The sequence below is a fragment of the Kribbella polygonati genome (assembly GCF_050320105.1).
GTDB lineage: Bacteria > Actinomycetota > Actinomycetes > Propionibacteriales > Kribbellaceae > Kribbella.
Genome location: NZ_CP190129.1, coordinates 3,089,400 through 3,146,440 on the forward strand (window position 1 = coordinate 3,089,400; position 57,041 = coordinate 3,146,440).

54 protein-coding genes (2 of these 54 cut by a window edge) are annotated in these 57,041 nt (G+C 69.4%); 27 read left to right on the top strand and 27 right to left on the bottom strand.

Going from position 1 to position 57,041, the window contains the following annotated elements:
• The 3 genes in view from ACQHIV_RS14775 to ACQHIV_RS14785 are tightly spaced (at most 58 nt apart) and all read left to right on the top strand, a layout consistent with a single transcriptional unit that may run on beyond the window.
• Positions 1-149: the final stretch of a TIGR00300 family protein gene (locus ACQHIV_RS14775; RefSeq protein WP_427894641.1), read on the top strand. The gene continues 1,081 nt to the left of window position 1, outside the view; 149 of the gene's 1,230 nt are visible here — the last part of the coding sequence; its start codon lies beyond the left edge, outside the window; its stop codon occupies positions 147-149.
• Between the two features lie 58 nt (positions 150-207).
• Entirely contained in the window at positions 208-957 is a 750-nt protein-coding gene (locus ACQHIV_RS14780) for an enoyl-CoA hydratase-related protein (RefSeq protein ID WP_427894643.1), read from the top strand.
• A 40-nt stretch (positions 958-997) separates the two neighbouring features.
• A complete protein-coding gene (locus ACQHIV_RS14785) occupies positions 998-1,732 on the top strand; it encodes a phytanoyl-CoA dioxygenase family protein (RefSeq protein WP_427894644.1) in 735 nt (244 codons plus the stop codon).
• 19 nt (positions 1,733-1,751) lie between these two features.
• On the opposite strand, the gene ACQHIV_RS14790 is transcribed toward ACQHIV_RS14785, so the two are convergent.
• Genes ACQHIV_RS14790 through ACQHIV_RS14820 form a run of 7 tightly spaced genes read right to left on the bottom strand, consistent with a single transcriptional unit; the run spans position 1,752 to position 7,235 of the window.
• Positions 1,752-2,495 carry an endonuclease/exonuclease/phosphatase family protein gene (locus ACQHIV_RS14790; protein ID WP_427894646.1) on the bottom strand — a complete coding sequence of 248 codons (744 nt, stop codon included), beginning with the start codon at positions 2,493-2,495 and terminating at the stop codon, positions 1,752-1,754.
• A complete protein-coding gene (locus ACQHIV_RS14795) occupies positions 2,492-3,619 on the bottom strand; it encodes an ROK family glucokinase (protein WP_427894648.1) in 1,128 nt (375 codons plus the stop codon). Before ACQHIV_RS14795 ends, ACQHIV_RS14790 begins: the two co-directional genes overlap by 4 nt.
• Positions 3,620-3,665: 46 nt before the next feature.
• Positions 3,666-4,625: an ROK family glucokinase gene (locus ACQHIV_RS14800; RefSeq protein WP_427894650.1), complete on the bottom strand. Its 960-nt coding sequence runs from the start codon at positions 4,623-4,625 to the stop codon at positions 3,666-3,668.
• Entirely contained in the window at positions 4,616-4,993 is a 378-nt protein-coding gene (locus tag ACQHIV_RS14805; RefSeq protein WP_427894652.1) for a hypothetical protein, read from the bottom strand. The genes ACQHIV_RS14800 and ACQHIV_RS14805 overlap by 10 nt, the downstream gene beginning before the upstream one ends.
• Positions 4,990-6,327 carry an ArsA family ATPase gene (locus tag ACQHIV_RS14810; protein ID WP_427894654.1) on the bottom strand — a complete coding sequence of 446 codons (1,338 nt, stop codon included), beginning with the start codon at positions 6,325-6,327 and terminating at the stop codon, positions 4,990-4,992. The genes ACQHIV_RS14805 and ACQHIV_RS14810 overlap by 4 nt, the downstream gene beginning before the upstream one ends.
• 4 nt (positions 6,328-6,331) lie before the next feature.
• Positions 6,332-6,763, bottom strand: coding sequence for an SRPBCC family protein (locus ACQHIV_RS14815; RefSeq protein WP_427894656.1), 432 nt, complete (start codon positions 6,761-6,763; stop codon positions 6,332-6,334).
• 4 nt (positions 6,764-6,767) lie between these two features.
• Entirely contained in the window at positions 6,768-7,235 is a 468-nt protein-coding gene (locus tag ACQHIV_RS14820; protein ID WP_427894658.1) for a hypothetical protein, read from the bottom strand.
• Positions 7,236-7,340: 105 nt separating this feature from the next.
• Here ACQHIV_RS14820 and ACQHIV_RS14825 point away from each other — a divergent pair, with 105 nt between their 5' ends.
• The 5 genes from ACQHIV_RS14825 to ACQHIV_RS14845 all read left to right on the top strand — a co-directional run bounded on the left by ACQHIV_RS14825 (position 7,341) and on the right by ACQHIV_RS14845 (position 12,780).
• On the top strand, positions 7,341-9,128 hold the full coding sequence (locus ACQHIV_RS14825; protein WP_427894660.1) for an AMP-dependent synthetase/ligase: 1,788 nt from the start codon (positions 7,341-7,343) through the stop codon (positions 9,126-9,128).
• Positions 9,129-9,218: 90 nt separating this feature from the next.
• Positions 9,219-10,121, top strand: a complete 903-nt coding sequence (locus ACQHIV_RS14830; protein WP_427894662.1) for an ABC transporter ATP-binding protein — start codon at positions 9,219-9,221, stop codon at positions 10,119-10,121.
• Positions 10,118-10,891, top strand: coding sequence for an ABC transporter permease (locus ACQHIV_RS14835; protein ID WP_427894664.1), 774 nt, complete (start codon positions 10,118-10,120; stop codon positions 10,889-10,891). Before ACQHIV_RS14830 ends, ACQHIV_RS14835 begins: the two co-directional genes overlap by 4 nt.
• A 19-nt stretch (positions 10,892-10,910) precedes the next feature.
• Complete coding sequence (locus ACQHIV_RS14840) at positions 10,911-12,143, top strand: sensor histidine kinase (protein WP_427894666.1); 1,233 nt, start codon at positions 10,911-10,913, stop codon at positions 12,141-12,143.
• Positions 12,136-12,780, top strand: coding sequence for a response regulator (locus ACQHIV_RS14845; protein ID WP_427894668.1), 645 nt, complete (start codon positions 12,136-12,138; stop codon positions 12,778-12,780). The genes ACQHIV_RS14840 and ACQHIV_RS14845 overlap by 8 nt, the downstream gene beginning before the upstream one ends.
• Positions 12,781-12,792: 12 nt before the next feature.
• Here ACQHIV_RS14845 and ACQHIV_RS14850 read toward each other — a convergent pair whose 3' ends face one another.
• From ACQHIV_RS14850 to ACQHIV_RS14865, 4 genes are read right to left on the bottom strand one after another with little or no spacing between them, the layout of a single operon-like run.
• Positions 12,793-13,605, bottom strand: coding sequence for a carbohydrate ABC transporter permease (locus ACQHIV_RS14850; protein WP_427894670.1), 813 nt, complete (start codon positions 13,603-13,605; stop codon positions 12,793-12,795).
• A complete protein-coding gene (locus ACQHIV_RS14855; RefSeq protein WP_427894672.1) occupies positions 13,602-14,636 on the bottom strand; it encodes a carbohydrate ABC transporter permease in 1,035 nt (344 codons plus the stop codon). The genes ACQHIV_RS14850 and ACQHIV_RS14855 overlap by 4 nt, the downstream gene beginning before the upstream one ends.
• Positions 14,633-15,871: an extracellular solute-binding protein gene (locus ACQHIV_RS14860; protein ID WP_427894674.1), complete on the bottom strand. Its 1,239-nt coding sequence runs from the start codon at positions 15,869-15,871 to the stop codon at positions 14,633-14,635. Before ACQHIV_RS14860 ends, ACQHIV_RS14855 begins: the two co-directional genes overlap by 4 nt.
• Positions 15,868-16,884: a hypothetical protein gene (locus ACQHIV_RS14865; RefSeq protein WP_427894676.1), complete on the bottom strand. Its 1,017-nt coding sequence runs from the start codon at positions 16,882-16,884 to the stop codon at positions 15,868-15,870. Before ACQHIV_RS14865 ends, ACQHIV_RS14860 begins: the two co-directional genes overlap by 4 nt.
• Positions 16,885-17,099: 215 nt before the next feature.
• Here ACQHIV_RS14865 and ACQHIV_RS14870 point away from each other — a divergent pair, with 215 nt between their 5' ends.
• Together ACQHIV_RS14870 and ACQHIV_RS14875 are read left to right on the top strand one after the other, a co-directional pair.
• Positions 17,100-18,818: a glycoside hydrolase family 36 protein gene (locus ACQHIV_RS14870; protein ID WP_427894678.1), complete on the top strand. Its 1,719-nt coding sequence runs from the start codon at positions 17,100-17,102 to the stop codon at positions 18,816-18,818.
• Positions 18,819-18,831: 13 nt separating this feature from the next.
• Positions 18,832-19,821 carry a LacI family DNA-binding transcriptional regulator gene (locus tag ACQHIV_RS14875; RefSeq protein WP_427894680.1) on the top strand — a complete coding sequence of 330 codons (990 nt, stop codon included), beginning with the start codon at positions 18,832-18,834 and terminating at the stop codon, positions 19,819-19,821.
• Here the strand turns inward: ACQHIV_RS14875 and ACQHIV_RS14880 are convergent.
• Positions 19,761-20,975 carry an MFS transporter gene (locus ACQHIV_RS14880; protein ID WP_427894682.1) on the bottom strand — a complete coding sequence of 405 codons (1,215 nt, stop codon included), beginning with the start codon at positions 20,973-20,975 and terminating at the stop codon, positions 19,761-19,763. The two genes, ACQHIV_RS14875 and ACQHIV_RS14880, sit on opposite strands and share 61 nt — an antisense overlap.
• A 67-nt stretch (positions 20,976-21,042) precedes the next feature.
• Between ACQHIV_RS14880 and ACQHIV_RS14885 the strand changes: the two genes are divergently transcribed.
• Genes ACQHIV_RS14885 through ACQHIV_RS14895 form a run of 3 tightly spaced genes read left to right on the top strand, consistent with a single transcriptional unit; the run spans position 21,043 to position 23,729 of the window.
• Positions 21,043-22,050: a DUF5937 family protein gene (locus tag ACQHIV_RS14885; protein ID WP_427894684.1), complete on the top strand. Its 1,008-nt coding sequence runs from the start codon at positions 21,043-21,045 to the stop codon at positions 22,048-22,050.
• Positions 22,047-22,718, top strand: coding sequence for a hypothetical protein (locus tag ACQHIV_RS14890; protein WP_427894686.1), 672 nt, complete (start codon positions 22,047-22,049; stop codon positions 22,716-22,718). The genes ACQHIV_RS14885 and ACQHIV_RS14890 overlap by 4 nt, the downstream gene beginning before the upstream one ends.
• A gap of 45 nt (positions 22,719-22,763) precedes the next feature.
• Positions 22,764-23,729 carry an EamA family transporter gene (locus ACQHIV_RS14895; RefSeq protein ID WP_427894688.1) on the top strand — a complete coding sequence of 322 codons (966 nt, stop codon included), beginning with the start codon at positions 22,764-22,766 and terminating at the stop codon, positions 23,727-23,729.
• Here the strand turns inward: ACQHIV_RS14895 and ACQHIV_RS14900 are convergent.
• From ACQHIV_RS14900 to ACQHIV_RS14930, 7 genes are all read right to left on the bottom strand, one after another.
• A complete protein-coding gene (locus tag ACQHIV_RS14900) occupies positions 23,722-24,873 on the bottom strand; it encodes an alanine--tRNA ligase-related protein (protein ID WP_427894690.1) in 1,152 nt (383 codons plus the stop codon). The two genes, ACQHIV_RS14895 and ACQHIV_RS14900, sit on opposite strands and share 8 nt — an antisense overlap.
• Positions 24,874-25,068: 195 nt before the next feature.
• Positions 25,069-26,175, bottom strand: a complete 1,107-nt coding sequence (locus tag ACQHIV_RS14905; protein ID WP_427894692.1) for a glycosyltransferase family 4 protein — start codon at positions 26,173-26,175, stop codon at positions 25,069-25,071.
• On the bottom strand, positions 26,172-27,419 hold the full coding sequence (locus tag ACQHIV_RS14910) for a M48 family metallopeptidase (RefSeq protein ID WP_427894694.1): 1,248 nt from the start codon (positions 27,417-27,419) through the stop codon (positions 26,172-26,174). Before ACQHIV_RS14910 ends, ACQHIV_RS14905 begins: the two co-directional genes overlap by 4 nt.
• Positions 27,412-28,869 carry a hypothetical protein gene (locus ACQHIV_RS14915; protein ID WP_427894696.1) on the bottom strand — a complete coding sequence of 486 codons (1,458 nt, stop codon included), beginning with the start codon at positions 28,867-28,869 and terminating at the stop codon, positions 27,412-27,414. Before ACQHIV_RS14915 ends, ACQHIV_RS14910 begins: the two co-directional genes overlap by 8 nt.
• An 89-nt stretch (positions 28,870-28,958) precedes the next feature.
• Positions 28,959-30,020: an NlpC/P60 family protein gene (locus ACQHIV_RS14920; RefSeq protein WP_427894698.1), complete on the bottom strand. Its 1,062-nt coding sequence runs from the start codon at positions 30,018-30,020 to the stop codon at positions 28,959-28,961.
• A gap of 272 nt (positions 30,021-30,292) precedes the next feature.
• Positions 30,293-30,496 (bottom strand): hypothetical protein, encoded by a 204-nt coding sequence (locus ACQHIV_RS14925; protein WP_344201294.1) that lies wholly within the window; start codon positions 30,494-30,496, stop codon positions 30,293-30,295.
• A gap of 107 nt (positions 30,497-30,603) precedes the next feature.
• Positions 30,604-31,911 (bottom strand): NYN domain-containing protein, encoded by a 1,308-nt coding sequence (locus ACQHIV_RS14930; protein WP_427894700.1) that lies wholly within the window; start codon positions 31,909-31,911, stop codon positions 30,604-30,606.
• Positions 31,912-32,085: 174 nt separating this feature from the next.
• On the opposite strand from ACQHIV_RS14930, the gene ACQHIV_RS14935 reads away from it, so the two are divergent.
• From ACQHIV_RS14935 to ACQHIV_RS14950, 4 genes are all read left to right on the top strand, one after another.
• Entirely contained in the window at positions 32,086-33,879 is a 1,794-nt protein-coding gene (locus tag ACQHIV_RS14935; RefSeq protein WP_427894701.1) for a DEDD exonuclease domain-containing protein, read from the top strand.
• A gap of 90 nt (positions 33,880-33,969) precedes the next feature.
• The gene (locus ACQHIV_RS14940) at positions 33,970-34,254 is read left to right on the top strand and encodes an Lrp/AsnC family transcriptional regulator (protein ID WP_380198338.1); all 285 of its coding nucleotides are present in this window, start codon (positions 33,970-33,972) and stop codon (positions 34,252-34,254) included.
• Positions 34,255-34,376: 122 nt separating this feature from the next.
• Positions 34,377-37,652 carry a hypothetical protein gene (locus tag ACQHIV_RS14945; protein ID WP_427894704.1) on the top strand — a complete coding sequence of 1,092 codons (3,276 nt, stop codon included), beginning with the start codon at positions 34,377-34,379 and terminating at the stop codon, positions 37,650-37,652.
• A 1,207-nt stretch (positions 37,653-38,859) separates the two neighbouring features.
• The gene (locus tag ACQHIV_RS14950; RefSeq protein ID WP_427894705.1) at positions 38,860-39,597 is read left to right on the top strand and encodes a hypothetical protein; all 738 of its coding nucleotides are present in this window, start codon (positions 38,860-38,862) and stop codon (positions 39,595-39,597) included.
• Positions 39,598-39,639: 42 nt separating this feature from the next.
• On the opposite strand, the gene trpD is transcribed toward ACQHIV_RS14950, so the two are convergent.
• Genes trpD through ACQHIV_RS14965 form a run of 3 tightly spaced genes read right to left on the bottom strand, consistent with a single transcriptional unit; the run spans position 39,640 to position 42,068 of the window.
• Positions 39,640-40,680 carry an anthranilate phosphoribosyltransferase gene (gene trpD, locus ACQHIV_RS14955; protein WP_427894706.1) on the bottom strand — a complete coding sequence of 347 codons (1,041 nt, stop codon included), beginning with the start codon at positions 40,678-40,680 and terminating at the stop codon, positions 39,640-39,642.
• Between the two features lie 4 nt (positions 40,681-40,684).
• Positions 40,685-41,104, bottom strand: coding sequence for a hypothetical protein (locus ACQHIV_RS14960; RefSeq protein WP_427894708.1), 420 nt, complete (start codon positions 41,102-41,104; stop codon positions 40,685-40,687).
• Between the two features lie 46 nt (positions 41,105-41,150).
• The gene (locus tag ACQHIV_RS14965; RefSeq protein WP_427894710.1) at positions 41,151-42,068 is read right to left on the bottom strand and encodes a cytochrome c oxidase assembly protein; all 918 of its coding nucleotides are present in this window, start codon (positions 42,066-42,068) and stop codon (positions 41,151-41,153) included.
• A gap of 142 nt (positions 42,069-42,210) precedes the next feature.
• On the opposite strand from ACQHIV_RS14965, the gene ACQHIV_RS14970 reads away from it, so the two are divergent.
• The 4 genes from ACQHIV_RS14970 to ACQHIV_RS14985 are packed head-to-tail and all read left to right on the top strand — an operon-like array spanning position 42,211 to position 46,395.
• Positions 42,211-42,813, top strand: a complete 603-nt coding sequence (locus tag ACQHIV_RS14970) for a cytochrome c oxidase subunit 3 (RefSeq protein WP_427894712.1) — start codon at positions 42,211-42,213, stop codon at positions 42,811-42,813.
• The gene (locus ACQHIV_RS14975; RefSeq protein WP_380198356.1) at positions 42,810-43,676 is read left to right on the top strand and encodes a cytochrome bc1 complex diheme cytochrome c subunit; all 867 of its coding nucleotides are present in this window, start codon (positions 42,810-42,812) and stop codon (positions 43,674-43,676) included. Before ACQHIV_RS14970 ends, ACQHIV_RS14975 begins: the two co-directional genes overlap by 4 nt.
• Positions 43,673-44,725, top strand: a complete 1,053-nt coding sequence (locus ACQHIV_RS14980; protein WP_427894714.1) for a Rieske 2Fe-2S domain-containing protein — start codon at positions 43,673-43,675, stop codon at positions 44,723-44,725. The genes ACQHIV_RS14975 and ACQHIV_RS14980 overlap by 4 nt, the downstream gene beginning before the upstream one ends.
• On the top strand, positions 44,722-46,395 hold the full coding sequence (locus ACQHIV_RS14985; RefSeq protein ID WP_427894716.1) for a cytochrome b: 1,674 nt from the start codon (positions 44,722-44,724) through the stop codon (positions 46,393-46,395). Before ACQHIV_RS14980 ends, ACQHIV_RS14985 begins: the two co-directional genes overlap by 4 nt.
• Before the next feature lie 60 nt (positions 46,396-46,455).
• On the opposite strand, the gene ACQHIV_RS14990 is transcribed toward ACQHIV_RS14985, so the two are convergent.
• Positions 46,456-46,920: a MarR family winged helix-turn-helix transcriptional regulator gene (locus ACQHIV_RS14990; protein ID WP_427894718.1), complete on the bottom strand. Its 465-nt coding sequence runs from the start codon at positions 46,918-46,920 to the stop codon at positions 46,456-46,458.
• 40 nt (positions 46,921-46,960) lie between these two features.
• Between ACQHIV_RS14990 and ACQHIV_RS14995 the strand changes: the two genes are divergently transcribed.
• Positions 46,961-47,782, top strand: a complete 822-nt coding sequence (locus ACQHIV_RS14995) for an alpha/beta fold hydrolase (RefSeq protein ID WP_427894720.1) — start codon at positions 46,961-46,963, stop codon at positions 47,780-47,782.
• A gap of 49 nt (positions 47,783-47,831) precedes the next feature.
• Here the strand turns inward: ACQHIV_RS14995 and ACQHIV_RS15000 are convergent, their stop codons facing one another.
• From ACQHIV_RS15000 to coxB, 4 genes are all read right to left on the bottom strand, one after another.
• Positions 47,832-49,079 carry a L,D-transpeptidase gene (locus ACQHIV_RS15000; RefSeq protein ID WP_427894722.1) on the bottom strand — a complete coding sequence of 416 codons (1,248 nt, stop codon included), beginning with the start codon at positions 49,077-49,079 and terminating at the stop codon, positions 47,832-47,834.
• A 196-nt stretch (positions 49,080-49,275) separates the two neighbouring features.
• Positions 49,276-49,671, bottom strand: coding sequence for a cytochrome c oxidase subunit 4 (locus ACQHIV_RS15005; protein ID WP_427894724.1), 396 nt, complete (start codon positions 49,669-49,671; stop codon positions 49,276-49,278).
• Entirely contained in the window at positions 49,668-51,353 is a 1,686-nt protein-coding gene (gene ctaD / locus ACQHIV_RS15010; protein WP_427896494.1) for a cytochrome c oxidase subunit I, read from the bottom strand. Before ctaD ends, ACQHIV_RS15005 begins: the two co-directional genes overlap by 4 nt.
• 71 nt (positions 51,354-51,424) lie before the next feature.
• A complete protein-coding gene (gene coxB / locus ACQHIV_RS15015; RefSeq protein WP_427894726.1) occupies positions 51,425-52,312 on the bottom strand; it encodes a cytochrome c oxidase subunit II in 888 nt (295 codons plus the stop codon).
• Between the two features lie 94 nt (positions 52,313-52,406).
• On the opposite strand from coxB, the gene ACQHIV_RS15020 reads away from it, so the two are divergent.
• The 5 genes from ACQHIV_RS15020 to pulA all read left to right on the top strand — a co-directional run.
• A complete protein-coding gene (locus ACQHIV_RS15020) occupies positions 52,407-53,522 on the top strand; it encodes a cysteine desulfurase family protein (RefSeq protein WP_427894727.1) in 1,116 nt (371 codons plus the stop codon).
• Positions 53,519-53,731, top strand: coding sequence for a sulfurtransferase TusA family protein (locus tag ACQHIV_RS15025; RefSeq protein ID WP_427894729.1), 213 nt, complete (start codon positions 53,519-53,521; stop codon positions 53,729-53,731). Before ACQHIV_RS15020 ends, ACQHIV_RS15025 begins: the two co-directional genes overlap by 4 nt.
• Positions 53,732-53,744: 13 nt before the next feature.
• The gene (locus tag ACQHIV_RS15030) at positions 53,745-54,299 is read left to right on the top strand and encodes a GNAT family N-acetyltransferase (RefSeq protein WP_427894730.1); all 555 of its coding nucleotides are present in this window, start codon (positions 53,745-53,747) and stop codon (positions 54,297-54,299) included.
• Positions 54,296-55,018, top strand: coding sequence for an SIR2 family NAD-dependent protein deacylase (locus ACQHIV_RS15035; protein WP_427894732.1), 723 nt, complete (start codon positions 54,296-54,298; stop codon positions 55,016-55,018). The genes ACQHIV_RS15030 and ACQHIV_RS15035 overlap by 4 nt, the downstream gene beginning before the upstream one ends.
• A gap of 72 nt (positions 55,019-55,090) precedes the next feature.
• Positions 55,091-57,041, top strand: the 5' end (the start) of a protein-coding gene (gene pulA, locus ACQHIV_RS15040) for a pullulanase-type alpha-1,6-glucosidase (RefSeq protein ID WP_427894734.1). Its footprint extends 3,695 nt past the window's final position; only the first 1,951 of its 5,646 coding nucleotides appear in the window; the start codon lies at positions 55,091-55,093; its stop codon lies off the right edge, out of view.

Sequence of the window (57,041 nt, forward strand, 5' to 3'; positions counted from 1 at the left end):
CGCTGACCTGCGTGGACATCAACCCGGCGACCGTGACCAAGCTCGCCGACCGCGGTTCGTCCCAGGCCCGAGGGATCGTCACCGACGTCGGGCTGTTCATCGAGCACCTCGCACGGGAGCTGTCGCCGGAGTACGCGAACGGGAAGTAGCCCGCGACGAGTGGAAGATCACCCACCGTCACGCCGACCCGCATGTTTTGATGGCCGCATGACCGAACTCGTGCAGCTGGCGGTGGCCGACGGTGTGGCGACGATCACGTTGAACTCGCCGCACAACAAGAACGCGTTGTCGCAGGCGTTGACCGGTGAGCTGCTGGCCCACCTGGAGACGGCTGGTACGGACGACGCCGTACGGGTGATCGTGGTTCGGTCCGCGCTAGACGTGTTCTGCTCGGGGGCCGACCTGTCCGAGGCGACCACAGTCGGGATGGGCGTCGGCGCGCAGCGGATGGTCGACGTACAGCGCGCGATCGTCGCGAACCCGAAGCCGGTGGTGGCGCGGGTGGCCGGGCCGGTGCGCGCGGGCGGGATCGGGATCGTGGCGGCGGCCGACATCAGCGTGGCCGGGGAGAGCGCGACGTTCGCGCTGACCGAAGTACGGCTGGGGCTGGCGGCGGCGACGATCTCGCTGACGGTCCTCCCCCGGCTGACGGACCGCGCCGCGGCGTACACGTTCCTCACCGGCAACGGCTTCGACGCCCTCGAGGCCGCCCGCCTCGGCCTGCTCACGCTGACTGTCCCCGACCAAGACCTCGACGAGGCGCTCGCCACGGTCCTCACGTCGCTCCTGAAGGGCGCCCCCCAGGGCCTCCGCGAAACCAAGAAGCTCCTCAACCGCACCCTCCTCGCCGACATCGACACCCGCGGCAAGGACCTAGCCGAACTCTCCGCCTCCCTCTTCGGCTCCCCCGCCGCCCAGGAAGCCATGCTCGCCTTCCTCAACCGGAAGAAGAAGTAATTCGCTTGTCGCTCGCCGGAGCCGCCGCTGGACTGCAAGCATGCGGCCACTCTCCGGAGCCCAACTGACGCAGTTCCGCACCCAGGGGTACGTCGTCGTACCCGACGTGCTCACCGAGGCGCAGGTCGCCGCCGGTCGACGGGTTGTCGCGGCGATGCTCGACCGCAAACCGCCCGAAGGTGCCGGCGTTCATTTCCTGTGGCCGCAACTCGACGACACGCACCCGTTGCTGAGGCTGTACCGATCGGCGGGGATCGCCGACCTGGCCGCGCAGGTGCTGCGGCCGGATCTCGCGCTGCTGGAGCCGGACCAGGCCCAGGTCGCGATCACGATCCCGCCGTGGCCGCACCGACCAGGCGGGCCGCACGTGGACGGGCTTACTCCGTGTCTCGAGGACGGCACGCCGGGGACGTTCACCCTGCTCGCGGGGTTGTGGCTGACGTCGCACGAAGAGGTTGATCGCGGCAACCTCTACGTCTGGCCGGGGACCCATCTCGGCTTCGGGGCGTACCTCGCCGAGCGCGGCGCCGACGCGCTGACGCGGGTCGACGACATGAACCCAGGCCCCTACCCGGACATCCCGCTCGGCGACCCGGTCCAGGTGACCGGCACGGCGGGGAGTGTCCTGTTCGCGCACTATCTGCTCGCCCACAACATCGGCGGCCATTTCGGCGACGTACGCCGGGAGACCCTGTACTACCGCCTGCGGGCCGACGGTCACCGGGAGCGGTGGCGCGAGGTCGTCGCGCAGCCGCTGCTGGAGTTCAGGAGCTGAGATGCGGATCGCCAGGCCATCACAATTGCTGGTCGGCGGCGGCTTCCCGCGTGGACCGTGCGTGATGGTGCGATTGTGATGGCCTGGGGATTCGCTCCACCTCGATCAGGAGCGGTAGGTGGTCTGACGCCGCGGCCAAGTCCGCTTGGGGAACGGGGTGGAGGCGGCCCGTCAGCGGGGGTGTGAGTTGGGCGGTGTCGATGCGTTTGTGGGGGTTCGCGGAGCTGAACGTGAAGGCATCGCCCAGGTCGGTGAGGCCTTCGTCCGTGAGGCGTTTCCAGACCGGGCCGTCGGGTTCTTCGTTCAGGTCGCCGGTCAACAGGTACGGGGTGCCGAAGGAACGGCACAGTCGCAGGACCTGATCGAGTTCGTGGATGCGGCCGCGGGGGTGCAGGCCGAGGTGGCAGACGACTACCGCGAGGCGGGTCGGGCCGAGCTGCAGTACGCCGCCGACCGCGCCGCCCGGGAGTTGGGTGGCGATGAAGTTCAGCCGGCGGCGGACGAACGGGCGCCAGATCCGGCGGCCGCGGATCCCGTCGAGGTGGATGCCGTCGGCAACCAGGATCGCGTTCCGGGCGGACGCCGCGACGTACCGCAGGCCGAAGCCGGCGGCCATCGCCCGCCGCTTCCGCCGGGTGCCGAACCAGGTCGGCGCCTCCTGCACCAGCATCACGTCCGGCGCACACTCCCGCACCACCCGCGCGAGCGCCGCGCGGTCGTCACCCCACCGGTGCACGTTGTACGAGAGCACCCGCAGGTTCACGCGTCAGGGTCGCCGTTCGCGTCGGCGTGATGGAGGTCGGCGTCCGTGCGCATTCCGGTACGCCGGGCCGCGGACTTGCGGGCCGCCCGCTCCAGCCGGGTCGAGCGCGCCGCGGCCGTCTTCGCCGTCACGGCCGTGGTCTTCACCCGGACACGACGCAACCAGGTCGCCTCCTCGCGGGCCAGGTCGGCCGCGCCGACCATCCCCGCCTCCGGGCCCAGCACCGCGCGGACGATCCGCGCCTCGGGGCGGAATCCGCGGCCGGTCAGCGTCCGCTTGAACGCCTCCCGGGCCGGCGCCAGCAGCAGTTCGCCCGCGTCGGACACGCCGCCGCCGATCACGAAGGTCCCCGGGTCCAGCGCGGCGGCGAGGTTCGCGAGGCCGATGCCGAGCCAGCGGCCGACCTCCTCGAGCAGCTCGACCGCGACCGGGTCGCCGTCCTTGGCCAGCTCGGTCACCATCGGGCCGTTGATCTTCCGCGGGTCGCCGCCGGCCGCCCGGAGCAGGTTGTGCGCGACCGGCGAACCGGACAGCGCGAGCTCCCGCGCCTCCCGGGTGAGCGCGTTGCCGGACGCGTACTGCTCCCAGCAGCCGCGGTTCCCGCACTCGCAGCGGTGCCCGCCGGGCACGACCTGCATGTGCCCGAACTCGCCCGCGATGCCGAACTTGCCGCGCTGCAGGGCGCCGTCGTTCAGGATCGCGCCACCGATGCCGGTGCCGAGCGTGACGCAGACCAGATGGCTCTCGCCCTGACCGCCGCCGAACCGCCACTCCGACCACGCGGCCGCGTTGGCGTCGTTCTCGACCACGACCGGCAGCCCGAGCCGGCGCTCGACCGCGTCCTGCAGCGGTTCGTGCCGCCAGGCCAGGTGCGGCGCGAACAGCACCGACGACCGGGTCCCGTCGACGAACCCGGCGGCACCGATGCCGACGGCAATCACGTCGTGCCGGGACTCCAGGTCGTGGACGATGTCCGCGATCGCGTCCTCGGTCTCCTTCGGGTCCGTGGTCGGCGTGTCCCGGCGCAGCCGGGCGAGGATGTTGCCCTCCGGGTCGACCACCCCGGCGGCCACCTTGGTGCCGCCGATGTCGATGCCGATCGTCAGAGCTTGTGTCAGAGCCAAGGTTCGACCTTCCTCGCGACCCCCGCCGGACTGTCTCCAGTATCCGTCATCGGGTGGGAGCGGGCTGCCGGGCGAGGTCGGCGGCGCCGATCAGGCCGGCGTCGTTGCCCAGTTCGGCCAGGCCGAAGCTCGCGTGCGGGCGGTTCGACTTGGCCGGCAGGTTCTTCTCGAACGCCTGCTGCGCGGACTTCATCAGCAAGTCCTTCGCCGCGCTGACGCCGCCGCCGATCACGATCTGGCTCGGGTCGAACATCGTCGCCAGGCTGGCCAGCCCCTCCCCGAGCCAGCGGCCCAGGTCCTCGAGCAGCTCGACCGCGCACGGGTCGCCCTTCATCGCGGCCTCGGTGATCATCGGACCGGTCAGCTCCGCCGGGTCGGTGATCCCGCACACGCTCAGCATCTGCGCCGCGGCCAGCGACCCGGACTCCGCGCGGGCGCGGCCCTCGCGGACCAGCGCCGTACCGGAGGCGTACTGCTCCAGGCAGCCGCGGGCGCCGCAGCCGCAGCGGTGCCCACCGGGTACGACGCGCATGTGGCCGAGCTCGGCCGCGACCCCGTGGGCGCCGCGCAGCAGCCGGCCGTCGATCACCACGCCGCCGCCGATACCGGTACCGACCGTGATGCAGATCATGTGCTCGGCGTCCTTCGCGGCGCCGAACGCGAACTCGCCCCAGGCGGCCGCGTTCGCGTCGTTCTCGACCACGACCGGGACCTTCAGCTGCTTCTCGACCCGGGCGCCGAGCGGCTCGTCCCGCCAGGCCAGGTTCGGCGCGAACAGCACGGTCGAGCGGTCCGACGACACGAAGCCGGCGGCGCCGATCCCGACCGCCTCGACGTCGTGCGCGGCGATCAGTTCCGCGGCCGCGTCGCAGATCGCCGCCGCGATCGCGTCGGTGTCGTCGGCCGGGGTGTCGCGGTGCGTGCGGGCGATGATCGTGCCCTGCTCGTCCACCACGCCGGCCGCGATCTTCGTACCGCCGATGTCGATGCCGATCGTCAGTCCCATGGTTCGGGGTCCTCACTCACGTCGATCCGGTCCACCCGGGACCGGGTCGGTTCCTCCTCCGGTGGCGAGGTCCGCGACGCTGCGTCCTCCCGCGCCTGCCGGGCCGCGTCCGCGGCGGCCTCCAGCAGTGACCTCAGCGAGCCCAGGACGTGCGCGGCCGCGGTGGACAGCTGCTCGATCGTCTCGGGGCTGGTGTTCCGCACCCGGTGGATCAGCTGACACACCGGGCACCAGACACAGTCCGGCCCGAGCTTGTGCTCGTGTTTCTCGGCTTCCGCGGTTTCAGGCGGTGCGTCGGCCGCTGCGTTCTGCAGTACGGCGAACAGCTTCGCCGCCTCCTCCGCGACCGAGCCGACGGGTTCCTTCACCGGCCTTCCCCGATCGCCGCTTCCCGCCTCGCGAGCTGCTCGTGGTACTCCGCCGTCAGCCCCTGCGCGAGCTCCTGCGCAGACTCCAGCGGACCCGCACCGCTCGGCACGTCCGAGGGCACCGCCGGACGCGCGGACTCCTTCGGCGCGAACCGCACCTGCAGCCGTCCCTCGTCCAGCCGGGCACCCGCGACCACACCACGTGCCAGCGCGGCCGGCAGCGGCAGGACCCGGCGGTACGACCCGACGGTGATGATCAGCTCGTCCCCGTGCCGCGCCAGCTCCAGCTCGTCGGCGGATGCCAGCGGCAACGGCATCGTCAGCGTGTACGTGCGCCCGTCGGTGTCGATGTGCCGGTCCACCCACAGTGACGTGTCGTCGGTGGCCCGCGAGAACGGGTCGTCCCCGCCGTACATCTCGACCGCGAACGCCGCCAGTTCCTCGACGCCGACCGGTTCACAGACGCGGTACGGCGACTCCCAGATCGGCAGCGGCCGGAACGAGTCCGCGACCTCCTCGAGGATGCCCCGCTGGGCGGCGACCCACTGCCGGCGCCAGGTGTCCGCGCCGGCGGCCGGGAACACCCGGTTCGCGACGACGCCGTCCACCCGGTACCCGTACAGCGACAGCCTGGTCAGCGAACGGCGGGCCTCCGCGACGACGACCGCCTCCGGCGTCAGCACGAGCCGCACCGAGGCGTCCGGGCCGGCCAGCAGCGCGCGGATGTCGGCCAGGTCGCCCTGCAGCTTGCGCAACGCGTCGAACACGTTGTCGTCCGGCACCGGCAGGCTCGATCCGCGGCTCAGACTGCTCCCTCTGTTGATGAAGGGCCGGAACGTCCGCATCATCTTGCGCTCGGCGTTGAAGATCCGGTCGAGGTACCAGTTCAGCGCCTCGGGCAGCCCCAGCAGCCGCAACGTCTCCGCGGTCGGCGCGCAGTCGACGACGATCACGTCCCAGCGGCCGGACCGGACGTGGTCGCGCACCTCGAGCAGCGCGAGCACCTCCGCGGCGCCGGGCAGCACGGTCAGCTCCTCGGCCTCGATCGGGTCGACGCCGACCATGTGCAGCACCGAGCGCAGGTAGCTCTGGATCTCGCCCCAGGACCGCTCGAACTTGCGCTGCGCGTCGATCTGCTGGACGAACAGCAGGTCGTCGATCTCGGTCGGCTCCTGGCCGACCTCGGAGTCGAACGCGTCCGACAGCGAGTGCGCGGCGTCCGTGGACAGCACCAGCGTGCGCAGTCCGCGGAGCGCGGCGAGCGTCGCCGTACCGGCGGCGGAGGTCGTCTTGCCCACGCCGCCCTTACCTGTGTAGAGCAGTACCCGAGTCACTGGATCAGGACTCGACGCGCTTCTTGAGGCCCTTGAGGGCGGTGTCGATGATGACCTTCTCGGCCTTGCGCTTGAGCATCCCGATCATCGGGATCGCGACGTCGACCGCGAGCCGGTACGTCACCTCGGTGCCGGCCGCGCCGAGATCGCGCAGCACGTACGCCCCGTCCATCCCCTTGACCATCTTCGCCTCGACCAGCGTCCAGGTCACCTCGTTGCGGGACCAGACGTAGGCCAGCGTGTACTCGTCGGAGATCGCCCCCGCGTCGACCTTGAACCGGACCTTGTTCGGCCGGCCCGCCTCGTCGGTGGACAGCACCTCGGTCTCCCGCATCGAGTCGGCCCACTCCGGGTACGCCGCGAAGTCCGCGATCACCGCCATAATTTCCTTGGGGGTCGCGTTCACCTGGATGGTCGAGGTGGTCTGTTCCGCCATCGATTCACCTCTTACCTTTGCTGGGACGGGTGCTGCGAACGGCTGCCGGACCCCCCGATGGATCCGCGTCCTCCCCGGAGACTATCGCGGGATCGGATCCGGTACGGCGTTCGCCCGCCGCGCGGCCTTCCTCGACCTCGTCCTTGAACCGCCACAGCCGCTCCCGGTACGCCGCGACGTACCGCTCCTTGAGCCGCTCGGCGGCCCGCCCGCGGACCGGTTTCGCCGGGTCGACGCGCAGGTACCAGTGCACGACCACGCCGTCGCGGACGGCCTCCAGCCACCACTCCGCCGTACCGGTCAACGCACCCGTGACCGACCAGCGCACGCCCTCCCGGCCGCGGCGTTCGGAGGGGGTCAGGGTGAGGTCCGGCCACCATTCGCGCCAGAGGGTGTCCGAACCGAGCCGCTCGGCGACGTAGGCTGGATCAGCAACGACCAAGTCGTCGCAACTGATGTCGAGCTGTGGCATGGCTAGAACCTAGTTCCGTGGGTCACATAAACCTGGCTACTTACGGGTAGGTGACTGTAGCGTGCGCCGGAAGTCGACAATTCGTGACCGACTGAGGAGACGCGGATGCGTGAGTACACCGTTCCTGCTGTGACAGAACCGCCCACCGGGAGCCTGAGCGACCCGGTGTGGGCGAACGCGTCCTCTCATCCTGACACCGCGGTGTTCAGCCGCCGGACCGGGGCGACCTGGACCGACGTGACCGCGGCGGAGTTCGCGCAACAGGTGACCGGTGTGGCGAAGGGCCTGATGGCGGCCGGGGTGAAGCCCGGCGAGCGGGTCGCCCTGCTCAGCCCGACGCGGTACGAGTGGACCCTGGTCGACTACGCGATCTGGAGCATCGGCGCGGTCACGGTGCCGATCTACGAGACCTCCTCCCCCTCGCAGATCCAGTGGATCCTGACCGACTCCGAGGCGGTCGTCGCGATCGTCGAGAACGCCACCCACGGTGCGGTCGTCGACTCCGCGCGGGCCGAGGCGCCGGCGCTGCGGGAGGTCTGGCAGATCGAGGCCGGCGCCGTCGACCAGCTGACCGCGCTCGGCCAGGACGTCACCGACGCCGAGTTCGACAAGCGCCGTACGGCGGTCACACCGGCCGACCTCGCGACGCTGATCTACACCTCCGGTACGACGGGACGCCCGAAGGGCTGCAAGATCAGCCACTCGAACTTCCTGGACGAGCTCGGCCCCGCGGTGAAGATCCTCGACGGCCTGTTCGACACCACCGGCGCCAGCACGTTGCTGTTCCTGCCGCTGGCGCACGTGTTCGCGCGGATCATCCAGGTCGGCTGCGTGATGAAGCGGGTGAAGGTCGGGCACAGCGCCGACGTGAAGAACCTCGTGGAGGACCTCGGCGCGTTCAAGCCGACGTTCATCCTGAGCGTGCCGCGGGTGTTCGAGAAGGTGTTCAACTCGGCCGCGCAGAAGGCGCACGCGGACGGCAAGGGCAAGATCTTCGACGCCGCCGCCGAGACCGCGATCGCGTACTCGCAGGCGCAGGACAAGGGCGGCGCGGGCTTCGGGCTCAAGGCCAAGCACGTGCTGTTCGACAAGCTCGTCTACAGCAAGCTCCGTGCCGTGCTCGGCGGCCAGGTGCAGTACGCCGTGTCCGGCGGCGCCCCGCTCGGCGACCGGCTCGGGCACTTCTTCCGCGGGATCGGCGTACCGGTGCTGGAGGGGTACGGCCTGACCGAGACCACCGCGGCGGTGTCGGTGAACCTGCCCGACGACATCCGGATCGGTACGGTCGGCCGGCCGCTGCCGGGCGTGACTGTCGGGGTCGCGGAGGACGGCGAGCTGCTGTTCAAGGGCGGCCAGGTGATGCAGGGGTACTGGAAGAACGACGAGGCGACCGCGGCCGCGATCGACGCGGACGGCTGGTTCCACACCGGCGACCTGGGCGAGTTCGACGTCGACGGGTTCATCCGGATCACCGGCCGGAAGAAGGAGATCCTGGTGACGGCCGGCGGCAAGAACGTCGCACCGACCCTCCTCGAGGACCAGATCCGCCTGCACCCGCTGGTCTCCCAGTGCATGGTCGTCGGCGACGGCAAGCCGTTCATCGCCGCGCTGATCACGATCGACCCGGAAACGATCGTCCCGTGGGCCACCGAACGCGGCAAGCCCACCGACGTCGCGTCCCTCACCAAGGACCCCGACCTGATCGCCGAGATCCAGAAGGCGATCGACGACGCCAACGCGTCGGTCTCCCACGCCGAGGCGATCAAGAAGTTCTCCATCCTCCCGATCGACTGGACCCAGGAGTCCGGCGAACTCTCCCTCAAACTCTCCCTCCGCCGCCACATCGTCATGAAGAACCACACCGACGACGTCGAAGCCCTCTACGCCAAGTAGGTAGTACCCCTGGGATCAGCCGATCGGTTGATCCTGGGTCGAGCTTGTCGGGCGATGTGGGGGCGGGGCCTCGTCGGTCAGGCTCGGGGTATGACGATTGTTGAGGTGGGCGGCCTGCGGAAGGCGTACGGCGGGCGGGTGGTGGTGGACGATGTTTCGTTCGCCGTCGAGGAGGGTGAGATCTTCGGGATTCTCGGGCCGAACGGGGCCGGGAAGACGACCACTGTCGAGTGTGTGGAGGGGCTGCGGGTCCCGGATGCGGGGAGGGTTCGGATCGCGGGGCTGGATCCGGTGGCGGATCATGCGGCGGTGACGCAGGTGTTGGGGGCGCAGCTGCAGGAGAGTGAGTTGCAGGCGAAGCTCACTGTCCGCGAGGCGCTCGAGTTGTACGGCGCTCTGTATCCGGAGCCGGCCGACTGGCGGTCCTTGGTGGAGCGGCTCGGGCTGAGTGGGCAGGTGGACTCGCGGTTCGGGGTGCTCAGCGGCGGGCAGAAGCAGCGGTTGTTCATCGCGCTCGCGTTGATCGGCAACCCGCGGGTCGTCGTACTCGACGAGTTGACCACCGGCCTCGACCCGCGCGCCCGGCGGGACACCTGGGAGGTGGTTGAGGACATCCGCGCCCGCGGGGTCACCGTCCTCCTGGTCACGCACTTCATGGAGGAAGCGCAGCGGCTCTGTGACCGGATCGCGCTGATCGACAAGGGCCGGATCACCGCGCTCGACACCCCGCAGGGCCTGATCAGCAGTACGGCGGGATCCACGATCATCTCGTTCACACCGTCGGAAGCGCTGAGCGACGAGGATCTCGCCACGCTGCCCGCGCTCGCGTCCGTCGAGCAGAACGACGGCCGCCTCACCCTCACCGGCTCCGACGACACCGTGAACGCGCTGCTGTCCGTGCTCGCCCGGAAACGGATCACCGCCCACCAGCTGCGCGTCACCGACGCCACGCTCGACGACGCCTTCCTCGACCTGACAGGAGCCACCCGATGACCACCCTCGTGACCACCGCGGCCGTACGGCGTCCCTCGCCGTGGATCGCCGTACTGCGGGCCGAGGCGCGGCTGTACCTCCGCGAGTACGGCACCTTGTTCTGGGTGCTCGGGTTCCCGCCGTTGCTGCTGGTGATCCTCGGGTCGATCCCGAGCTTCCGGCGGGTCGACCACGGACTCGGCGTCCGGCTGATCGATCTCTACGTCCCGGTGCTGGTGATGGTCGGGCAGATCGTCGTCGGCCTGCAGGCGATGCCGCCGATCATCACCGGCTACCGCGAGCGCGGGATCCTGCGCCGGATGTCCACCACCCCCGTCCGGCCCTCCGCGCTGCTGTCGGCGCAGATGGGCCTGCACGGCGCGACCGGGCTGGTGTCGGCGCTGATCTGCCTGACGATCGGGCGGCTCGCGTTCCACGTCCAGCTGCCGCGTCAACTCGCCGGCTACCTGCTCGCGCTGCTGCTCACGGCCGCCGCCGCGCTCGGGCTCGGCGCCCTCGTGTCGGCGCGGGCCAAGACCGCACGCCTCGCCCAGGCCCTCGGTATGGCGGTGTTCTTCCCGAGCCTGTTCTCGGCCGGGCTCTGGCTGCCCGTGCAGTCGATGCCGCACGCGTTGCGGCAGATCGTCGTACTGCTGCCGTTCGGTGCCGCGTCGCGGGCACTCGACCAGGCCGCGGCCGGGCACTGGCCGGCGTGGTCGCACCTCGCGGTGCTGGCCGGCTGGACGGTCGTCGTGTCGGTGGTGGCGGCGCGCTGGTTCCGCTGGGAGTAGGTTCGTGCAGACTGGGCTGGTGACGACGGCCGACAGCGAACTCGAGCGGCGCCAAGCAGCGTTCCAGCGCTGGGCGCCGTACTTCCTGCTCGGCCTCGGCACCCTGCTGGCGCTCGCCACCTCGGGCAGCCTGACCCCGCTCACCCGCGAGCGGGAGATCGGGCTCGCGCTGGTCGGGGTCGCGGTGGTCATGCAGGTGTGGTGGACGTGGAGCGGCCGTATGCACCGCGACCCGAACGCGGTCTCGGTGACGTTCTACGTGATCCGCTGGGTGCTCGCCTGTGTGCTGACGTCGCTGAACGGGTTCTTCGCGTTCTATGTCGTCGCGGGGTACTACGACGCCGACGAGATGATCCCGGGCCGGAAGCGGCAGCGGCTCGCGTTGTTCGCCTGCACGCTCCCGATCGCCGGAGCGCAGACCGGCCACTGGCCGCCGCACGGCCCGATGTGGCTGGCGTTCGCCGGGCTCGTGATCGCGAACAACGTGCTGCTGACCGTCGTGAAGCACTTCGCCGAACAGCAGGAAGCCCGGTCGCAGGCCCGAGCCGACACGATCGCCGAGCTCGAGCAGGCCCACGAGGAGAACGCCGCGTTGCAGGCCCAACTGCTCGTCCAGGCACGGGAAGCGGGGATCGCGGACGAGCGCCGCCGGCTCGCCGCCGAGATCCACGACACGATCGCGCAGGGCCTGACCGGCATCATCGCCCAGCTCCAGGCGGCCGCGAACACCGCCGACCCGGACGTGGTCCAGGACCGCGTCGGCCGGGCGAGCGAGCTGGCCCGGCACAGCCTCGGCGAGGCCCGTCGTTCGGTGCAGAACCTGGCGCCGGCCGGCCTGTCGTACGACGGCCTGCCCGAGGCGATGCGCAAGACCGTGGACCAGTGGTCGGAGCGGACCGGCGTACCGGCCGAGTTCACGCTGACCGGTACGCCGCTGCACCTGCACGGCGAGTTCTCCGCGACGCTGCTGCGGATCACACAGGAGGCGCTCGCGAACGTCTCGAAACACGCCGCCGCGACCCGCGTCGGTGTGACGCTGAGCTTCATGGACGACGAGGTGACGGTGGACATCCGCGACGACGGCAAGGGCTTCGACCCGCTGGCACTGCCGGCCCGGTCGGGCACCGGCGGGTTCGGGCTGGACGGCATGCGCGCCCGCGCCGAACGGATCGCCGGCTCGCTCACCGTGGAGGCCGAGCCGGGGTTCGGTACGGCGATCTCCGCTCACGTACCGTTGGTGCTCCATGCCTGAAAACCTGCCTGACATCACTCTGCTCCTCGTCGACGACCACCCCGTCGTCCGGAACGGCCTGCGCGGCATGTTCGAGGCCGCCGACGGCTTCACCGTGCTCGCCGAGGCGCCGGACGGCGTACGGGCGGTCGAACTTGCCGCCGAGCTCGACCCCGACGTGATCCTGATGGACCTGCGGATGCCGGGCGGCGGCGGGCTGGACGCGATCACCGAGCTGACCCGCCGCGGCATCCGCTCGCGGGTGCTGGTGCTGACGACCTGGGACACCGACACCGACACGCTGCCCGCGATCGAGGCCGGCGCCACCGGGTACCTGCTGAAGGACGCCCCGCAGGACGAACTGTTCAACGCGGTCCGCCAGGCCGCCGCCGGCCGCACCGTCCTGTCCCCCGCGGTCGCGTCCCGGCTCGTCTCCGCGGTCCGCTCCCCCGCCCCGGCACCGCTGGCCGCCCGCGAACGCCAGGTCCTCGAACTGGTCGCGAAGGGTACGTCGAACCGCGACATCGCCCGCGAACTGTTCATCAGCGAGGCCACCGTGAAGACCCACCTGAGCCACGTCTTCACCAAGCTCGGCGTCACCGACCGCGCCGCGGCAGTTGCCAAGGGCTACGACCAGGGCATCCTCGGCCGCGACTGACCTCCCGCCGGGCTACTTGCCGCCGGTGAAGGTGATGCCGTTGGTGATCTGCTTCTGGGCGACGAAGAAGATCAGCAGGCACGGGATCGTGATCAGGACGGACGTTGCCATCAGCAACGGGGTGTCGGTGCCGTTGACGGACTGGAAGCCGGCCAGGGCCAGCGGGAGGGTCTTCCACTGGTCGGAGTTGATGTAGATCGCCGGGCCGAGGAAGTTGTTCCAGTAGCCCATGAAGAGCAGGATCGACACCGCGACCACGGCCGGGCGGGCCAGCGGCAGGTACACCAGCCGGAACATCGTGAACCAGCCGCACCCGTCGACCACGGCCGCGTCGGCCAGTTCTTCCGGCATCCGGGCGAAGAACTGCCGGAACAGGAAGATGTAGAACGGGGACCCGAAGAACGCCGGCAGGATCAGCGGGTAGAGCGTGTCGACCATGCCGAGGTTGTTGAACAGCATGAACTGCGGCACCATCGTCACCTCCCCCGGCAGCAGCATCGTCGCCAGTACGACGGCGAACAGTACGCCGGAGAACCGCACCCGCAGCCGCGCGAACGCGAACCCGGCCAGCGAACACGAGAACACGGTCCCGATGATCGGGATCAGCGTGGTCAGCACGGAGTTCAGCGCGTACCGCCAGAACGGGAACGACGTCACCGCGCGTACGTAGTTGTCCCAGAGGAACTCGTGCGGTACGACGCTCGCGCCCGAGCTGCCGACGCCCGCCAGGGAGCGCAGTGAGGTCGCGATCATCCACAGGAACGGGTAGACGAACACCACCGAGCCGAGGACCAGGACGACGTACAGCAGAATCGACTTCTTCATCTCTTCTTGCTCCGCAGCTCGGTCTCGTAGTAGACGGCGAACGCGCTGCCGCGCAGGGTGACCGCGGTCAGCGCCAGGATGACCACGAACAGGATCCAGGCCAGCGCGGACGCGTACCCCATCCGGAAGTTCTGGAACGCGTTGTCGTACAGGTAGTAGACGAAGAACAGCAGCGAGTCCTTCGGGCCGCCCTTCGCGATGAAGCCCTGGGTGAAGATCTGCAGCGAGCCGATGATCCCGGTGAGCGCGTTGAACAGGATGATCGGCGACATCTGCGGCAGCGTCACGTGCCAGAACTGCCGGACCGTTCCGGCGCCGTCCAGCGCCGCCGCCTCGTACAGGTTCGAGGGCACGTCCTTCAGCCCGGCCAGGTAGATCACCATCGCGCCGCCGACCGTCCACAGACTCATCAGGATCACCGTCGGCAGCGCCCACGACGCGTCGTTGAACCAGCCCGGCCCGTCGATCCCGAACCGGCCGAGGACGTCGTTCATCAGGCCGTACTGCGGGTTGAACACCCACAGGAACAGCACCATCTGGGCGACCCCGGAGACCAGTGACGGCAGGTACCAGATGGTCCGGAAGAAGCGCATGCCCGGGAGGTCGGTGTTCAGCAGGAGCGCCACGAGGAACGCCAGCGCGGTCTGGAGCGGGACGCTGAGCACGGCGTACAGCAGGGTGACCTTGAGGGCCTGCGCGACCTTCGGGTCCTGGAACGCCTCCGTGTAGTTGGCGAGGCCAACGAACTTCGGCGGGGTGATCAGGTCCCACGAGGTCAGGCTGACGTACACCGACGACGCCATCGGGCCGATCGTGAACAGGCAGAACCCGATCAGCCACGGCGACACGAACAGCCAGAACGCGATCGTGCGGTCCGCCCGCGGCCACTTCCGCCGCGCCCCGTACGCCGCCAGTCCGATGACGGCGTACAGGACGATCAGCAGCAGGAGGAACGGGACCAGCGGGACCAGCGCGCCCGGGACGCCCCAGGACGACGCCAGGTTCCGGATCCAGCCGACGGTCGGGTTCACTTGGCCAGGGCCTGGGTGCACTTGGCCGCGAGCTGCGGCAGCACCTTCGCGACGTCGTCCGTGCCGGTGCCCAGCGCGGTGTAGCTGGTCATGCCCTTCTCGGCGTCACCGGAGATCTGCGCCTCCTTCGGCACCGATACATCCACCACGCCGGACTTCAGCGCGGTCGTGAACGCGGCCAGGTTCCGTGCCGCCGGCAGCACCTTCTCCAGGGTCGGCGAGGAGGCCTCGATGATCGGTACGCCGAGCGCCGTGCTGCCCTGGATGAGCTGGTCCTGGGCGACCTGCTGCGTGCTGGCGAACTCGACGAACTTCTTCGCGGTCTCGAGTTGCTTGCCGCTCGCGTTCTTCGCGATGCCGAGCCCGTCGACCTCCATCGGGAACCCCTTGCCGGGGACCGGGACCAGCGTCCAGTCAGGCTTGCTGATCTTCGCGAAGTCCGCGACCGTCCACGGCCCGAAGTCGCTGAACGTCGCGAGCCGGCCGGCCGCGAACCACTGCGCCTGGTCCTGGCCCTGGATGTCGGTCGAGGTCGGCGCGTAGCGGTTCTTCTGCATGTCGACGACGTACTGCGCGGTCTGCACGCCGGTCCCGTCGCCGAAGGTGCAGGCGGTCGCGTCCGAGTTGTAGTAGCTGCCGCCGGCCGCGGTCAGCCAGCCGCGGTACCAGAGGTTGCTGGAGCCGTAGACGCGGGTCTTGCCGTCACCGTGCGAGAGCTTCGCCGAGATCGCCTTGAACTCGTCGAGCGTCAGCGGTGTCGTTGCACTCGGCAACGGTACGCCGGCGGCCTTGAACGCGTCGGTGTTGATCGCCATCACCTTCGGCTTGGCGGCGAACGGCATCGCGTAGGACTTGCCCTGGTACTGCATCGCGGCCGAGATGTTCGGCTGCACGTACTTGCCCGGGTCGACGGTCTGCTCCTGGAAGCTCGGCGCGAACCCGGCGAGGCTGGTGTTGCTGATCTCCATCACGGTCGACTGGGTCCCGGCCGCGATCGACGTCTGCAGTTTCTGCTCGTAGTCGGACTGGATCCAGTTGGTGGTCACCTTGGTGCCCGGGTTCGCCTTCTCGAACGCGGCGGCGATCGCCTTCAGCGAGGCGGCCTCGGAGTTGGTGCCCCAGAAGGAGAACGAGATCTCGGCGCTGTCGTTCGCGGTGTTGGACGCCGGGGCGTTGCCGGTCGCACAGCCGGCGGCCAGGAGTACGGCGAACGCGGCGGGGAGGAGCTTCTTCATGAGCGGTCCTTGGGGTGGTCGACCCGGGCGGTGCGGCCGGGTGCGAGGGAATGGGTCTCGGAGCCGACGGTCACGGTGAGCGGACCCGGTCCGCCGAGCACGGTGACCTCGGTTCGGTGCGTGCCTTCCTGGTGGACCCGCAGGGTCCAGCCGCCGAGTGGCAGATCGTCGACCGTCAGATCGCCGATCTCGGCCGGCAGGTGCGGTATGACAGTGAGGACGGCGTTCGGTGCGTCCGGCCGGAGTCCGAGCAGGCCGGCGACGAGGTGCTCGACGACCGTGAACGAGATCTCCGGGTAGTCGTCGCGGCTGTCGATCAGGTGCTTGGTCCAGCGCCACGCCGACTCGTTGCGGCCGTGGTCGAAGAGGAACTCCGGCCAGTAGCTGAACGACTCGATGTTCTGCGGCGGCTCGGCCTCCATCTGCCGCTCGAGATAGTCGAGGAAACGCTCGGCGCGCTCCCCCGTGCCACTGAGCCCGAACAGCGGGACGAGCGTGTGCGACTCCAGTCCCCAGCTGAAGTCCAGCCCGTCCTTGGTGATTCCGCGGGCGAAGTGGTCGCCGTTCCACCACTCGTTGTAGGTGTTCTGGATCTTCTCCGCCTCCGCGTGCCGGCCGAGCTTGCGGAGGGCGCCGTACTGCGCGGCGAGGCCGTCGCCCGCACGCAGCAGCGGGGCCTCACGCTCGTTGTACGTCGCCGTACCGAGGAAGATGTCCGCGGTACCGGCGGCCTCGGGGATGCCGTCGCCGTCGGCGTCGTGGGCGGTGACGAACTCGTTCGTACTGTGCCGGTAGTACGCCGCCAGGTCGGGGTCGTCGATCCAGCGCCGGTCGCCGGTCCAGTCGTACTGCTCCAGCGCCCGGTACGTCAGGTCGAACACCGCGGGGATCTCCCGGACGAAGTGCTCGTCGTCGTGGTAGTCGAGGTCGGCGATCCGGCCGTCGAAGTGGAACGCCCAGAGCGGGAACCACTTCCGCGCCGGGGTCGCCGAGCGGGCGAAGTGCCGGAACATCGCGAAGTTCTCCGCGTCGAGGCCGAGCAGATGCGCGCCTACCGGAAGGCGTCCTCGACGTACGCCAGGTCGGAGCTGACAGCCAGCACAGGCTCTCCTCGCAAAACTGTGTCATGCAAAACGCGCAAAATCTGATATTAGCGGTAAAACTAGAGATCGGATCTCGTTCCGTCAATACCTTCAGCGGGCCTGGTTTTACCGCTATAGTCCAGCGCGTGACGACATTCGAGATCCGCTCTCCCGACGGTCGTACCGTGCGGACGGGGAGCATGAGCGGGGGCGGCGCGCTGACCGTGCGGCCTGCTGCCGAGGCCGGGGTGCTGCGGTACGACGTGGTCGCGGACGGGCCGGTGACGCTGCGCTGGACGTGGCCGGCCGAGGACGCGGTGACGCTGTGGCGGGCGGCGCAGGACTCGCATCGGCAACTGCCTACCGACTGGGGATCGCACCGCGAGGTCCGGTCGGTCCGCTCGGCTCCGGTGGCTTCCCTCATCGATGCGCGGGACAGGGCCGTCCTTACGATCTCGCTGTCGTCTCACGTCCGTGGCTGTGACTTCGCGGTGGGCGTGAACGAGGAGACGGCGGAACAGCTGATCGAGCTGACCGTGACCGATGTCGAGGACGACCGCTTCACACTGCGGATCGATCTGCGGGCCCAGCACTTCTCCGATGCGCTGCGTGGTGTCACGGCGGAGTGGACCGCCGAGCTGGGCGACCGGATCGCTGCGGTGCCCGACGTTGCCCGGGAAGCGATGTACTCGACCTGGTACAGCGATCACCAGCACGTGTCGGCGGCGTCGGTGGAGCGGCACGCTCGCGCGGGTACGGCGTACGGGACCAAGGCGGTGATCGTCGACGACGGCTGGCAGACCGACGACACGCGGCGCGGGTACGCGTACTGCGGCGACTGGGAGCCGACCGGCAAGACCTTCCCCGACATGGCTGAGCATGTACGGCGGGTGCACGAGCTCGGGCAGTTGTACGTGCTGTGGCTGGCGCCGCCGCTGATCGGCGTGCACTCGAAGGCCTGGCCGGCCATGCAGGACCGCATCCTCGGATTCGCCGACGCCGACGTCACGGCGGTCCTCGATCCGCGGTACCCGGAGGTCCGCGAGCACCTGCTGGAGTCGTGCGTCCGGCCGGTCCGGGACTGGGGCGTCGACGGTCTGAAGATCGACTTCATCGACTCGTGGGCGCGCCCCGCACCGCCCGCCGGGCCGGGCGCGGACTGCGACTCGGTGGACGAGGGTGTCGAGCGGTTGCTGCAGGCGATCACCGACGAGCTGCGGGCGCTGCGGCCGGACGTACTGATCGAGTTCCGGCAGGACTACGTGCATCCGCGGCTGTGGCAGTTCGGCACGTTCCTGCGGGCCGGCGACTGCGCGCTCGACCCGGTCGAGAACCGGGTGCGGACGGTGGACTGCCGACTGTTGGCGGGTGACCGCGCCGTCCACTCGGACATGCTGCTGTGGCACCGGTCCGCGTCGGCCGAGAACGTCGCGCAGCAGTTCATCGGCGCGCTGTTCAGTACGGCGCAGGTGTCGATGGAGCTCGACGAGCTGTCCGCGGAACACCAGCAGGTCGTCCGGCACTGGCTCGGGTTCATGGCGGATCACGCCGACGCCCTGCTGCACGGCGTACTACTGCCGTCGCGGCCGGACGCGCGCTACACGCAGGTGCGCGCGGTCGGAGCCGAGGAAACCGTCGTCGCCGTGTTCACCGACCCGGTTGTGCGGGTAGAGGATGCCTACACACTGGTGGTCAACGGTGGCGCCGAGCGACGCCTGTACGTCGAGGGTGCGGCCGGCGGCCCGGTGGAACTCGTAGTGTCGGACTGTTCCGGCCACGAGGTGCACCGCGCGACCACGACGCCGCCGGAGGTCTGGGTGATCGACGTACCGGTCGGCGGAGTGGCGCGGATCGTACGGACCTGAGGGGGACGACTTGGTGGCACAGAAGCCGCGACGAACGACGGTCGCGGACGTGGCGCGGCTGGCCGGGGTGTCGGCGATGACGGTGTCGAACGTGCTGAACGCACCGCACCGCGTCGCCCCGCCGACCGTGCAGACCGTGCGCGCCGCGATCGAGGAGCTCGGGTACATCCCGAACCACGCGGCCCGCGCGCTGTCGTCCGGCCGCAGCCAGGTGATCGGCCTGCCGTTGTACTTCGAGGACGACGACAACGACACCGGCCTCGGCGGGTTCCTGCACGGGCTGCTCGGCGGCCTGGTGAAGGCGGCTGCCGTCTCCGGGTACGGCGTCCACGTGACGACGCCGACCGAGGGCGCCACCGAGATCGCGTTGTACGAGAAGCTGATCGCGGCGCGGCAGGTCGACGCGATCGTCGTACTGGAGACGATGCCGCACGATCCGCGGCTCGAGTTCCTCAGCCGGCGGCGGTTCCCGTTCGTGGCGTTCGGGCAGACGGCGGCCGACCAGCGGCAGTGCTGGGTCGACGTGGACAACGCGACGTCGATGGCGGGGATCGCCGGCCATCTGCGGTCGACCGGTCGCGAGCGGGCCGTCTACCTGGCGACCGACAGCGCGTTGCCGTGGGTGCATCAGCGGCGGGACGGGTTCGCGGACGGGTTCCCGGCGACCGAGGTGCGATCGTTCGGTTCGCTCGAGGCGGTCGCGGAGTACGTCGCGGAGGCGGACCTGCCGGACGCGTTCGTGGCCGACAACGACGCGTTCGCGGTGGTGGCGATGCGGACGTTGCAGCGCCGCGGGATCACGGTCGGCGAGGACGTCGCGGTGACCGGCTTCAACGACTTCCCGTTCGCGAGCATGCTCGACACGCCGCTGACGACGGCCCGGATCCCCCTGCAGGACATCGCAAGCCACCTGTTCACCCGCGCCCTGCACGAGATCGCGGGTCAGCCCGACGAACCTGGCAGGCTGGTCACCGCTCCGCTCGTGGTCCGCTCGAGTGCCTGACGGGCGACCAGCAGGGTGGTTGCCGTGCCGAGGACGCCGGCCAGTGCGATCGTCAGGTTCGGGGCGAGGAACGAGCCGATCACGCCGCCGAGGGCGATGCTGACGCCCTGGATCGCCATCAGGCCGCTCGTCTGGATGGTGAACAATCGACCGCGGTGCGCCGGGTCGACGGCGTTCAGGATCAGCGGGTCGACGCCCTGGTTGAACGCGTACCCGGCACCGGAGATCGCCAGCAGGACCGCCGCCACCGGGATCGGCGGCACGGTCAGGAACGCGACCGCCGGCAGTTGGCTGGTGACGAGGAACGGAACGACGAGCCGTCGCCGCACGGAAGGGGTGAACCGGGCGACGACGAGCTCGCCGAACACGCCGCCGACCGCGTATCCGGTGAACAAGGCACCGGCGGCCGCGGCCGCGGTGCCGACCTGGGCGGTGTACGCGACGGCGAGTCCGTCCGGTACCGACGAGAACGCCGGCGCCACCCAGGTCAGCAGGATCAGGTTGCGGAGCCGCACGTTCCCGAACACCAGCTGCAGCCCGGTCCAGGAGTCGCGGACCGCGTTCCGCTTCCGCTCCCCCGGCGGGGTGGCCGGCGTACCCGTCCCGATCAGGATCGCCGACAGTCCGAAGGTCAGCACCTCGACGATCAGCAGCGACCTCGCACCGATCGCCGCCACCGCGATCCCGCCGAGCGCGAACCCGGTCAGCACCGCCGTCTGACCGATTGCCCGCAGCAACGACCGGCCGACCGGGAACAGATCCGGCGGCAACAGGTACGCCAGACTCGCCGCGCGGGCACCGGCGAAGATCGGCGCGATCATCCCGAGCCCGAGCAGCAGACCGAGCAGACCCCCGACCGGCATCCCCGGCAGCAGCATCGCGAGCACACAGGTCGCACTGAGCACGTCGCACGTGACAAGTACCCGCCGCGCCGGGAAGCGGTCCGTCATCGACGAGAACAGCACCCCGCTGACGGCGTACGGCAGGAACGAACACACCAGTACGAGCGCCGACAGCAACGGCGAACCGGTGCGTTCGAAGATCAGGATCGACAGCGCCACTTGTGCGCCGACCGTCCCGAGCATGGAGACGGTGTGCGCGGCGTACACGGCCCGCATGCCGGGAACGCGGAGTACAGCTCGGTAGGACCTCACCCAGCGAGGGTGCGGCACCTGACCCCCGCGGGCGTAGAGTTTTGGTTGTGGCCGAAAGTTCTGTCCGATGACGGTACTGCGTTTCACCCAGGCCGACGCGCTCCGCTGCCGCTTCGGCGCCTCGCCGTTGTGGGAGACGATGTCGGCGGTCCGGGTGATGCACCAGTCCCACCGGCGATCGCTGTACGACGACTGGCTCGCGACGAAGCGGGACGCCGTCGCACACCTCGACCTGCGCGGGCTGCGCGCCGTACAGCCCCGGGTCGGGTTCACGCCGGACTTCCTGACGCCGCCGCCGAAGGCGTCCCGGGCGAAGTTCGCGACCGAGATCGCGCGCGTCCGCGGCACGCCGCTGGAGAAGGTCCGCGCGGAGCTCATCCAGTCCCGCGACGAACTGCAGAACCCGGCCGCGCCCGAGATCGAGCGGATGCTCACCGACCTGTCCGGCACCCGGGAACGGCTCGCGGACGAGATCGAGAGCGCGTGGGAGGTGCTGGTCAGACCGGACTGGCCGCTGATCAGCCGGGTGCTCGAGGACGACATCGCGTACCGCGGCCGGCAGCTGACCGACGGCGGCCTGGCCGGCCTGTTCGACGACCTGCACCCGACCCTCAGCTGGGAGAATGACCGGCTGATCGCGTCCCGGTACCGCTCGGCGGACCGCGACCTGTCCGGGCAGGGCCTGCTGCTCGTCCCGGGCGTGTTCGCCTGGCCGCACCTGGTGATGGTCGTCGACCCGGCGTACCACCCGACCGTCGTCTACCCGGCCCGCGGCGCCGCCCGGCTCTGGTCCGACGTCCCCGCTCCCCCGGACGCGCTGGCCCGCCTCCTCGGCCGTACCCGCGCCACCCTCCTGGTCGCCCTCGACCCGCCCGCCACCACGAGCGCCCTCGCCACGCAGTACAACCTGGCGCTGGCTACCGTCGCCGAACACCTGTCCGCGTTGTCCGACGCCGGCCTCGCGACCCGTCGGCGTACCGGGCATCAGGTGCACTACCGGCGTACCGAAGTAGGACAGGCCGTCGTCGACGCCTCCGTCGGACAGCCGCCCTCCGGCGTCAGAATGTTGAAGTGAGCAAGCCGACGAAGGTCCGAGCACCCAGCATCCGGCACACCAGGCGCTGGCCGGCTTCACTGGCGGTGGTCTCGGTGCTGGTCCTGCAGTTGCTGGTGCCGACGCAGGTGAACGCGTTGCCGCGGTGGCTGATGCCGGCGCTCGGAGCGCTGCTGCTGTTGCCGTTGGTGTGGATGAACCCGTTCCACCTTCGCCGCGACGAGCCGTGGTTGCGGCCGGTCGCGGTGACCCTGCTCGCCGTACTGGTCGCGGTGAACGCGTACTACCTCGCGGGGATGATCGCGTTCCTCGGCAACGGCGAGGCGAACCAGGGCAAGGTGCTGGTGAAGAGCGCGCTGCTGATCTGGGTGACGAACGTGGTGGCGTTCGCGGTGTGGCTGTGGGAGGTCGACCGCGGTGGACCGTTCGCCCGGGCGCCGGAGCACGCGCGGGAGGCCGAGCGGGCCGACCTGTTGTTCCCGCAGATGACCGTCGAGCTGGACGGCTGGAAGACCTGGCTCCCTGGGTTCACCGACTATCTGTACGTCTCGTTCACCAACGCGACCGCGTTCAGTCCGACCGACACGATGCCGTTGAGCGCCCGTACCAAGGTGCTGATGGGCATCGAGTCGGCAGTCTCGCTACTCACCGTCGCCGTGGTCGCGGCGCGCGCGGTGAACGTGCTCTGAGATCCCACTCGACAGGCTTGTAATGGGCGTGAGACCGTTATGCGCATGTACAGCACGAAGTCGGTGGGGTTGGGGTTCGCGGTCTTCTCCGCGGTCACGTTCGGCGGGTCGGGGCCGTTCGCCAAGGCCTTGATCGAGGCCGGTTTCACGCCGCAGCAGGCGGCCTGGTTACGGATCCTCGGCGCCGCCGCGGTGCTGGTCCCGCTCGTGCTGGTGTTCCGCGGCCGCGCCGGGCTGCGCGCGGCGCGGGCCTCCTGGAAGGCGCTGGTGCTCTACGGCCTGACCGGGATCGCCGGCTGCCAGACGCTGTTCTTCATCGCCGCGAGCCGGCTGCCGGTGGGCGTGGCGCTGATGCTCGAGTTCTCCGGGCCGGTGCTGGTGGTGCTGTGGCTCAAGTTCGGTGCGAAGGTCGCGGTGCCGCGGTCGGCCACGATCGGCGTGAGCATCGCGGTGGTCGGCCTCGCGGCGGTGGCGGAGATCTGGTCCGGGTCGCGGATCGACGCGATCGGCCTGCTCGCGGGGCTCGGCGCGGCCGCGTGCCAGGCGACGTACTTCATCCTGATCGACCGGCTGACCGGTGCCGCGGACCCGCTGGTGATGACGGCGGCCGGCAGCGTGGTCGGGGCCGTCGTACTGACGTTGATCGCGGCCCCCTGGGGTACGCCGTGGCACGTGCTCGTGGACACGATCGCGATCGGGCACCGGCACGCGCCCGGGTGGGTGATGGCGGCGTGGCTGATCGTGGTCAGCACGGTCGTCGCGTACCTGGCGGGGGCGGCCGCCGTACAGCGGCTGTCGGCACCGATCGCCGGTGCGGTCGCGTACCTCGAGGTGGTCGCGGCCTGCGTCTTCGCGCTGGTGCTGCTCGGCGAGATGCTCCGGACGAACCAGATCATCGGCGGCGCGATCGTGCTGGCCGGTGCGTTCGTGGCCCAGTCGTCGGTCGGGAAGGTCGCGTCCCCGGAGGTCCCCGAGCCTCCCCGTACCGACGTGCCGGCCCCGGTCACCTGAGCGAGTCCACCAGCTCGCGGGGCAACCCGTGGGTCTCGTGCAGGTACTCGTAGTCGGTGTCGTCGAGCGACTTGTGGAACCGCTCGTGGCTCAGCACCTTGCGGCCGCGGTCGAGCAGGTTGCTGAACCGGATCTCCTCGTCGATCAGGATCCGCCGGACCAGCGTCACCGTCTCGCCCTGGTGGAAGTGGTTCTGCGTGTGCTCGAACAGCTCCAGCGGAACGTCGGACAGCGAGCGCGACTCGTCGTCCTGCCAGAGGATCGTCAGCATCCTGCGGATCAGCCGGCGGAGCACGTAGCCGCGGCCGGTGTTCGACGGGTGCACGCCGTCGCCGACGATCACGATGCTGGACCGCAGGTGGTCGATCACGATCCGCCGGGATCGCTCGTCGAGCTTCCAGAGCGTCGGGATGATCCGCATCCACGGTTCGAACAGCGACGTCTCGTACACCGACGACTTGCCCTCGAGCAGCATCGTCAGCCGCTCCAGACCGAGACCGGTGTCGATGTTCTGCTGCGTGAGTTCCTCGAGCGATCCGTCGTCATGCCGGCGGTAGCGCATCATCACGTGGTTCCAGACCTCGACCCAGCGGTCGTCGGTGGTCGGCGTACCCTCGGGCTCTTTGTCGCCGGTCCAGACGAAGATCTCCGAATCCGGGCCACACGGGCCGGTCGGGCCGTTCGACCACCAGTTGTCGTCGGTGGTCAGCTCGATCGGCAGCCCGAGCTCCTGCCAGGTCCGCAGCGACTCCTGGTCGAGCGGCACCTGCTCGTCACCTCCGAAGACGGTCACGTACAGGTTCTTCGGGTCCAGACCGAAGCCCTCGGTGAGCAGTTCGTACCCCCATCTCAGGGTCTGCCTGCTCCCGTAGTCTCCCAGCGACCACGAGCCGAGCATCTCGAACACGGTCAGGTGGGTGGAGTCCCCGACCTCGTCGAGATCCGTCGTTCGCAGGCATCGCTGGACACCGGTGAGTCTGCGCCCCAGCGGATGTGGTTCGCCTTCCAGGTAGGGCGTGAGCGGATGCATGCCCGAGGTCGTGAACAGCACGGGATCGCCGAGCCGCGGGATGAGCGTGGAACCGGTCGTCGGGACGTGGTCACGGTCGCTGAAGAAGTCGATGAAGGTCCGGGTGATGTTCATGGTTCGTGTCCTTTGCGTGGAAGGACCGGAACCAGACCACCGGGCTACGGAAACAACAACACCGGCGAACCGTTTCCGGTCGCCGGTGGAGGTTTCAGATGTTCAGGCCGCGGCAGCCGGAGAGCTTGAAGCTCGTACGGCTGCGGCAAGTCGGAACATCCGGTGCATGTCGGCCAGAGTACACGACACCCGCCGTCAAATGTCCAGCAGTTCCCTCAGCGTGGCCCCCGACCGCCCCCATCCCCACTCCTCCTGCACCCATTTCCGCCCTGCCGCCCCCAACTCTGCACGGTGCTGGGCGTTCGTCAGCAATCCGGCAAGGCGAACACTTACGGCCGCCGGGTTGTACGGGTCCACCAAATACCCCGTCGTACCGTGCAGGACCGTGTCGGGCGCGCCGCCCGAGTCCCCCACCACCACAGGTTTCCCGCAGGCGGACGCCTCCAGCGTGACGATCCCCAGCGCCTCCGGCTCCAGCCCGAACCGGCGCGTCCGGCACGGCAGCGCGAACACGTCGCCGGCATCGACGTACGGCGGGATGTCCTGCCACGGCACCGCCCCGGTGAACACGACCGAGTCGGCGACCGGGGCGGCCAACTCCTCGAGGCGGGCGCGCTCCGGACCGCCGCCGACCAGCAGCAGCTTCGCATCCGGTGCGTCGGCCAGCACCCGCGGCCAGGCCCGGATCAAGGTGTCCTGCCCCTTCCGCCGGATCAGCCGCGACACGCACACCACCACCGGCGCCCCCGCCAGCCCGAGCCCCTGTCGGATCTGCTCCCCGCCGACGCCCGGCTGGAAGCGAACCGAGTCCACGCCCGGCGTCAGCCGCCGTACGACGGCCGTCGACGAGAGCGCGGGCCTGATCTGCTCCTCGCACCAGCCGGACACCGTGGTGACCGTGTCGGCCGCATCGCCGATCCGCCGCAGCGCCCGCCGTGCACCTGGTACGCCGGCCCACCACGTCTCGTGCCCGTGTGTCATCGCAACGATCCGCCACGCCCCGGCCCGCCGCAACGCCGGACCCATCAACCCGAGCGGCGCCGCCGCCCCGAACAGCACCCGGTCCGCGCGGTAGGACCGCATCAGCTCCACGGCCCGCTTGGTGACCCGGGCCGTCGGCAGCAACATCGCCGTACGGTCGCGGACCACCGGGAACGGCAGCCGCGCGTCGTACGCCGCATCACCCGGCTCGCGCGACGTGTACACGACGACGTCCGGGAGTTCGTCGCACAACGAGCGGACGAACGTCTCGATCCCGCCCTGCCGCGGCGGGAAGTCGTTGGTGACGACAAGGACCGTCATCGCTTCGCCGGCGGCGGCACCGTCGCGCCGTTCTGCGCGGCCCACGCACGTCCCATCGCGATCCGCTCGGGCGGCGTCGGGTGCGTCGCGAACATCCAGTACCGCCACTGGCTCGGGTCAAGTCCGGAAATGTTGCGGACCGCCAGATCGCGTTGCATCGCGACGAAGTCCCGCGGGTCGTTCGTCAGCCGCAGCGAGTGGTAGTCGGCGCGCGCCTCGATCTTCCGGCTGACCAGGTTCTGCACCGGACTCGCGAGCGTGGTCGCCGCGACCACCAGCGCGACGAACACCCCGGTCCGGCGCGGATCCGCCATCCGCGCCCCGAGCAGCAGGTACAGCAGGGTGATCCCGAACGCCGTACCGAGCACGCCGATCAGCGTCCCGTGCAGTACGTCGTCCTCGGCCGCGTGCCCGAGCTCGTGCGCGACCACGAGCCGGATCTGCGCGGGCGGCGTGTCCTTCAGCAGCGTGTCGTACACGACCAGCCGACGCGTCGACCCGAAGCCCGAAACGTACGCGTTCAAGGCCGTCGTCCGCTTCGACGCGTCCGCGACCAGCACGTCCTTGACCGGTACGCCGTCCTGCTCCGCGAGCTTCAGGAAATCGTTGCGCAGGGCACCGGCCGGCATCGACGTGAAATGGTTGAACCGCGGCTCCACCAGCACCGGGTAGGCGAACGAGACGCCGAGCACCAGCAGCGCCGCGATGATTGCGCCCGGCAACCACCAGTTCCGCTGCCACCGTTTCGCCAGCGCGATCAGCACGACCGCGATCACCGCGACACCGAGCGAGGTGAGCAGCCAGTTCACGCCGCGGTCCCAGACCCACAACCGCCAGTTCCGCACCGACAGCCCGTACTTCAGGCTGACCCGCTCGGCGAGTACGTCGGTCGGCACCGTGACCAGGTTCGTGATCAGGGCGATCCCGGCGACCGTGACCGGTACGGCGAGGAACCACGGGCGGACGCGCAACGCGTCGTACAGCTTGCGGCCCAGCGGGCTGAAGCCGATCACCAGCGGGACCACGACCGAGATGATCCAGGACGTCGTCGACCATTTCAGGATCTCGTGCCGGAAGGCGTCCTGCCGGGCGATCTGCGCGCCGGTGAAGTCCAGCGCGGCGTCCGGTTTCGGCAGGTCGATCAGGTGCCACGGGGTGGTGACGGCGATCGTGAAGACCAGCGCGAGCGCGAGCAGGCCGCCCGTCGCGCGCGGCGCCCACGCGCCGGCCGGGCGCTTAGGCACCGGCGAGCCTCTTCAGGTACTTCTGCCACTGGACGACGAACTCGGCCTCGGTCATCCCCAGCACCGACTTGAACGCATCCGCCAGGCCGGTCGCATTCCCCGACCGGTCCACCGCGCGGTAGAACGCCACCAGCTGGTCCTGCCCTTCGTGCTCCGCGATCAGCCGGCAGGCCAGCCACGCCGACTCGTACGCCTGCGGCAGGTCGGCCGCCGACGCCGCGAACGCCTCCGTCGTCGGCAGCGTGGCCGGCACCTTCCCGGCCCGGACCGCCTTGAACAACTCCTTCGCCGCCGAGTCGTCCTGCACCGGTACGGCGGTGAACGCGACGTAGTCCGCGAACCCCTCGGCCAGCCACAGCGGGACCGGTGACGCGGTCGCGTTCGACGCCACGTGGGTCGTCTCGTGGGTCAGCACGATCCGGCGGCCCTGCTTGCCGAGCTCCTCGAACAGCTTCGGGTTCGCCACGATCCGCACCGGCGCGTTCGCGGCCGGCTGGTCCAGCTCGGCCATCGTGACGGCGGCGATCTGGGTGTAGGTGTTCGGCTGGGCGCCGAGGATGCCCTCCATCTGGGCCTGTTTCGCGGGCAGGTAGACGATCACCTTCTGCCGCCACTTCTTGCCCCACACCTTCGACACCGACTCGACCGCCTTGTCGGCGACCGACACGTAGCTCTTCGTGTCGGACTCCGACCCGAGGCCGACCACCAGGCTGCGCTTGCCCCTGGACAGCTCGATCGGACCGAGCGCCCAGATCGGCCGCCGCTGCCCGGCCGCGAACCGCTCCGAGAACGAGGCGGCGTACGTCTTCCCGTCGCGGGTCACGAACGTCACCGGGAGCGTCTCGCGGGCCGGCGTCAGGTCGAACCCGGACAGCTGCCAGGACACCTCGACCTGCGCGAGCCACGCCTGCGACCCGCCGAGCTCGAGCTTCCGGTCCGGGGTCAGGCCGGTACTGTCGTCGCTCACGTAGCGCAACTGGAAGCCGCTGATCGGGAGCGTGCTCAGGTTGCCGAACATCATCCGGGCGTCGGCCTGGAAAGCGGTCGACTGCGGGTCGACGGAGTTCAGGAACTCGCCGCGGTTGTCGTTCGTGACCGCGTCGGCCATCTTCTGCAGTACGGCCTGGCCCGCGACCGCGCGCTGGACACCGGCCTGCGCCTGGTCCGCGCTCGGCGTCGTGACCGGCTGGTGGGACCCGCGCGTGTTCGTGCCGGCGGGGGCGTTGGCGACGTACTGCAGACCGGCGTACCCGGCGCCGACGACGAGGCAGGCGGCCACGGCGAGCGCGACCTTCTTCAGGATCGGCGCGTACGGCCCCGGCTGCCCTGGGTGCCGGCTCGGCTGCTCGGGGTCACTGCCGGACGGGACGACCGGCAGCGGAACCGTATCGCCGTGCTCGTCGATCACCTCGGCCCCTCGCTGCTCACCTGCCCCAGTCAGGCGGGACACCCGGCCTCCTCCGACACTACGGCATCAGGAAATGACTCGGCTCCGGGGACGGTATCCCCGGAGCCGCAGAGTATGTCAAAGGTCCCAGGTCAGCCCGGGCGGACCATCGTGTTGATCGGCATCTCGTCCATCGGGGCGATCTCGACGCTCTTGCCCGGCCGCGGGGCGTGCACGATCCGGCCGTTACCGAGGTACAGGGCGACGTGACTGATCGGGGAGTAGTAGAAGATCAGGTCACCGGGCATCAACTCGGACCTGCTGACCTGGCGGCCCTCACCGGCCTGCGCCTTCGAGGAGTGCGACAGCGAAACGCCGGCCTTGCCCCACGCGTACATGGTCAGACCGGAGCAGTCGTACGAGCTCGGGCCGGCCGCGCCCCACACGTACGGGTCGCCGAGCTGGGACAGCGCCGCGTTGATCGCGATCGCGCCGCGGCCGCTGGCCGGGATGTTCGGGATGCTCTTGTCGTTGCTCGTCCGGGTGCTGTCACGGGTCGGGCGCTGCTTCCGCGCGTTCTCCGCTTCCCTCGCGTTCTCTTCCTCGATCCGCTTGCGGTCCGCCGCGCTGAGCTTGTCGAGGACCTTCTGCGCCTTGTCGAGGTTCGCGTTCAGCTGGCTGACGAAGCCGTTCTGCTTGGCCTGGACGGCCTGCAGCGCACCCAGCTCGGTCTGCTCGCTGGCCTGCAGGTCGGTGAGCTTGCCCTGCGCGAGCTGGTAGCGCCGGAGCGCCGAGTTCTGCTGGCCGGCGAACGCCTGGGCGGTCGACGCCTGGCTGAGGAACTGGTCCGGGTTCGTCGACAGCAGCAGCTGCGCGGTCGTCGAGATGCCCGAGGTCTGATAGCCGGCCACCGCGAGGGAGCCGATCTGCCGCTTCACCGCGTCCACCTGGCCCTGCTGCTTGCCGATCGCGGTCTGCAGCGCCTTGACCCGCGCCTGCGAGGCGCTGATCTGGCCGCGCAGCTCGTTCGCCGACTCACCGGCCGTCTCGGCCTGGTGCTGGAGGTCGGCAACCTGCTTCTTCGCGTCCGCCAGCGAGGGCGTGGGGTCGGCGTCCGCCGCTCCCTGGATCAGGATCACGCCCGCAGCGACAGCCGTGCTGGTGATGGCGGCGAGGGCGATTCCCTTGGTGCGGTTGATGCGTCCGATGGACACAGCCCGGTCGGTCCCTTCCTCTGCTCGCGCCGTCCCCGTTGACCAGGCCGGTCGCGGACTTCAGGTCCGCGGATCCGCCGGGTCACTCCCTCGGCTTGCCGCTGCCCGGTCGGCCGGAGCGGCCGACACCCTGAGGCAACGAGAGGTAACAGTAGTGACCGTTTCGTGACCAGTGCAATTCGCCCCTCGGGTTTGATCGAAAATTAACGAAGCGTGTTCGCGGCCAAACGGTCGTTTCGCCTTCCGTCACAGGGCTTCGGCGACCCCAGGCCTCAGCCGGTCTGCTCGCCGGGGCGGGCGTCCGGCTCGATGCTGTCGACCGCGTGCACCAGCCGCAGCGGCGGAACCAGCCCCGAGTCGGCCAGCGCGTCCAGGGCGGCCTTCTCGTCGTCGTCGATGCGCAGGCTGCCGGACCGTTCGGCCGACAACCCCAGCACCACCGTGACGACACAGTCCTGGCATCCCGGGCCCTTCATCACACAAGCGTCGCAGTCGATCAGCACAACATCCTCCAAGTGGGGAAGCACCCGGACTTGCATCCGGCTGAGAAGGACGCTAGAGAACCCCACCGACAGTTTTTCTCCTACGTGCGAGCTATGCGTGCCACCAGGCTGGCCGACGACAGGGCCCGGGCGCCGAGTTTGATGATGCTTTCGGCAACTTCGCGGTCGGTGGAGACGACCACCACCGGGCGGCCCGGCGGCTCCGCGCGGACCAGTTGCCGGATCACCTCGTCGGCGATCACCCCGGCCGGGCTGAACCGGACGCGGACGCCGCGCGGCGGGTTCAGCTGCACCGGCCCGGACAGCTCCGCGCCGTCGAACACCACCGTGACCTCGACGCGACGCTGTGCCACCAACGCCCCCAGCGCGGTCACCAGCCGCTGCCGCTGCGAGTGCAACGGCGAGTTCGGCCAGGCGGTCTTGGTCACGTTGTACCCGTCGATGATCAGATGCACCTGCGGCAACGACAGCAGCTCGTCGAACAACGCCGGATCGTCCTCGGGCGCCGTACGCCCGACCGGGGCCGCGTCGGGCTCGGAGCCGGCCACGGTATCCGCCGGACGGAGCTCTCCCCCGGGCGGCAGCGCCAGCTCACGGCGCAGCCCGCTGGCTGCCTCCAGCAACGTGTCCAGCAGTAGCCGGGTGCGCGTCGTCGCCAGCTCCCGCTCCTGTCCCGCCGTACGCCGGGCCGCGTGCTCGACGGCTTCCAGTTCGGTGATGCGGGCGCGGAGCTTGCGCAGCTCGCGGTCGACCTCGGCGCGGGCCGCGTCGACCCGCTCGTCGGCGGACGCGGCCTCCTTCGTGCGCTGCTCGAGCTCGGTGTGCAGACCGGTGATCCGCTGCCGGGCCTCGTTCAGTTTGCGGCGGAGCGTGACGTTCTCGGCCTTCAGCTCGTTGACCTGTTCACGAAGCCGTTCGCGGACCTGACGGGTCTCGGTGCGGGCTTGGTCGAGCTGGTCGGACAGCCGATGGACGGCTTCGGCGTCGGCGCGCGGGTTCTCCACCGGGACCTGCGCGACCGCTGCCAGATGGTGCTCCCAGTCGTCCGGACGGAGCAGGTACGCGAGCGCGGCCACCTCCACCGGGTCGGCGGCCGGCACCGGTACGCCGTCCGCGACCGCGTCGCCGAGCTCCGGGTGCGCCCGCCGTACCTCGAACGCGGTCAGCTTCCGGAAGTGGTCGTCGGTCTCCAGGATCGGTCCGAGCACCGACGCCGAGAGCTTCGCGCGCTTGGCCGGCGCGAAGCTGGCGAACCGGCGCAGCGGGGCCGGGACGTCGGTCGCGGGGAGCTGGCCGAGGGCGTGCGCGGCGAGGGTCAGGACGCGTTGCCGGACCGGTTCAGGCAGAGTCGTGGCGGCAGAGCTCGCGGCGGTGCCGGCCTCAGTCACCGGTCCGCAGTCCGGCTGGTACGGCGACCGGGAACGGCCGGTGACGCAGACCACAGTGAACGGCCCTCCGGCCCTGATTCACGGTGATCGCCTGTGTACGCATACAGAGAGCCTAGTCGACTCGCAGGCGTGTCACCCGCGGAATTGTCGGTGGCGGCTCCTAGCGTCGTGGCCATGACCAGCCCAGGACGTGCCCAGGCCGCGGATCCGCAGCTGCCGATCCGCGGCGTCCAGCACAGTTTCGACGACCTGGGTACGCCGCTGCGCGACATCACGTTCTGCATCGTCGACCTGGAGACGACCGGCAATCCGCCGGGCGAGGGCGGTATCACCGAGATCGGCGCGGTGAAGGTGCGCTCGGGCGAGGTGCTCGGCGAGTTCCAGACGCTGGTCAACCCGTCCGAGCCGATCCCGCCGTTCATCGCCGTGCTGACCGGCATCTCCGACCTGATGGTTGCCTCGTCGCCGCGGATCGAGTCGGTGCTGCCGGCGTTCCTGGAGTTCGCGCACGGCTGCGTGATGGTCGCGCACAACGCGCCGTTCGACATGGGCTTCCTGAAACACGAGACCCAGGTGCACGGGTACGACTGGCCCGACTTCGCGGTCGTCGACACCGCGCTGCTGGCGCGCCGCGTGATCACCCCGGACGAGGCGCCGAACTGCAAACTCGGCACCCTCGCCAAACTGTTCCGGACCACGACCACGCCGAACCACCGCGCGCTGTCCGACGCCCGCGCCACCGTCGACGTGCTGCACGGGCTGTTCGAGCGGGTCGGGTCGTTGGGCGTGCAAACGTTGGAGGACCTGCAGACGTTCTCGTCCCGGGTCGCGCCCGCGGTCCGGAAGAAGCGGCACCTGGCCGAGTCGTTGCCGCACGCACCGGGCGTGTACCTGTTCACCGACGACCGCGGCGAGGTGCTGTACGTCGGCAAGTCGAAGGACCTCCGCACCCGCGTCCGTTCGTACTTCACCGCCTCCGAGACCCGGAACCGGATCGGCGAGATGGTCGGCATCGCCACCGCGGTCCGCGGGATCGAGTGCGACACGCCGCTGGAGGCCGAGGTCCGCGAGCTCCGGCTGATCGCGGAGCACAAGCCGCGGTACAACCGGAAGTCCAAGTTCCCCGAGCGGCAGCACTGGCTGAAGGTCACGGTCGAGCCGTTTCCACGGCTCTCGCTGGTCAAACAGGTCCGCGACGACGACGCCGGGTATCTCGGCCCGTTCAGCTCGCGGAAGACCGCCGAGCGGGCGATGGCCGCGCTGCACGAGGCGTTCCCGATCCGGCAGTGCACCGCGCGGATGTCCAAGCGGCCGGCTCTGTCGCCGTGCGTGCTGGCCGAGATGGGGCGGTGTGTGGCGCCGTGCGACGGGCGGATCTCGGCGGACTCGTACGGCGAGTTCGTCAGCGGGCTGCGGTCCGCGCTGACTGTGGACCCGACGCCGGTCGTCGACGCGCTGGACCGGCGGATCGACGTACTGTCGGCGGACGAGCGGTTCGAGGACGCCGCCGTGCACCGGGACCGGTTGAGCGCGTTCGTGCGGAGCTCGGCGCGGATGCAGCGGATGGCGTCGGTGACCGGATGCGCGGAGATCTGCGCGGCACGGCGTACCGACGACGGCGGGTGGGAGCTGCACGTGATCCGGCGCGGCCGGCTCGCGGCGGCCGGGTTCAGCCCGCGCGGGACCGATCCGCGGCGGCACCTGGAGATGCTCCGGGCGTCCGCCGAGACCGTGCTGCCCGGGATCGGCCCGCTCGCGACGGCGTCGCCGGAGGAGATCGAGCTGATCCTGCGCTGGCTCGACCTCCCGGGCGTCCGCCTGGTCGAGATGGACGGCACCTGGACCTGCCCGGTCAGCGGCGCCGGGCGGCACCTGACCCGCCTCGACAACGCGCACAGCGACCTCCACCAGCACCCGACCGAACGGCGCCGCCACCTGCGCCCGCTGGGTCCGGCCCGGGTGGGTTAGCCAGGCCCCGCGGCCTCGACCGCACTATGCTTTCGCGGGTCGAGGCGTGAGGACTCAGCGCACGTCAGGGGTAGTAGAGGAGAGGACGGCATGGTCACCGCGATCGTGTTCATCAAGGCCGACGTCGCACGGATCCCGGAGGTCGCCGAGGCGGTGGCCGCCATCGACGGCGTCAGCGAGGTGTACTCCGTGACCGGCGGGCTCGACCTGATCGCGCTCGTCCGGGTCGCGCGCCACGACGACCTGGCCACCGTCATCCCCGAGCACGTGAACCGGGTCTCCGGCGTGCTCAGCACCGAGACACACATCGCGTTCCGCGCGTACTCCAGCCACGACCTCGAAGCAGCCTTCAGCCTGGGCGAGGACGGTGTCTGAGGACCGGTCCGTTCCGGTCCGACTGACACGAGCTGAAGTTACGGTGAGCACATGAACGTCTGGGGTCAGTTCGTCGCCGAGCAGGTCCGCGCGTGCGCGCCGACGGTGCAGCGAGGACGCGGATGAGCAACCCACCCGCCGGCTGGTACCCGGACCCCACCGGCCAACCGAAAACCATCCGCTTCTGGGACGGCGCGAAGTGGACCAACCGCACCGACCACGAGGACCAGGCCGACCGCCTCACCGCCGAGGTCACCGCGGAACACCCCGCCGTACCCGAGCCCACCCAGCCGGACACAACCCCGGCCCCCTCCCGCGCCGCCACGCCGCCGCAGCCCTCCACCACGCCCGACCAACCGGCTTGGTCGAACGACCAGCAGACCTGGAACGCAAACCAACAGCCCAACCCCAACCAGCCGGCCTGGTCCGCGGACCAGCAGTCCTGGGGCGCCAACCAGTTCACGTCGTACGACCAACCGACGGACCCGAACGCCGAACAAACCCAGATCCAGCCACCGGACCAGCACTCCAGCCCGCCCGACCAACCGGCCTGGTCCCCCGATCAACAGTCCTGGAACGCGAACCAGCAGCCCAACCCCAACCAGCCGGCCTGGTCCGCGGATCAGCAGTCCTGGGGTGCTAACCAGTTCACGTCCTACGACCAACCCACGGACCCGAACGCCGAGCAAACCCAGATCCAGCCGCCGGACCAGCACTCCACCGCTGCGGACTCGAACCAGCCCGCCTGGTCCGCCAACCAGCAGCCGTGGAGCGCCGACCAGTTCACGTCGTACGAACAGCCGGACCCCAACGCCGAGCAAACCCAGATCCAGCCATGGTCCGGCCAACACCAGCCCACCAACGACCAATGGTCGACCCAGCAACCAGCATGGTCCGCCGACCAACAGCCATGGTCCGCCGACCAGTTCACCGCGCCCGAACAGCCCGACCCCAACACCGAACAAACCCAAATCCAGCCAGGGCCCGGCCAACAACAACCCACCAACGACCAATGGCCGACCCAGCAACCAGCATGGTCCGCCGACCAACAACCGTGGTCGGCTGACCAGTTCACGTCGTACGAACAGCCGGACGCTGAGCAGACCCAGGTCCAGCCGTGGTCCGGCGACCAGTCCTCCCCCGACGTCGAACAGACCCAGCAGCAGCCGTGGTCCGGCCAGCAGTTCCCGGTCCACGAGCAGTCCCCCCAGCAGCCGTGGTCCGCAAACCAGCAGCCCTGGGGGGCTGACCAGTTCACGTCCTACGAACAACCCGCCCCAGACCAGCACCAGCAGCCCGCCCAGCAACAACAGCCCTGGCCGTCCCAGGAACAGCCAGCGCAGCCGGTGCAGCCGGTGCAGCCGGTGCAGCCGGTGCAGCCGGTGGACGGCGTACAGCCGCAGCAAACCCAGCCGGAGGCTCAGTCGTCTCCCGCGCCGACGGACGACACGGGCGCGCCCAGCGCACGTACGTCGGGCCTGCGATCGGTGGGCGCCGCTGAAGCGTCCCCGCCGGACACCCCGTCCGACGGCGGCTGGTGGCAACCGTCCGCGACCCCGCAACTCTGGTCCACACCACCGTCCGGCAACACCGCCCCCGCAACCGACGGCCCGCACCTCCGCGCCGTCTCCCCCGACGAGTACACCCACGAATCCCCCCAGCCCGCGCGCCCCGACGAGTACGCCCAGCCGCAGGAGTCTTCGTCGTACGCCGACGTCCAGCTCCCCGGCGTACCGACCCCGGACAACGGCCCCTCCCCGGCGGAACGCGCCCGCGCCACCTGGGGCGCCCCCGTACTCGCCCCCGCCCCCGCCGAACACTGGACCCAACGCGACGTAGCCGAGGCCCAAGCCGCCGAGGCCGCCCTCGCCGCCACCGCGGAACCAGAACCGGAACAACCCGCCACCCCCGCCCTCAGACTCGCCCCGACCGCTGCGACCACCGCAGCAGTAGCCGCACAGCAAACGGTCGAAGCACAGGCGGACGCTTCAACGAGCGCAGCGCCTGCTCAACCAGCCGACACACCAACGGTGGATGAGTCGCCGGCCCAGACCGCCGCGGATGAAGAAGCGGCCCGGTTGGCGGCCGACGACTCCGAGGCAGCGACTCCGCAGCCCGACTGGGGCAGCCAGGGCGGCGACGCACAGGCCGACGTGGCGAGCGACGTACCCGCATGGGGTGTCGAGGCCAGCGACGAGGACGACCTGGCGACCCCGGAGAAGGCCGGCCCGCTCTGGACCGTTCCCGAGTCGACCGACCCCACGCCGGACCAGCCCGTCCAGCTCTGGGGCGACCAGAACCCAACCCAGAACCAGCCCGCGCCCGACCCGCAGCCCACCAACCAGAACCAGGGCTGGGACAACCAGCAACCCGCGAACCAGGGCTGGGACAACCAGCAAGCCCCCAACCAGAACTGGAACCAGCAACCCCAGCAGAACCAGAACTGGAGCCCTCAGCAGCCCAACACCGAGCAGCAGCCCCAACAGGTCTGGGGCGTCGGCGACCAGCACGGCGTACAAGAGTCAGGCCCGTGGGGTCAGCAGAACGCCAACCAGCAGCAGAACGGCCCGCAGCAAGCCTGGGGTGGGGACGCGAACGAAGCCTGGGGCGGCAAGGCCGACCTGAGCTCCGGCGTCGGCAAGCGCGACAAGGGCAAGACGAAGAAGTCCAAGAGCCCCGGTGGCGGCGGCCCGTTCGGCGGGAAACTGCCGTTGGTGATCGCCGGCGGCGTCGCGGTGGTACTGCTGATCGTCGCCGCGATCGTCCTGCTCACCAAGCACGACGACACGACCGCGAACCCCGACCCGACCGGTACGCCGACCCAGAGCGCGTCCCCCGGACCGACGGGCGGGACCACGCCCGGCCAGTCGAAGAACCCGAAGCTGCACGAGGGCGACGGCCGGATCGCGTCGACCGCGATCTCGTTCCCGCGCCAGAAGCCGCCGTGGTCGGAACGGATCCGGCTGGTCCAGCAACTCCAGAACTCGTACGGTCAGCGCGTCGTACTGACCGAGAGCGCCGTCGGCTCGGACGACTGGTCCGCGGACATCTTCGTCGGCGGGCTCGGTACCGGCGCCGGGTTCACCGGCGACCCGAAGGCGACCGCGCTGTCGCTGTCCGCGCAGCTGCGCGACGGCGGCCTGTACGGCAACATCCCGGTCACCTTCAAGCCGCTCGCGAACGGCGCCGTGAAGCGCACCGACAAGTCCGGCTGGTTCGTCCAGCAGACCGTGAGCACGACCGCCGCCAAGGTCACCGACCGCGTGCTGACCCTGACGGTCGCCGTGTTCGACCTCGGCGACGGTACGGCGGTCGCGTACATCAGTGAGATCCCGACCAACCGCCCGGATCTGAAAGCGGCCGCAGACGAGGCCTTTAAGGGAATTCAAGTTGGCTGACAACAACAACCAGACCCCGCCTCCCGAGGACGGCCGTGAGCCGTACGCCGGCACCGCGGGCGGCGAGGCACGTCCCGCGGCAGGCGACCCCCTGGCAGGTACGCCGGTAGCACCCCCCGCCCCGGCGCCCCTCCCCAACCAGCCGGCCCCTCAGGACTCCCCGTCCTCGGACGCCCTCTTCGGCCAGTCCCCCGCCCCAGCACCACCGCCCCCACCCCCGGCCCGCCCCCAACACGCAGCGCCACCCCAGCAGCCACGGCCGCAAGCGGACGCGGGCAACCAACAGCCAACCAGCCAGCGCCTCGGCCCACAGCAGCCGAGCGCACCAGCCGGACCGCCTGCCCAGCAAGCAGGCGCCCAACACTCCCGCACACCCCAACCGCCCGGGCCGACCAGCCAGCAGGCAGGCGGCCAGTACGCGGGTGGCCGGCAGGCGGGTTCGCAGCAGCCGGACAGCCGCCCGCAGCCCGGGACACAGGCACCTGGCCAACCGCCGTGGAGCCAACAGCAGAAGCCTGCCGCTCCGCAACCACCGATCGGCCAGCAGCCGTGGGGTGCTCAGCAGCCAGGACCCCAACCGCCACGCCCGCAGCACGCGGCTCCCCCGGCAGGCTCCGGTCAACAGCAACAGCGGTCCCCGCACAACCAGCCTGGCCAACCGCAAAGCGGACAAGCCGGCCAGACACCAGGCGCGCCGCAGAGCGGACAGGCCTGGGGTGCACAGCGGATGCCGCAGCAGGCGAGCCAACAGCCAGGACAGCGGCCGAGCGGCTGGCAGGCGCAGGCAATGGGCTCGCAGGGTGGTCAACACCCCGGGCAGGGGCGTCCGCAGGGTGCAGGCGGTCCGCAGGGTGGGCCGTACGGCGGGCCTGGGCAGGGTGGTGGTGCGCACGGTGGGCAGCAGGTGCCGCCGGCGTTCACGGAGGTGATCGCACGGGCCGCAGGGCCGTATGCGCAGCCGCCCGGAGGGCACGCGGCCGGGCAGGGCACACCCGCTGGAGCCCACAACGCTCCCACCGGCGGGCACAGCGCTCCCGCGGCCGGGCAGGGCACGCCCGCAGGAGCCCACGGCGCTTACGTGGGCGGGCAGACTACGGCCGGCCACGGTGGTCCCACCGACGGGCGGGGTGCTCCCACGGGCGCGCCTGGACGTCCCATCGGCGGGCACGGTGCTGCTGCTGGGGCGCATTCCGGGGTTGGTGGGTGGTTGAGTGGTGGGTCGGCCGGTGGGAACGGGCGGGCTCGGGCTGTTGGGGCCGTCGTGCTGGTGGTGGTCGCGCTCGCGGCTACCGGGCTGAGCGCCGGCTGGATCTGGAACAAGGCCGACGCCCTCACTCCGGTCGCGCTCCCATCCACGGGCAAGCCGCTCGAGACCGTCAACCCGTCGGCCAAGCCGACCAAGACGGAAACGCCGTACGGCAAGGTGATCGGCACCGAGATCGTTGCCGCGAACACCGACACGATGCCGATCATGAGCTCCGCCTGGGGCAACTCGGTCGAGCGGACCGGTCTGTGGGGCGCCGGCGCGATCTGGCTGACCGTGCACAACAACTACGACGGCAAGGGCGCGAGCTGGGGCAACTACACGGCGTTCGGCCAGCTTCCGCCGGAGGTTCCGTACAAGAACACGCCGGCCGGGCTGAAGGCGGCCGCGATCCAGGTGGGTGTCACCGCGATCACCAACCTGTACGACAAGAACGCGCAGCTCATGAAGGGCACCCAGCACAAGGCGATCACGGTCAACGGCCACCCGGGCCACGAGATCGTCGCGAAGGTGGTCGTCAAGGTCCCGAAGCTGGCCGAAACGTACTCGACCGTGATGATCGCGGTGGTCGACCGCGGTGACGGTACGGCGGACGTGTCGGTGGCGGACATCGCCGGCTCCACGCCGGCGTGGCAGAACGTCTGGCGCACCAAGGTCAGCCAGATCAAGATCAACAAGTAAACGCGAAAGGGGGCCGACCCAAGGCCGGCCCCCTTCAAAAGCTCAGCGAACCGAGGCGCAAGCAGCGATCCACCGGTCGAGCACATCCTTCGCGGCACCGGAATCGAGCGCCTCCGCGGCCCGGTCCATCCCGGTCCGGATCCGCTCGGTCACGGTGCCGGCCACCGGCGTGTACGCCGCCAGCGCCGCCCCGGCGTTCAGCAGTACGACGTCCCGCACCGGCCCGGGCTCGCCCTCGACGAGCGCCCGCACGACCTTCGCGTTGTACGTCGCGTCCGCGCCCTTCAACGCGTCCGCCGCCACCGGCTCGATGCCGAGCTCGCGCGGATCGAGCGTGACCGGCCCGTCGACCTCGCCGCCGCCGACGCTCCACACCTGGGACGTCGTCCGCGTGGTCAACTCGTCGAGCCCGTCGTCGCCGTGGAACACCAGCGCGTCGATCCCGCGCCGCGCCAGTACTCCGGCCATCAGCCCGGCCACCCGCCCGTCCGCGACGCCGACGGCCTGTGCCGACGGGTCGCCCGGGTTGGCCAGCGGGCCGAGCAGGTTGAACGTCGTAGGTACGCCGAGCTCGCGGCGCGGTACGGCGGCGTTCCGCAGCGCCGGGTGGAACGCGGCCGCGAAGCAGAACGTGATCCCGGCCCGCTCCCCCACCTCGGCCACCTGCGGCCCGGTGAGGTCGAGCGGGATGCCGAGCTCCTCGAGTACGTCGGCGGCACCGCACGCGGACGAGGCCGCCCGGTTGCCGTGCTTCACGACCTTCGCCCCTGCACCGGCCGCGACGATGGCCGACATCGTGCTGATGTTGACGGTGTGGGCCTGGTCCCCGCCGGTCCCGACCACGTCCAGCGTCCGGCCGGGGACGCTGATCGGGGTGGCGAACTCGCGCATCGTCTGCACGAGTCCCTCGACCTCGGTGACTGTCTCGCCCTTGGACCGCAGCGCGATCACGAACCCGGCCAGCTGGGCCGGCGTCGCGGCCCCGGACAGGATCTGCTCCATCGCCCACGCGGTGGCGGCGGCCTCCAGGTCCTCGTGCCGCAGCAGCGGCCCGATGACCTGGGGCCAGGTGTAGGCACCCATCGGGTCAGGAGGTGATGGCGGGGAGCGCTGCGACCCGCTGCCGGAGCAGGTCGGCGGTGACCTCGGCGAGCTTGAGCGGGTCGATCGGGTGCGACACCGCGCCCTCGGCCCGCGACCAGGTCGCCAGCCACGCGTCCTGCGGGCGGCCGGTCAGCACCAGCACCGGCGGGCACTGGAAGATCTCGTCCTTCAGCTGCCGCGCGATCCCGAGCCCGCCGGCCGGAACGGCTTCGCCGTCCAGGATGGCCAGGTCGATCTTGCCCTTGTCCATGGTCTTGATCACGGCCGGCTCGGTCGCGCACTCGACGTACTCGAGCTCGGGCAGATCGGCCGTCGGCCGCTTGCCGAGGGCCAGCCGGACGGACTCCCGCGTCGTACGGTCGTCGCTGTAGACCAGGACCCTCAGCGGACGCTCTGAACTCATCGATCCATCCCAAGCTTTGTTCTGAAGAAGACTGGACACCCGAATGCTACCGGGGCACCTGTCCGGCCCTGCGAGCCTGTTCCTCCAAGCGGTCCAGACGCCGGTCCTCGCGGCGCGCCTCGCGCTGCGACGCCCGCACCCACTGGACGAAAAGTACGGCGAAGAAGACCACGCCGACGATGTCGCCCGAGCCCCACAGCAGCCCGCCGGCGAGGTACTGGTCGTGCAGCGGCGACGGCGGCCAGGACCGGTCGAAGCTGGTGTACCAGTCCTCGGCGATCAGCTTGTTCGCCGACATGATCGTGATCCCGAGGAACGCGTGGAACGGCAACGTGAGGAACGTCATCAACAGCCGGAACGGGTAGATCACCCGCCCGGGCACCGGGTCCAGGCCGAGCAGCGGCCAGAAGAACAGCGATCCGACAAGAATGAAGTGCAGGTGCAGCAGGTCGTGCAGCACGGTCGACCGCAGCGTCGCGTCGTACCAGCCGCTGAAGTACAGCGCCCAGGGGCTCAGCACGAACAGTGTGAACCCGATCAGCGGGAAGCAGATCACCTTCGCGAACCGCGAGTGCAGCACGGAGAGCAACCACTTCCGCGGCTGCTGCGGCAGCGTCCGGAGCGCCAGCGTGACCGGGGCGCCGAGTGCCAGCGCGAGCGGCGTCAGCATCGACAGGATCATGTGCTGGACCATGTGCACGCTGATCAGCACCGTGTCGTACGTCCCGAGCGCGGACTGGGTGGCGATCACGGCGCTGCCCAGACCGATTCCCACGAACGCGAACGTCCGGCCGCGGGACCACTTGTCGCCCCGTTTCCGCAGCTTGTGCACGCCGTACAGATAGAGCGTCGCGAGCACCACGATCACGCCGAGTAACACGGGTTCGAAGGTCCATGCCGTCAGCAACCGGCCCGCCGTGAGCGGCTCGATCCGGTCGCCCGGCGAGGCGTGAAGGGGAAGCACCGTCCCACAGTAGGAACAGCCGGTTGACGACATGCACGGGGGTGGTCGTAGCGCTGAACGCAAGGACCGACATAATGACCGCGTGGCCACTGCAACCGCGCTCCCAGCGTCTCGTGAACACGGTCATGCCGACCGTCCCAGCATGGTCAGTGTCGGCACGATCGTCTGGCTCTCGAGCGAACTGATGTTCTTCGCCGCCCTGTTCGCGGCGTACTTCACCATCCGGTCGGTGACGACCGCCGCCGCCGCTCCCGGAACGGACACGCTCTGGAAGCTGATGACCGAGCACCTGGACGTCCCGTTCGCCGCGGTGAACACGACGATCCTGGTGCTCTCGTCGTTCACCTGCCAGTTCGGCGTCTTCGCGGCCGAGCACGGCCGGGTCGGCCGCACCGGCTCGCTGCTGAACGTCCGCGCCTGGGGCATGCGTGAGTGGTTCATCCTCACCTACCTCATGGGCGCGGTGTTCGTGGCCGGTCAGGTGACGGAGTACACCGGTCTGGTGCAGGAGGGCCTGACGATCTCGTCCAACGCGTACGGATCGGTGTTCTACCTGGCGACCGGCTTCCACGCCCTGCACGTGACCGGCGGCCTCATCGCTTTCATGTTCGTCCTGGCCAGGACGTACATGGCTCGTAAGTTCACCCACGAACAGGCCGTCTCGGCGATCGTCGTGTCGTACTACTGGCACTTCGTCGACGTGGTCTGGATCGCCCTGTTCGCGACCATCTACCTGCTCAAATGAGTGAGAAGAGAAATCCCTTGTCACCGGCGCGCTTTCTCTCCGCGCGACGACGGCACCGGTCCGCCGGCCTCGTCGTGCTCCTGTTCGGCCTCCTCGCAGTCGGCTCGGCGTACGCCGCCTTCGCCCCTGACAACGCGGTGGCGGACAACTCGGCCCAGTCGCAGCAGATCGAGGAGGGCAAGAAGCTCTTCGCGGTCGGCTGCTCCAGCTGCCACGGCCTCAACGCCGAGGGCGGCACGAACGGCGGGGGCAAGTTCACCGCGCCGTCGCTGATCGGCGTCGGAGCGGCCGCGGTCGACTTCCAGGTCGGCACCGGCCGGATGCCCGCGCAGCAGCCGGGTGCGCAGATCCCGCGGAAGACGCCGGTCTACTCGCAGGCCGAGATCGAGGCCCTGGCGGCGTACGTCGCCTCGCTGGCCCCCGGCCCGGCGGTGCCGTCCGCGGACTCGTACGACGTGAGCAAGGCCACCGACGAGCAGGTCACCCGGGGCGGCGAACTGTTCCGCACCAACTGCACCGCGTGCCACAACTTCGCCGGAAGCGGTGGCGCGCTGCCGAACGGCAAGTACGCGCCGTCGCTGATGGGCGTCAGTGAGAAGCACATCTACGAGGCCATGCTGACCGGCCCGCAGCAGATGCCGGTCTTCTCCGACCAGGTCATGCAGCCGCAGGACAAGCAGGACATCATCGCCTACCTGAAGGCGCTGCAGAGCCAGAAGAACCCGGGCGGCTTCGGCCTCGGCCGGCTCGGCCCGGTCTCCGAGGGTCTGTGGGGCTGGGTGGTCGGAATCGGCCTGCTGGTCGCCGTAGCGGTCTGGATCGGCGCCAAGGGCGTCAAGGCCAAGGGAGCGAAGGCCGAATGAGCGACGAGAAGAACCTCCCGGCGAAGGCGGAGGAAGCGCACGGCTCCGCGCTCGAGGTGGCGGAGCCGATCCCGGACCCGGGGCTGGAGCCGCACGAACCGCGGATCACCGACATCGACCCGAAGGCCGCCGACCGCGTCGAGCGCCAGGTGTCCGCGATGTTCGGCATCGCGACGCTGCTGGTGCTGGGCGCCTGCGTGGCCTACTTCGCGATCCCGCGGCACTCGATCCTGGTGTTCGGCCCGCTGTCCGGCAACGCGAACAACATGGTCATCGGCCTGTGCATCGGGCTCGCGCTGTTCCTGATCGGAGCCGGCGCGATCCAGTGGGCCAAGAAGCTGATGGTCGACGAGGAGATCGCCGAGGACCGGCACGCGGCGCACTCGTCGCCGGAGCAGATCGCCGAGATCACCGAGGCGTTCCAGCAGGGCGCCGCGGAGTCCGGCTTCGGCCGCCGCAAGATGATCCGGAACTCGCTGATCGGCGCCCTCGGCGTCCTCGGGCTGCCGGCCATCGTGCTGCTCCGCGACCTCGGCCCGCTGCCGGGCCGGGCGCTGTACAACACGATCTGGGCGAAGGGCATCCGGGTCGTCAACGACATCACGAACCGCCCGATCAAGCCGTCCGACCTGGTCGTCGGCCAACTCGTGAACGGCGCGCCGGCCAACCTCGCCCCGATGCAGGAGGAGGACCCGGTCGGTTACCAGAACGCCCGGGCGAAGGCCGCGGTGATCATGGTCCGGATCAAGCCCAGCGAGATCCGCACCAAGCCCGGCCGGGAGAACTGGGGCATCGACGGGATCCTCTGCTACTCGAAGATCTGCACCCACGTCGGCTGCCCGATCTCGCTGTACGAGCAGACCACGCACCACGTGCTCTGCCCCTGCCACCAGTCGACCTTCGACCTGTCCGACGGGGCAAAGGTCGTCTTCGGCCCTGCGGCCAGGCCACTGCCTCAGCTACCGTTGGCACTGGACAGTGAGGGCTACCTGGTAGCGCAGAGCGGCTTCACCGAGCCGGTCGGCCCGAGCTTCTTCGAACGAGGGTGACAACAGTGTCAACAAACACAGAGTTCCCCGGACCGGTCAAATGGTTCGACGACCGCCTCGGCATCGCGAAGATCGGGAAGAAGAACCTACGGAAGATCTTCCCGGACCACTGGTCCTTCATGCTGGGTGAGATCGCGCTCTACAGCTTCATCATCCTGATCCTCACCGGCACGTTCCTGACCTTCTGGTTCAAGCCCTCGATGGCCGAGGTCACGTACAACGGCTCGTACAGCCTGCTCAAGGGTGTGCACATGTCGGAGGCGATGGCCTCCACGCTGAACCTCAGCTTCGACATCCGCGGCGGCCTGCTGATCCGGCAGATCCACCACTGGGCGGCCGTGCTGTTCATCGCCGCGATGATGGTGCACCTGCTCCGGATGTTCTTCACCGGCGCGTTCCGCAAGCCGCGTGAGCTGAACTGGCTGATCGGGTTCGGGATGCTGTTCCTCGGCATCATCGAGGGCTTCATCGGCTACGGCCTCCCCGACGACCTGCTGTCCGGTACCGGTCTGCGGATCACCAACGGCATGATCCAGGCGTCGCCGGTGATCGGCACGTACATGAACTTCTTCATCTTCGGCGGCGAGTTCCCCGGCGGCGACTTCGTCTCCCGGTTCTTCATCGCCCACGTGCTGCTGATCCCGGGCATCATCCTCGCCCTGGTCACGGTCCACCTGTTCCTGGTCGTGTACCACAAACACACGCAGTACGCCGGTCCCGGCCGGACGCAGAAGAACGTGGTCGGCTACCCGCTGTTCCCGGTGTACACGGCCAAGGCCGGCGGCTTCTTCTTCGTGGTCTTCGGCATCACCGCGCTGATGGGCGCGCTGATGCAGATCAACCCGGTCTGGCTGTACGGGCCGTACGACCCGGCCGCGGTGACCGCGGGTTCGCAGCCGGACTGGTACATGGGCTGGCTGGAAGGCTCGGTGCGTATCTTCCCCGGGTTCGAGTCGCACTTCTGGGGCATCACGCTGAGCTGGAACCTGATCATCCCGGCGCTGATCGTTCCGCCGGCGTTCGTCACGCTGGTCGCGCTCTATCCCTTCATCGAGGGGTGGATCACCGGGGACAAGCGTGAGCACCACCTGCTGGACCGGCCGCGGGACGTCCCGACCCGGACCGGTATCGGCGTCGCGTTCATCACGTTCTACGCGTTGCTGTGGGTCGGCGGCGGTAACGACGTACTCGCCACCCACTTCCACATCTCGCTGAACAGCGTGACCTGGTTCCTGCGGTTCGCCGTGATCCTCGGCCCGATCGTGGCCTTCTGGATCACCCGCCGCTGGGCGATCGCGCTGCAGCGGGCCGACGAGGAGCGGCTGCTGCACGGTCTGGAGACCGGCGTGATCGTGCGGGACGCGGAGGGCAAGTACACCGAGAAGCACCAGCCGATCTCGACGTTCGAGGCCTACTCGCTGACCGCGCGGGACCGCGTCGTACCGCACGAGATCGGTCCGGAGACCGACGACAACGGCGTCCGCGCCCCGCGCCGGGCCCTGAACAAGGCCCGCGCCGCCCTGTCGCGGTGGTACTTCGCCGACGCGGTACAGAAGCCGACCGCGGAGGAGATCGCCGAGGCGCACGAGCACGCTCACGACGCCGACGAGATCCACGAACTGACGGAGGACACGGAGACTTACCGCGAGGTCACCAGCGACCACTCCTGACGCTCATCGCAACAACCGAAACGGCCCCGGGCACTCGCCCGGGGCCGTTTCGTTTTGCGGTCAGCCGATCGCCTCGGCCATTGCTGTCAGCCAGTGGCTGATAGACGCCTGCTCGGTTGGGGTCAGTTGGGTTGTGTTGGCCGTCATCCGGTTGAGGAGAGGGCCGAAGAAGTGCCAGCCGAGTTCTACGGCGCTGTCGGAGACCTGTAGGTGGGTGCTGCGGCCGTCTGAGCGGCTTCTGAGACGTTCTATGTGGCCGGCGGACTCCAGGCGGTGGATGACCGCTGTTGTCGCCTGAGAGGTCATTCCCAGCTGTTGGGCGAGCCAGCTGGGTGTTGCGTCCACCCCGGCGCGTTCGGCGTCCAGGAGGCGGACCAGCGCCCGTACGTCGGTCCCGTGCAGTCCCGTCGTACGGGCGAACTCCCCGATCGCCAGCTCCAGCCTGAGCGCGACCTCCCGCAGCCGGTGCACCAACTCCAGCGCGGCGGCCCGCTCGGGGTCCGCCGGCATCACTCCTTCACGCATGCCCGCAATTTACCTCACTCAGTGAGCTATTCTCGGCAACATGAGCTTCCAGGACGCGTACGACGCACTCCTCGCCCGCTGGAACGTCCCCGCCGAGCAGCTCGAGCTGACCGACGAGTTCGGTACAACGCACGTCAACGCGTGCGGCCCCGCGGACGGCCCGCCCGTCGTCCTGCTGCCGGGCCACGGCGCGACCTCGCCGGTGTGGTTCACCGTGGCGCCGGAACTCGCGAAGGACCACCGGGTGTACGCCGTCGACCTGATCGTCGACGCCGGCCGCAGCGCCAACACCGGCCGGAAACCGCGCACACCCGACAACCTGCACAGCTGGCTGACGAACGTGCTCGACGGCCTCGGGATCGAGCGAGCCGCGCTGTGCGGCCACTCGTACGGCTCCTGGATCGCGCTCACGTACGCGATCGCCCAGCCGTACCGGGTCGACCGTCTCGCACTGATCGACCCGACCGACTGCTACCTCGGGCTGCGCGTCCCCTACGTCCTCCGAGCGTTACCGGCCCTCCTACGACCCTCACGGGCCCGCAGCGCCGCGTTCCTCCGCTGGGAGACCCAGGGGCTCCCGCTGGATCCTCAAGTCCTGGAACTGGCCGGCCTCGCCGCGGAACAGCCGTCGACGCCGTTCGTCCGCACCAAACGCCCCACCGACGACCAGCTGGGTACGGTCGCTCCCCTGGTCTTCGTCGCCACCCGCAGCAAGAGCCACGACGCCACCCGCCTGACCCAACGCATCACCACACTCAGCCCCGGCGCCATCGTCGTACCCCTCAAAACCGCAACCCACCACTCGCTCCCGTCCCTCCACGCGGACGAGGTCGTGCCCGAACTACAGAAGTACTTCAACTGAAAGCCCCCTTCCCGCCGGTGGGCAGGAAGGGGGCTTGGGGTTCGGAGGGTCAGGACAGCGCGGAGCCGGCCTTGTAGGCGGCCCAGGTGGTGTTCCAGTCGGTCCAGCCGTTGCCGGGCTCCATGGTGCGGCTGGTGCCGGTGACGGTGACCGGGTCGCCGGTCAGGGTCTGGTCGAAGAACCACTTGGCGTCCGCGAGGCTCATGCCGACGCAGCCGTGGCTGACGTTGGCGCTGCCCTGGCTGCCGGCCGACCACGGTGCGCCGTGGATGAACTCGCCGGAGCTGGTGACGCGCTGCGCCCACTTCACGTCCGGGATGTTGTAGTAGTTCGGGTCGCCGGGCTTGATGCCGACGGTCGCCGCGTCCATCCGCTTGGTGGTGAACTTCTCCATGATCACCTTGACGCCGCTGCGGGTGGTGAACCCGTCCTTGCCGGCGGTGATCGGGATGGTCCGGGCCAGCTTGCCGTTGATCGTGACGGTCATCACATGCTTCTTCACGTCGACGTGGCTGACCACCGAGTTGCCGATCGTGAACTTGATCGTCCGGCTGCTCGTGCCCCAGGTGTTGTTGCCGGCGTTCACGCCCTGGGTGTCGACGTTCACCGTCACCTTCGTGCCGGTCGGCCAGTAGTTCTTCGGCCGGTAGTTGACCTGCGAGCTGTTCACCCAGTGCCAGCTGCCGTCGAGCGGGACCGAGGTCTTGACCGAGAGCCGCTTCTCGACCGCGGCACGGTCCTTGACCGGGTTGTTCCAGTAGATCTGGATCGGGAACGCGACGCCGACCGTCGAGGTGTTCAGCGGCGAGATCGAGGCCTTCAGGCTCCTGGACGCCTTCAGCGTCTTGAAGGTCGAACTGATCGGCACGCTACCGCCGTCCGTACCCTCGGCCGAGCCGCTCACCGTGTACGACGTACCCGGCTTGAGCAGGTCGGTCGACGTCCACTGGGTCTTGTCGGTGTTGAAGCTGCCGGCGATCGTGTTGTCGTCGCCGTCCTTGACCGTGACGGCGGTGAGCTTGCCGCCCGTGCTGGTGACCGTCACCGGCTTGTCCGGCTGCACCGAGGTGGCACCCTTGGCTGGCACGACGGCGATACTGGCGGCCGCATTGGTCTCCGACGGCGTGCTCGACGCACCGGGCGTGCTCGAGGCGCCCGGAGTACTGCTCTGCGACGTCGAGGCGCCGGGCGTCGACTGCCCGCCGGTACCGCTGCCGTTGGCCTTCGTGTCGCTGCACGCCGTACCGGCCAGCAGCAGGACACAGATTCCCGCCACGGCAAGGCCGTGCTTCCTCACCGAACCGCTCACCATTCCCCAGTTCTCCCCTGTTTAGTCAACCGCGGTAAAGGGTAGCCTGCCGCGGCGACATTTCCCTGCATCGCGCGCAACCGTACCGGTACGGACCACAACCCTCCGTGCCCACAACACCCTTAAGACGCACGAAAACGCCGCCCGGTTCGTTCCCGGACGGCGTTTTTCGTACGACTCTCAACTAGTGAGCGTGGTCACCGCGGTAGTACTCGAAGATGAAACCGCTCAGCGTGACGATGCCGATGCCGACACCGGCGATGAACAGCCACCAGCCGAACACGATGCCGAGCACCACGACCGACAGCGTCAGCGCGCACCACAGCGGCCACCAGGAGTGCGGCGGGAAGAAGCCGAGCTCGCCGGCTCCGTCGACGACCTCCGCCTCCTTGCGGTCCTCCGGGCGGGCGTCCATCCGGCGGGCCGTGACGCTCAGGTAGAACGCCACGAGCAGCGACAGGAAGAACGTCATCACCAGCGCGGTGGTCCCGGTGGGGTCCTCCGACATCAGCCAGTAGATCGGCGTGACGATGACCAGGAACACACTCAGGATCCCGAAGACCCAGGCTTCGACCTTCACGCCTCGTCCTTCCCCTCGGTCTCGGGCTGCCCGGCCTCCGCGATCGGCTTCTGATCATCGGTGGCGAGCAGGTTGTCCGACCCGGTCGCGCTCACCGGGCGGTCGGCCACGGACAGCTCGGGGTGGTGCAGGTCGAACGCGGGCGACTCCGAACGGATCCGCGGCAGCTTCGCGAAGTTGTGCCGCGGCGGCGGCGAACTGGTCGCCCACTCCAGCGAACGGCCCCAGCCCCACGGGTCGTCGACACCGACCTTCGGCGACTTGCGCGACTTGTAGACGTTGTAGAAGAACGGCAGCATCGACGCGCCCAGGATGAAGGCACCGACGCTGGACACCTCGTTCAGCGTGGTGAAGCCCTCGTTAGGGCCGTAGTCGGCGTAGCGCCGCGGCATGCCCTCGACGCCGAGCCAGTGCTGCACCAGGAACGTCGTGTGGAAGCCGATGAACAGCAGCCAGAAGTGCAGCTTGCCGAGCTTCTCGTCGAGCATCCGCCCGGTGAACTTCGGCCACCAGTAGTAGAACCCGGCGAACATCGCGAACACCACGGTGCCGAAGACGACGTAGTGGAAGTGCGCGACCACGAAGTACGAGTCGGACAGCTGGTAGTCCAGCGCCGGCGAGGCCAGGATGACGCCGGTCAGGCCGCCGAACAGGAAGGTCGTCAGGAACCCGACCGACCAGAGCATCGGCGTGTCGAAGGAGATCGATCCGCCCCACATCGTGCCGATCCAGTTGAAGAACTTCACCCCGGTCGGTACGGCGATCAGGAACGTCATGAACGAGAAGAACGGCAGGTTCACCGCGCCGGTGACGAACATGTGGTGCGCCCACACGGCGATCGACAGCACGCCGATGCCGAGCGTCGCGCTCACCAGCCCGATGTAGCCGAAGACCGGCTTGCGGCTGAAGACCGGCAGGATCTCGGTGACGATGCCGAAGAACGGCAGCGCGATGATGTACACCTCGGGATGCCCGAAGAACCAGAACAGGTGTTGCCAGAGTATCGGCCCACCATTGGCAGCGTCGAAGACATGGGCCCCGAGTGTTCGGTCCGCCTCCAGCACCAGCAGCGCCGCCGCCAGGATCGGGAACGCGATCAGCACCAGCAGCGAGGTGACGAGGATGTTCCAGGTGAAGATCGGCATCCGGAACATCGTCATGCCCGGTGCCCGCATGGTGATGATCGTGGTGACGAAGTTGACCGCACCGAGGATCGTGCCCAGACCGGCCATCCACAGACCCATGATCCACAGGTCGCCGCCGACACCCGGCGAGCGGACCGCGTTGGACAGCGGCGCGTAGGCGAACCAGCCGAAGTCGGCCGCGCCGCCCGGGGTGAAGAAGCCGCTGATCGTGATCAGGCCGCCGAACAGGAACAGCCAGTAGCTGAACATGTTCAGCCGCGGGAACGCGACGTCCGGGGCACCGATCTGCAGCGGCATGATCTCGTTCGCGAAGCCGACGAACAGCGGGGTCGCGAACAGCAGCAGCATGATCGTGCCGTGCATCGTGAAGAGCTGGTTGTAGACCTCCTCGTTCACGATCTGCAGACCGGGCTTGGCCAGCTCGGCGCGGATCAGCAGCGCCATCACGCCGCCGATCAGGAAGAACGCGAACGACGTGACCAGGTACATGTGCCCGATCAGCTTGTGGTCGGTCGTGGTCAGGTACTTGACCAGCATCTGGCCCTTGCTGCGCCGCCGGGGCAGCGCGGTGGTGCTACCGATGGCGCCGGTGCGCTCGGCGAACTCGGTCACTTCTCGCCCTCCCCTGAACCGGGAATGGTGGTTGCGTCGGCGCCACCGGTGGCGGCTCCGGTCTGGCCCTTGGCGGCCAGGTCCTTCAGGTGCTGGTCGTACTCGGCCCGGGTGACCACCTTGACGCTGAAGACCATCCGGCTGTGGTAGAGCCCGCAGAGCTCGGCGCACTTGCCGGCGAAGGTGCCGGTCTTGGTCGGGGTCAGCTCGAACTTGTTGGTCCGGCCCGGGATCACGTCGAGCTTGAAGTAGAACGACGGCACCCAGAAGGAGTGGATGACGTCCGGCGAGGTCAGGTCGAAGTGGACCGACTCGTTCACCGGCAGCCACAGCGTCGCGGGCTTGTCGAGCGTGCCGGTCTCCCAGACGCCCTGCTGCCCGTCGACGGTGTCCTTGTAGTTGAAGGTCCACTGCCACTGCTGGCCCACCACGTTCACGGTGTGCTGCGGGTTGGCGTCCATCTTCGTCACCGTGTTGCCGTGCTCGACGGTGTAGAAGAAGAGCACGCCGATGATCGCGAACGGCGCCAGCGTGTACAGGACCTCGAGCGGCAGGTTGTACCGCACCTGCCGGGGCGCGTCCTCGTTGCGCTTGCGGTACCGCACGGACGAGTACAGGATCAGCGCCCAGACCAGCACGCCGGTGATCAGGGCGGCGGTCCACGCGCCGATCCACAGACTCCTGATCGCCTCGGTGCGGTCCGAGGCGCCCTCGGGCAGACCGAGTCGCTTCCACTGCTCAGTGGTCGCCGACGAACAACCGGTCAGCAGCGTGGTGCCGAGCACCACTGCCGCACCGACCAGCAGGCGTCGCTTCGCCGGACGTGTGGCGCCGGCAGAACCTGCCGGTCGCTCCTCCACTCCGGGCGTGCCGTTCGAACCCACGGGGCGCCTTTCCCTTCCCAAGTGAGACTGACGACCAAACACTACTGGACCCCTTCCCCGATCTTGCGGAGAGGTAGGGCTTAGCGTTTCCCGCGTGAGCGAACGTGCGTATCTGGACGCCGCGTCGGCCGAGCCGATGCACCCGGCGGCACGGGAAATGTTGCTGTCGGCAGTGGATTCCGGATGGGCCGATCCGGTCCGGCTGCACCACGAGGGACGGACCGCGAGACTGCTGCTGGACAACGCCCGCGCGGTGCTCGCGGACGCGGTCGGCGCGCGGCCGGACGAGCTGTATCTGACCACCTCCGGTACGGCGGCGATCCAGGACGGGCTGGCCGCGGTACGGGCGGCCAGGCGACGGGCCGGTACGTCGGTGGTGCACAGCGCCGTCGAGCATTCCGCCGTACTGCACACGGCCGGTGCGGACGCCGTCGAGGTCGGGGTGGACCGGCTGGGTCGGGTGGACCTGGACGCGTTCACGGCGGCGGTACGGCGGCCCGGTGTGGCCGTGGCCGCGCTGCAGTCGGCGAATCACGAGGTGGGGACACGTCAACCCGTCGAGGAGGCGGCCGCGGCGTGCGGCGACGTACCACTGTTTGTTGACGCGTCCGCTTCGATCGGGCGCGACGTCGTACCTGGCGGCTGGTCGATGCTGGCGGCAAGTGCGCACAAGTGGGGCGGGCCGGCCGGTGTGGGATTGCTGGCGGTACGGAAGGGCACGCGGATCGCGCCGGCGTGGCCGATGGACGAGCGGGAGGACGGCCTCTCCCCCGGCTTCCCGAACGTACCGAACGCGCTGGCCGCGGCCGCAGCGTTGCAGGCGAGGCTGGCCGAGGCCAAGGAGCTCAACGAGCAGCACAGGGCCTGGGTGGACGAAGTACGGCAGAGTGTGGCGGCGGACGTACCGGACGTGGAGGTAGTAGGTGACCCGGAGGACCGGCTACCGCACGTACTCACGTTCTCGTGTCTTTACGTGGACGGTGAGGCTCTGGTGACCGCCCTGGACGCGCAAGGCTTCGCTGTCTCCAGTGGATCCGCCTGTACGTCGAGCACGCTGCGGCCGTCGCACGTACTCGCGGCCATGGGCGTACTGACCCACGGCAACGTCCGGCTCTCTCTGGCGCGCGACACGACCCATGACGACGTACTGCGGTTCTGTGCGGTGCTGCCGGGGATCGTGCAGCGCATCCGTGCGGAGGTGGGGATGTGAACGTGGACATGGACTGCACCGGCCTGCTCTGCCCACTCCCTGTGATCAAGCTTGCCAAGACACTGCCAACCGTTGCCGTCGGCGACACCGTTACCGTGCTGGCTGACGACCCGGCGGCCGCCACGGACATCCCAGCCTGGTGCCGGATGCGCTCACAGGAGCTGGTGTCGGCCGCCGAAAACCAGTACGTCGTCCGACGGGTCAGCTGACACACTGCGCGGCGTGACCGACTTCGCGTCCAAGCCGACGCTGACCGGCGACCTGGTGGTCCTGCGCCCGATGGACGACGGCGACTACGACGCGCTGGCCGCGGCCATGGACGACCCGGACGTGATCCGCTTCACCGGCAGCCACGGCGAGATCACCGAGGAGCAGGCCCGCGAGTGGATGCGGACCCGCAAGGACCAGACCGACCGGCTGGACCTCACGATCGTCGACAAGGCGTCCGGCGTGGCCGTCGGCGAGGCCGTGCTGAACCAGTGGGACCCCGACAACCAGTCCTGCAGCTTCCGCATCCTGATCGGCCCGGCCGGCCAGAACCGCGGTCTTGGCAGTGAGGCGACCCGGCTGATCGTCGGCTACGGCATCGAGAAGCTGGGCCTGCACCGGATCAGCCTGGGCGTCTACGCCTTCAACCCGCGCGCCCAGCGCGCCTACGAGAAGGCCGGGTTCAAAAGAGAAGGCGTACTGCGGGACGCGCTGCTCTGGGACGGCGAGTGGGTGGACGAGATCGTGATGTCCGTCCTGGCCCCCGAATGGATACCGTCGGGGGTGTGATCAGAGCCGACCGCATCGCCGTACTGACCGGAGCTGGGATCTCGACGGCGTCCGGCATCCCCGACTTCCGCGGGCCCGAGGGTGTGTGGACGAAGAACCCCGCCGCCGAGGCGATGTTCGACATCGAAGAGTACGTCGACAACCGGGAAGTACGGGTGGCCACTTGGAAGCACAGGCTCGCCGTACCGGTCTGGGAGGTTAAGCCGAACCCAGGCCACCTGGCCCTGGTCGAGCTTGAACGCCAGGGCCGGTTGACCGGACTGATCACTCAGAACGTCGACGGCCTGCACCAGAAGGCCGGCTCGTCGCCAGAGCTGGTCCATGAGCTCCACGGGACGGTCTGGTACGTCGACTGCCTCCAGTGCGAGCGCCGGCTCCCCATGGCCGACGTACTCCCCCGGCTCGAGGCCGGCGAGGAAGACCCAGTCTGTGAGGTGTGCGGCGGCATCCTGAAGTCCGCGACGATCTCCTTCGGCCAGTCGCTCGACAGGTCGGTGCTGGACCGAGCTGTTGCCGCTACCGAGGCAGCAGACCTCTTCCTGGCGGTGGGCACGTCGTTGCAGGTCTACCCGGCCGCGGGCCTGTGTGACCTCGCGCTGAACTCCGGCAAGCCGCTGGTCATCCTCAACGCGCAGCCGACGCCGTACGACGAGCATGCGACCACCGTGCTGCATACGCCGATCGAGACGACGCTCCCGGACCTCGTGACCTTACCGTGATGTTCGAGGCCTCCTCACGGTAAAACCCGACCGCTACCGTCCCGGGCATCAGACGGCGGGGAGGGGTGCGTGATGCGCGGGTTCAGGCGTTGGGCGGCAGGTTTCACCGCGGCCGCGGTAGTGGTACTCGGACTGGGTACGCCGACACCGGCTCCAGCGGCCGAGCAGCGGGTGATCACAGTCGCCGGATCGTTGCAGAGCGAGCTGGGCTGTCCGGGCGACTGGGACCCGGGCTGCGACGCGACCAGTCTCGGTAGCAGTGCGCCGTACACGAAGGTCTTCGACGTACCGGCGGGGTCGTACGAGTTCAAGGTCACGGTCAACAAGAGCTGGGACGAGAACTACGGCGCGGGCGGTGTCCTCAACGGCCAGAACATCCCGCTGCGGATCGAGGGCCCGGCCAGGCTGCAGTTCAGCTACAACGACACCAGCCACGTCGTGACGGTCAAGCCGGTCGACCTGGCCGGCCCTACAGTGACGGCTGCCGACAAGGCGCTCGCAACGCCCAGCCTGCGGCAGGGGCTCACCAAGGAGCGCTTCTACTTCCTGATGGCGGACCGGTTCGCGAACGGCGACAAGTCGAACGACTCCGGCGGCCTCACCGGCGACCGGCTGCAGACCGGGCTGGACCCGACCGACAAGGGCTTCTACCACGGCGGCGACCTGGCCGGTGTGATCCAGAAGCTCGACTACATCAAGTCCTTGGGTACGACGGCCATCTGGCTGACCCCTTCGTTCAAGAACCGGCCCGTGCAGGGCGCGGGCGCCGACGTGAGCGCCGGGTACCACGGCTACTGGATCACCGACTTCACGCAGATCGACCCGCATCTCGGCACCAACGCGGACATGAAGCGGCTGATCGACCTCGCGCACCGCAAGGGCATGAAGGTCTTCTTCGACATCATCACCAACCACACCGCGGACGTCATCGACTACCAGTCCGGCAACCACGGGTACATCCCGAAGTCGGCGGTTCCGTACAAGGATGCTCAGGGCAACGTCTTCGACGACAAGCAGTACGCCGCCGGCGACACGTTCCCGACGCTCGACAAGAACACGTCGTTCCCGAACGTGCCGATCTTCCACAGCAAGGCCGACGAGACCGTGAAGGTGCCGGCCTGGCTGAACGACCCGACGCTGTACCACAACCGCGGCGACTCGACGTTCGCCGGTGAGAGCGCGGAGTACGGCGACTTCTCCGGGCTGGACGACCTGTTCACCGAGCAGCCGAAGGTCCGGGACGGGATGATCGACGTCTACAAGACCTGGGCCGAGTTCGGGATCGACGGGTTCCGGATCGACACCGTGAAGCACGTCAACATCGAGTTCTGGCAGAAGTTCTCGCCGGCGATCCTGGCCGCGGCGCGCGGGGCGGGAGCGAAGAACTTCTTCATGTTCGGCGAGGTGTACGACGCCAACCCGCAGTTCATGTCGACGTACACGACCAAGGGCGACCTGCAGGCGACCTTGGACTTCGGGTTCCAGCAGAACGCGGTGGCGTATGCGAAGGGCGACCCGAGTACGAAGCTGCAGGACTTCTACGCGGACGACGACTACTACACCGACACGGACTCCAACGCCTACGAGCTGCCCACGTTCCTCGGCAACCACGACATGGGGCGGGTAGGCACGTTCTTGAAGCAAAGTGGTGCTTCAGGGCAGGAACTGCTCGCACGGGACGAGCTGGCGCACTCCTTGATGTATCTGACCCGTGGACAGCCAGTCGTGTACTACGGAGACGAGCAGGGCTTCACCGGCGCCGGCGGCGACAAGGACGCGCGGCAGGACATGTTCGCCACCAAGACGGCGGACTACGCGGACGATGAGGTCGTTGACGGCACGGGTACGACGACGATCGGCAGCAAGGACCGGTACGACGTCAACGCGCCCATGTACAAGCACATCGCCGCGCTGGCGCAGCTACGGGCGAAGTACCCGGCGCTATCGGACGGGCGGCAGGTGAACCGGTACTCGTCCAACAGCAACGGGCTGTACGCGTTCAGTCGGCTGGGCAGCGACAACG

What these genes read in the sequence shown, in the direction of transcription:
- ACQHIV_RS14780 (WP_427894643.1), top strand. Translation starts at nt 208, where the DNA reads ATGACCGAACTCGTGCAGCTGGCGGTGGCCGACGGTGTGGCGACGATC.
- ACQHIV_RS14785 (WP_427894644.1), top strand. Translation starts at nt 998, where the DNA reads ATGCGGCCACTCTCCGGAGCCCAACTGACGCAGTTCCGCACCCAGGGG.
- ACQHIV_RS14800 (WP_427894650.1), bottom strand. Translation starts at nt 4,625, where the DNA reads ATGGGACTGACGATCGGCATCGACATCGGCGGTACGAAGATCGCGGCC.
- ACQHIV_RS14815 (WP_427894656.1), bottom strand. Translation starts at nt 6,763, where the DNA reads ATGGCGGAACAGACCACCTCGACCATCCAGGTGAACGCGACCCCCAAG.
- ACQHIV_RS14820 (WP_427894658.1), bottom strand. Translation starts at nt 7,235, where the DNA reads ATGCCACAGCTCGACATCAGTTGCGACGACTTGGTCGTTGCTGATCCA.
- ACQHIV_RS14825 (WP_427894660.1), top strand. Translation starts at nt 7,341, where the DNA reads ATGCGTGAGTACACCGTTCCTGCTGTGACAGAACCGCCCACCGGGAGC.
- ACQHIV_RS14830 (WP_427894662.1), top strand. Translation starts at nt 9,219, where the DNA reads ATGACGATTGTTGAGGTGGGCGGCCTGCGGAAGGCGTACGGCGGGCGG.
- ACQHIV_RS14835 (WP_427894664.1), top strand. Translation starts at nt 10,118, where the DNA reads ATGACCACCCTCGTGACCACCGCGGCCGTACGGCGTCCCTCGCCGTGG.
- ACQHIV_RS14845 (WP_427894668.1), top strand. Translation starts at nt 12,136, where the DNA reads ATGCCTGAAAACCTGCCTGACATCACTCTGCTCCTCGTCGACGACCAC.
- ACQHIV_RS14850 (WP_427894670.1), bottom strand. Translation starts at nt 13,605, where the DNA reads ATGAAGAAGTCGATTCTGCTGTACGTCGTCCTGGTCCTCGGCTCGGTG.
- ACQHIV_RS14860 (WP_427894674.1), bottom strand. Translation starts at nt 15,871, where the DNA reads ATGAAGAAGCTCCTCCCCGCCGCGTTCGCCGTACTCCTGGCCGCCGGC.
- ACQHIV_RS14865 (WP_427894676.1), bottom strand. Translation starts at nt 16,884, where the DNA reads ATGTTCCGGCACTTCGCCCGCTCGGCGACCCCGGCGCGGAAGTGGTTC.
- ACQHIV_RS14885 (WP_427894684.1), top strand. Translation starts at nt 21,043, where the DNA reads ATGACGGTACTGCGTTTCACCCAGGCCGACGCGCTCCGCTGCCGCTTC.
- ACQHIV_RS14895 (WP_427894688.1), top strand. Translation starts at nt 22,764, where the DNA reads ATGTACAGCACGAAGTCGGTGGGGTTGGGGTTCGCGGTCTTCTCCGCG.
- ACQHIV_RS14900 (WP_427894690.1), bottom strand. Translation starts at nt 24,873, where the DNA reads ATGAACATCACCCGGACCTTCATCGACTTCTTCAGCGACCGTGACCAC.
- ACQHIV_RS14905 (WP_427894692.1), bottom strand. Translation starts at nt 26,175, where the DNA reads ATGACGGTCCTTGTCGTCACCAACGACTTCCCGCCGCGGCAGGGCGGG.
- ACQHIV_RS14925 (WP_344201294.1), bottom strand. Translation starts at nt 30,496, where the DNA reads ATGAAGGGCCCGGGATGCCAGGACTGTGTCGTCACGGTGGTGCTGGGG.
- ACQHIV_RS14935 (WP_427894701.1), top strand. Translation starts at nt 32,086, where the DNA reads ATGACCAGCCCAGGACGTGCCCAGGCCGCGGATCCGCAGCTGCCGATC.
- ACQHIV_RS14940 (WP_380198338.1), top strand. Translation starts at nt 33,970, where the DNA reads ATGGTCACCGCGATCGTGTTCATCAAGGCCGACGTCGCACGGATCCCG.
- ACQHIV_RS14945 (WP_427894704.1), top strand. Translation starts at nt 34,377, where the DNA reads ATGAGCAACCCACCCGCCGGCTGGTACCCGGACCCCACCGGCCAACCG.
- trpD (WP_427894706.1), bottom strand. Translation starts at nt 40,680, where the DNA reads ATGGGTGCCTACACCTGGCCCCAGGTCATCGGGCCGCTGCTGCGGCAC.
- ACQHIV_RS14960 (WP_427894708.1), bottom strand. Translation starts at nt 41,104, where the DNA reads ATGAGTTCAGAGCGTCCGCTGAGGGTCCTGGTCTACAGCGACGACCGT.
- ACQHIV_RS14970 (WP_427894712.1), top strand. Translation starts at nt 42,211, where the DNA reads ATGGTCAGTGTCGGCACGATCGTCTGGCTCTCGAGCGAACTGATGTTC.
- ACQHIV_RS14975 (WP_380198356.1), top strand. Translation starts at nt 42,810, where the DNA reads ATGAGTGAGAAGAGAAATCCCTTGTCACCGGCGCGCTTTCTCTCCGCG.
- ACQHIV_RS14980 (WP_427894714.1), top strand. Translation starts at nt 43,673, where the DNA reads ATGAGCGACGAGAAGAACCTCCCGGCGAAGGCGGAGGAAGCGCACGGC.
- ACQHIV_RS14990 (WP_427894718.1), bottom strand. Translation starts at nt 46,920, where the DNA reads ATGCGTGAAGGAGTGATGCCGGCGGACCCCGAGCGGGCCGCCGCGCTG.
- ACQHIV_RS14995 (WP_427894720.1), top strand. Translation starts at nt 46,961, where the DNA reads ATGAGCTTCCAGGACGCGTACGACGCACTCCTCGCCCGCTGGAACGTC.
- ctaD (WP_427896494.1), bottom strand. Translation starts at nt 51,353, where the DNA reads ATGCTGGTCAAGTACCTGACCACGACCGACCACAAGCTGATCGGGCAC.